Raw genomic sequence first — 42,334 nt, forward strand, 5'->3', positions numbered from 1 at the left:
TTACCCCGGGTTATTATTGTGGCAGGCCTACAGCCTGCAAGTTGCAGTTTTCTGAACCTACTGAAGACATCACTCCACCGCTGCTAACGAGCTCTCTTGCGACTGCACAGCGTCCTATTCCCTAAGCCCTAACACCTATAGCCTATAACCCAATCCCCCCATCCCCCCATCCCGCTACGCGGACTTCCCCAAGGGGAAGATGACCAACCGTCACAACAAGTGCACTAAACACTGGGCACTAATGTCGGACTGAGGAGGCATAAAATATAACTGGCTATTTCGGTGCAAATTACATCCTTCATTTATTAATGCCCGGTTGCACCGGTTTTTGATTGGGTTGACGTGTCCCGGGGTGTCGCTACGCTTACCCCGGGTTATTATTGTGGCAGGCCTGCAGCCTGCAATTTGCAATTTTCAGAAACTACTGAAGACATCACTCCACCGCTGCTAACGAGCTCTCTAGCTACAGTACAGCGTCCTATTCCCTAACACCTATAGCCTAAAATCTATAACCCAATACCCCCATCCCGCTTCGCGGACTTCCCCATGGGGAAGATGACCACATTTGTGTAATTATTTTAGACCACTAAGCTAAAGTACCATTTTACTAACGTGCTTAACAGCTACAAGCCGAAGGCGCTGCTAACATGCTATAGCCAAAGGTATCGCTAAAGAGCTACAGCGCAGCGCTGCTACCGTATAAAATGCATATAAGTCTTCTCCTCTACTTCGGGCAAGGCCTCTGTTTGCTTATGTGTATGGACAGCCTTTAGCAGCCATGCCATGTTCTTACCCAGTATACGGGCAATCTGCACACCTTCTTCATCCTTAAGGGCGTCGCCAGGTTTAAGTCCGTGAATTACATTCCAGTAGTTGGAAGCAGGGATAAACATTTCGCTGTATTGCAGATAGTTATTGATGGTGTTAATAGCTGGCATACCACCTGTACGGCGCACAGCCACCATACCTGCGGCTACCTTGTGCCTGAACAAACGTTGATTGACGCCAGCCACATAAAAAGCCCGGTCCAGAAAGGCCTTCATGGTACCACCAATATCGGCATAATGCACCGGAGCCCCAAACAGAATGCCATCAGCCGCTTTCATTTGCTGAATCAATTCATTCACGCCATCATCGATGATGCAACGCTCATCAAGGCTTTTTGCACAAGCGTTACAGGCCGTACAGCCTTGTATTTTCTTATGTCCAATAGCGATGATCTCCGTTTCGATACCCTCTTTATTCAATTGCTCGCATACAATCGTTAAAGCCAGGTAGGTATTACCTTTTTTATGAGGACTTCCGTTAATGGCCAGTACTTTCATAATTGATCATTTTATAGTGATTTACATTGTTTATTTAGCTCATTAGCTGTTTAGCATATTAGAGCGGCCTGACGGCCTTTTTTAGAATAGCACATTTGCCAAAGCCGAAAGCATTGACATGTAACTTAGGATTGCAACTTAACAAGCGTCTTGTTCATGTAGAGGCAAGCTGGCAAACTTCAGTATCCATTCCGGTGCAAATTACATAGCGTTCTAATTAATTTCTGCTTGCACCGGTTTTTGATTGGGTTAGCGTAACCCGGGGTGGCGCTTCGCTTAACATGGGTAATTATTGTGGCAGGCCTGCAGCCTGCTATTCGCAGCTACTAAAAAAAGTCAATCTCTGTTTCCTCCTTTCACTCTGCGGTAAAATTTTTTAATCCTTAGAATCAGTGCTATTCCGGTGCAAATTACATCCTACGTGTTATTAATTTTCAGTTGCACCGGTTTTTGATTGGGTTAGCGTAACCCGGGGTGGCGCTTCGCTTACCTTGGGTTATTATTGTGGCAGGCCTACAGCCTGCTATGTGCAACTTATTAATAAACTCAATCTCTGTTTCCTCCTTTTATACGATTTAAATATTAAAATGAACTGGTATAACTCTGCGGTAAAATTTTAAGCCTTAGAGAGCGCTCTGCTATCCCGCTTTCTTTGCTATAGCCGAAGGCGTCGTTAATATACTATTGTGCAGCGTGCCTACTCATAAAAATCCTTGACAATCTTCTGCATCACCTTATTGGTTCGTATGGCTGTTTCACCTGTACTGACACATTGTCCAATACCCTGCAAGGTCTCCACCACCTGTTTAATGAGGTTATACTGTATATTCTCGGGATTCAGGTATGGGTATTCTATCACTTCACCATCTTTATAAAGAATGATGGGGGTGTGTTCAAAGCCCGAGAGCTGTATTTTACCAGTTGTGCCCACCACTTCGATTATATCTTCCTGGGCATTTTCGTGCGTTACAAATGACCAGATACCATTACCCACCACACCGTTTTTAAACTGCATTGAGGCACTGACGGTATCTTCTACCTCATAGTAACCTCCGCGATTAGCTGCCACACCAAATACCGTTTTGATGGGTCCGAAGAGAAAATCCAGAAAATCAAGCTGATGGGATGCCAGATCATAAAAAATCCCACCTCCTGAATGTTCAGCCTGTAGTCGCCAGATATCCTGACGGGCCTCCTTCTCATATGGTCTTGCGGCCCTAATCAAGCGCATATTAACATATAATGTCTGACCAATCTCACCACTATCGATTAGTTCCTTGACCTTCAGAAAACCGGGCAGGGTACGCCGGTAATAAGCCACGAATAAAGGCACACCCGTTGAACGACTGGTTTCGAGCATGGCCAACGCCTGCTTATAAGTGGCGGCCATGGGTTTCTCAACATATACCGCTTTACCGGCTTCCATGGCTTTTATGGCATACTCGGCATGTGAGCCAGGTGGTGTAGCTATATATATAGCGTTGATATCCGGATGGTTAATCAGCTCATCCGCTACATTGGTCCATTGTGGCACCTCATGGCGATGAGCATATGATTTAGCTTTATCAGCATCCCTTCGCATGACCATCTGCAAAGCACTTCCTTCCACCTTATTGAATGCGGGTCCACTCTTGACTTCGGTCACATTGCCACAGCCGATGATTCCCCAGTTGATTTGTTTGAGCATAATTTCCAAGTTGAATCGTGTTAAGATAAGGTTTTCCGGAAAAAATTGCATGGTTAGAGAGCGAGAAAGAGTATTCACTGCGAAGAAGGATCGCATCTTTAAGTACACAATGGCTATAAAGATGCGATCCTTAGATGATTATTTTATGACTTACTATCCTAACTTAAGCCTCCACTGTGGTTCATTACATCAATCCCAATGCTGGCGAGGATTTTCAATCCGTACACCTGCTAACTACCTACAACATCTGGCAACCTATTTTCTTACATAACACAGATTACAAATCTGCGCTAGTGTTGACTTGTCCCTTGTCAAAATGGTCGCCCCTGTGGCTGTCCGAGAAAAAAGCTTTGTGCCCTTATGCCGGGCAGGCACATCCTTTTTTAAAAAAGGATGTAAAAACCTTATTGAAAGAGGTGATTGCTTCGCACCGGCATGAATCTGTTACGCCAGGCTTTCCCTTTTTCAAAGGCCGCCATTCTGTAACATTCATTCCTATCACTGGCTTTCAATATTTCGAAACCCTGTTTCGAGTGGGGTTGAAAAAAGTTCATTATGTGGCCTCCCTCTCTCCCTGACCTCAGTTCTGAATAAATCGCATCTTTAAGCACACAATGGCAAAAAAGATGCGATCCCTCTTTAATCCTTGTTACAATAAGTTTATTTCAGGTAGTAATCCGAATCTATTAATTGATTGTTATCATTGGCATAAAGCGCGTAGTTAAAGCCTTTGTGCAGGCTGTAGGCACCTACCTCACCGGCTTTGTTAATAGCCAGGTAACCAATCTGAAAATCCTGATAACCTGGTATTTTCTTAACAATACGGGCTATGGCCTCTTCAACCGCCTTTTGGGGGCTCAGGCCCTGGTTCATTAATTCCACCACGAGGAATGACCCGAGCGTTTTCATCACCAGCTCACCCATGCCGGTTGCAACGGCACCACCTATTTCATTATCACAGTACATACCGGCACCAATAATCGGGCTGTCACCCACCCGTCCATGCATTTTATAGGCCAAACCGCTGGTGGTACATGCTCCCGATATATCCCCTTTCTGGTCCAGAGCCAGCATGCCGATGGTATCGTGGTTTTCAATATTAATAACCGGCTTGTAATCGGATGTTTTTCGCCACTCCTGCCATTCCTTTCGGGCTTTCTCGGTCAACAGAATTTCTTCAGCAAAGCCCTCTTCTTTGGCAAACTGCAAGGCGCCTGCCCCAGCCAGCATCACATGAGGTGTTTTCTCCATCACACGACGTGCCACCGATATAGGATGTTTTATATTCTCCAGTGCACATACCGAGCCCGCGTTACCCGTTTCATCCATGATGCAGGCATCAAGTGTAACAATACCATCGCGATCGGGACGTCCACCGTAGCCCACGCTCATATCGTTCGGGTCGGCTTCAACTACCATTACGCCTTGCTCAACTGCATCCAGGGCGCGCCCGCCATTTTTAAGGACTTCCCACCCGGCCACATTGGCCTGCATCCCGTTTTTCCAGGTGGATATAGCCAATGGTTTAGTTATCTTACCGGCTTTTATTTTGCGCACAGCGGCCTGGCCGGATTGACTGCCTGCAGCTAATAATCCAAGTGATGCCAATCCACTTTGTTTGATAAATTTTCGACGTGAACTCATATTATATGCGTTTGTTTTAATAATAATTGATTGATGAATTTCAAAATTGTCTATTTTTAAACCATCAATTTCAAATGTAAGGAAAATAGGGTTAGAATGACCGCCAGACATAACGAAGCACACCAAGATGAACATTTTTACGACATAATTGGCGATGTTCACGGACATCATATCCAATTACAAAAACTACTGTTGCAAATGGACTATACCCTGGTGAACGGTGTTTGGTCACATGCCTACCGGGTAGCGGTGTTTGTTGGGGATTTCATCAACAGAGGACCAAATAGTAAAGGTGTTATTCAAATCATTCGTGACATGGTTAATGCAGGAACGGCACTGGCAATTCTGGGTAATCATGAGGTGAATGCCATCCTGTACTTCACGAAAGATGATGAGGGAGAACCATTGCGCATACCAGGTAATAACAATAGCAAATTACTCTATAAATTTGCCCGCGAATACAATGGCAATAAAGAGGCACTTAAGCGGGATATCAAATGGCTGCGCAGCTTACCCCTGCACCTTTGTTTAAATGGCATCAGGGTGGTGCATGCCTACTGGAATGACGCCCATATCAGGCAGCTGGAGGGTTTGTATACCGATGGACGAATTAAGAAAGGGATGCTTAAACATTTGCTAAATGATGCCGATGATCTCAGCAAAGCCTTTTTTGAAACCATCAAAGGCATTGAGTTATCCATGCCAAAGGATCTCATCATTAAAGATGAACAGAATATCAAACGTGACAATTTCAGGGTGAAATGGTGGATGATACCCAAAGGCAAAACCTTTAAGACGCTCAGCTACGGGAATAAATTTGAACTGCCGGATTATACCATACCCACTGAAATCATTGATGAGTATGAAGTCTATCCTGAGAATGCACCCATTGTATTTATAGGGCACTATTGCATGGGGCGTGGACCGATGATACCAACCAATAATGTGTGTTGTGTGGATGCCTGCGTAACCGGCTCCGGCCGATTGGCGGCCTATCGCTATAGCGGCGAAAAAGCCTTAGACGAATCAAATTTTGTATTTGTGAAAAGATGATTAGAACGGCCTGACGGCCTTAGTAGCTCGTTAGAACGGGCGTTGCCCTTAATAGCAAATTAGAGCGGCTGGCGCCTTTTAGCGGAATAGCCAATTTTTGTGAGGCATTTGCTAATGCGCTAATCTGCTAAAGCGAAGCGTTGCTTACTCACTCATATACAAAAGTACTTCGTGCTCATCTCCCCTTAAATATCAATGTCGAATGCATCCCTGGGGGAGCTTCAGCCTAAGCCGGATGAAGGGGCATAAAAATATGACAGCTAGTCCGGTGCAAATATCATCCTACATTATTTAACACACGGTTGCACCGGTTTTTGGTTGGCGTGATGTGTCCCGGGGTGTCGCTACGCTTACCCCGGGCTATTATTGTGGCAGGCCTACGGCCTCCTATTTGCAGTTTTCAGAAACTACTGAAGAAATAAATCTTTAGAACTTCGTCATGAAGCAATTCAGATACTGGAGCCCTGACCTCGGCAACGCAGTCTGGGACCCACTCATTGAGTGAAAGAAAGGAAGATTTGGAGCATGAAATGTAAATCTTTAAATCTTCTCTGTAATGAAATGTTAGTGGGTAGACGAGTGCTGTAGTCTTGATTTTCTTTGTATACTTTCTTGCATCAAGGCAAGAATAGTATAAGCCGGTCCGGCTTGACAATGTCATTAAGTTAAGGGTTTTTCGTGCCGTTAAACACTTCCAGATACTACCCCAAACCCCTAAAGGGGCTTACCCCGCAAGCTGTTCCCTTTAGGGAAGCAAAGGGTAAGTGTGAGGGAGACTCCTAACTTAATGACATTGGTCCGGCTTGAGGACAAAGACATATCCGAGGCAGGCGGGTATATTAAAAACAATGCAGTAAAACATCTTCCCCTCGGGGAAGTGGCTGTAAGCCGATGGGGGAATGAAAGCATATATATCACTTCCGCCTAAGCCGGATGAAGGGGCATAAAAAATGACTGGCTATTCCGGTGCATATACCATCCTACATTATTTAATGCGCGGTTGCACCGGTTTTTGATTAGATTGGCGTATCCCCGGGTAACACTACGTTTACCCAGGGTTATTATTGTAGCAGACCTACTGCCTGCTATGTGCATCTTTCATAAAACCTTATGAGCTGTTAATTGAGCCACGTCCAGGAGAACTTTCTTCTGAGCTGGTTGAGGGGGCATTAAATAGCTGGTTAATCCGGTGCAAATTACCTCTTACATTATTTAATGCACGCTTGCACCGGTTTTTGGTTGGCTGGGGTATCGCTGCGCTTACCCAGGGCTATTCGCAGTTTCTAAAATAAGTCAATCTCTGTTTGCTCCTTTCTCTCTGCGGTAATTTGTTTTAATTCTTAGAGTCAGGGCTATTCCGGTGCAAGTTACCTCCTACTTTTATTAATGCTCGGTTGCACCGGTTTTTGATTAGATTAGCGTATCCCCGGGTGGCACTGCGTTTACCCGGGGTTATTATTGTAGCAGGCCTACAGCCTGCTATGTGCAGCTACTAAAAATATAAAAGTCAATCTCTGTTTCCTCATATCACTCTGCGGTAAAATTTTTCAGCCTAAAAGGTTGAATGCACTGCCAATCCCCCATCCCGCTGCGCGGACTTCCCCAAGGGTAAGATGCCCATATATGTGGATTTATTATAGACCATTAAGCTGAACGACCATTTTACTAAGGTACAAACCAGCTACAAGCCGAAGTACCTGCTAATGCGCAAAAAGCGCAGCGTTGCTGATGTGCTATTTTACTAAAGCCGAAGGCGTCGCTAATGGGCTAACTTTTCTTTGTAAAAAAGGCAACAATGGCTGATGTGATGGCACCCATCATAACGGCACCAATCATGCTCTTTTTAATATACGAACCCAGATTAAAGAAGGCCTCCATTTGCTCACGGTCTTTTCCTTCACTTACCGAATACTCAATGATATTGGCAAAATAGTCGGGCGACAGGTACTCATGCGTCAGGTATTGCCCAATCGGACTTAGTAAAGAAACAATAACTGCTATAATAAGGCCACTGAGAAAGCCTTGCGACCAGGTCATTTTACCACCCAGCCACTTACGCTTATCGAGCAATGCCAAGACATAGATAATGATGGCCGGCACAGCAAAGAAGTTAGTCAGAAAGTAATGTTTATCAATGCGTTCATCATGCAATCCGATGGATTTTTCAAAAACAGCCCATAATAATACAGCTGCAAAAAAGATGATACCCCACTTGAGTTCAATAGCGATTTTCTTCATGATTATATCCTTAGTTTGTTTATTCAACAGTTTTTTTGCCCTGTGTGTTCACAAAAAAGGCCCCGAGATATCCCGGAGCCTTTGTTTATCTATAATATAACTTTTTATAGCTGTTCGATAAGATTATTAAACGTAGTGCTAGGGCGCATAGCTTTTGCTGCCAGCTCAAATACAGGTGCATAATAACCACCCACATCCATTGCCTGTCCCTGTGCGGCATTCAGCTCATTCACTATCGCTGATTCATTCTCAGTCAGTGCTTTGGCTAAGGCTGTAAACTGTTCTTTTAGTTCCGTATCCTTATCCTGTGCTGCCAATGCCTGTGCCCAGTACATAGCCAGGTAGAAATGACTGCCACGGTTATCCAGTTCATTCACTTTACGCGAGGGTGACTTGCGGTTATCCAGCAGTAAACCGGTCGCTTCATCCAGTGTTTCGGCCAACACTTTTGCCTTAGGATTATTGCTGGTGTTACTCAAGTGCTCCAATGACACAGCCAGGGCCAAAAACTCACCCAATGAATCCCAACGCAAGTGCCCTTCCTGCTCAAACTGCTGCACATGCTTAGGGGCTGATCCCCCTGCTCCGGTCTCAAATAAACCACCACCATTCATCAATGGCACAATCGACAGCATTTTGGCACTGGTGCCTACCTCCAAAATCGGAAATAAGTCAGTCAGATAGTCACGTAACACATTGCCGGTCACTGAAATGGTATCTTCCCCTTTAATAATACGGTCCAATGAAAATTGTGTGGCATCCACCGGTGGCATAATGTGTATCTCCAAACCGGTTGTATCATGGTCTGGCAAATATTTATGCACCTTTTTAATCAGCTGGTTATCGTGAGCACGCTCCTCATTCAACCAGAAAACAGCCGGCACACCGGTAGCTTTGGCCCTGTTAACAGCCAGTTTCACCCAATCCTGAATCGGTGCATCTTTGACCTGGCACATACGCCAGATATCACCTTGCTCCACCTGATGCTCCATTAACACCTTGTCGTCCTCATCAATGACGCGCACCACACCATTGGCAGGCAGCTGGAATGTTTTATCGTGTGAACCATATTCTTCGGCTTTCTGCGCCATCAGCCCCACATTGGAAACGCTGCCCATGGTGGCCGGATCAAAAGCGCCATGTTTCTTACAGAAATCAATCGTTGCCTGATAGACGCCTGCATATGAACGATCAGGAATGGTAAACAACGTATCTTTTGGTTGCCCGTCTGGTCCCCACATCTGTCCTGATGTGCGAATAGCTGCCGGCATAGAGGCATCAATAATCACATCACTAGGCACATGCAGATTGGTGATGCCCTTATCGGAGTTCACCATTGCCAGAGCAGGTTGTTTATCGAAACAAGCCTTAATGGCCGCTTCAATCTCTGCTTGTTGATCTGCTGGTAATTTGGCCAGCTTAGCATGTAAGTCACCCAGGCCATTGTTGGCCGATATACCCAGTTCCTGAAACACTGAACCATACTTTTCAAACACTTCCTTGAAGAATACTTCCACCACCTGACCAAAAATAATCGGATCAGACACCTTCATCATGGTCGCCTTCAGGTGCACAGAGAACAGAACATCCTCATTTTTGGCACGTTCAATGGCTTCTGCCAGGAAACTGCGTAAAGCTTTCTTACTCATGACTGAGGCATCAATAATCTCGCCATCCTGCAGTGCCACTTGTGGTTTCAGAACAGTTACCTCTCCGTTTTCAGCGGTAAATTCGATGCGCACATTACCTGCTTTCTCAGTGGTTACCGATTGCTCACTGCCAAAGAAATCACCACCAGCCATGCTCATCACATTGGATTTGGAATCGGCACGCCAGGCACCCATCGAATGTGGATTTTTCTTGGCATAGTTCTTAACAGCCCTTGGCGCACGTCTGTCGGAGTTACCTTCGCGTAATACCGGATTCACTGCACTACCCTTCACTTTGTCATAGCGGGCCTTTATCGCTTCCTCTTCAGCATTCTGAGGCTCTTCGGGGTAGTCAGGCAATGCATAGCCCTTACTTTGCAGCTCTTTAATAGCCGCTTGCATCTGCGGTATGGAGGCACTGATGTTAGGCAGTTTAATAATATTAGCTTCAGGTGTTTTTGCTAATTCACCTAATTCAGCTAATGCATCACCAATTCGTTGTTCTTCCGTCAGAAAATCCGGAAAATTAGCGATGATACGTCCTGCCAATGAAATATCTCGTGTTTCAACTTTAACGCCTGCAGTTTTAGTATAGGCCTCTACAATAGGCAATAAGGAGTAGGTAGCCAAAGCTGGTGCTTCGTCAGTTTTGGTGTAAATGATCTTAGGGGTCTGTGTTCTCATTTTAATTACTTATTAAATGGATCATGCATTAAGTAACGTTTCATCCGCCAATGTGTTTAGCTATTATCGAAGGATTCCACTTTACTATTTTCAATTAAAGGTTTATTGTTAACACAAATCTACTGTATTTAATAAACTACCAGCTGATTTATCTCATGCTTCAACTGGTATTTTATCAGTTAAACCGGTGTTGACGACCTTCTATTTATTCCAGATCGAGGTTAAATTGCTTTCTAAACATTGCCAAAGCCGGATTCTTTTCGGCCATTGCTTTGTACTTATCAGCTACTGTAAAGGCTTTTTGTGTATTTTTATCCTCTTCCAGTGATATTTCAATATTGAGACGTATGCCGGCATTTTTCAGGTGTCGTCGTAAATAAGAAAGAATAGTACTACGCTCCTTATTTAATTCATGTTCCTGAGTATTGTTGCGCAATTTGATAAGTAAAGTATTATCCTGAAGCAACTGAGGCGGATGATTCTTATAGATGGTATGAATCCGCGGCTGGCTGTCGTACTGACGGGTAAATTTCCGCCAGACTTCATTGAGCCTATCCTGATTAAAGGCTTCATTCCATGTAGGATCAATGGGCGCCTCTTGCTTAACTTCTTTCTTATCAGTTTTTTTAGCTATCACTGGCTGTTGTACTCTCTGCGCCAGGTTTTTAAGCGATACAGATTTAATACCACCTGCACTTCCTCCGTTCATGCCAGGAGGTGGCGGAATGGGTCTTGCTGCACTTTTGCTGCCGCTTGTCTGCCGGGGAGATGATGTTGATTGGGGGGCAGGCTGCACCTTACCTACCGTGATGATGGGTATTTCATCAGACGGCTCTACTTTTTTTTTTCGGTAACGATACGGGCCAGACGTATGAGCGCAAATTCAATGTGCAAACGCTTGTTTTTAGCGGCGCGGTATTGCTGCTCACTATCGTTAATAATCTTTAATGCTTCGTATAAAAAGTCAACAGAACAGTTGGCTGCCTGCTGTACATATTTTTCCCTGGTATTCTGGCCAACTTCTAACAAACTGGCAGTTGATGCATCACGGCACATCAGCAAATCGCGCATATGGCTGTTCAAACCGGCCATAAAATGCTGTGCATCGAATCCCTTGAGTAAAATCTCGTTGAAGGTCAACAGCCCTTTCTTGTAGTCTTCAGCCAAAAATGCATCCGTCAGCCTGAAATAGTAGTCGTAATCCAACACGTTCAGGTTATCAATCACCTGCTGGTAAGAGATTTCCTTACCCGAGAAGGCCACTATCTGATCAAAGATAGATAAGGCATCACGCATGGCACCATCGGCCTTTTGGGCGATAACTGCCAGTCCTTCCTCTTCCACCTGCACACCTTCACTTTCCGACACATATTTTAGGTGTCCTACAGCGTCGGCTATGGTAATACGGTTGAAGTCAAAAATCTGACAGCGCGACAGTATGGTTGGCAATATCTTGTGCTTCTCAGTGGTTGCCAAAATAAAGATGGCATGACGCGGAGGCTCTTCCAGTGTTTTCAAAAACGCATTGAAGGCCGCCTGAGATAACATATGCACCTCGTCGATGATATAAACTGAATAGCTGCCTAACTGAGGTGGAACGCGTACTTTGTCAATTAAGCTCCGAATATCGTCCACCGAGTTATTACTGGCGGCATCCAGCTCATGGATATTGTATGAGCGATTATCGTTGAATGACTGACAGGATTCGCACTCGTTGCAAGCTTCAAAATCATCGGATATATTGGAACAGTTAATGGTTTTGGCAAAAATACGCGCACAGGTGGTTTTACCCACACCACGCGAGCCACAGAACAGATACGCATGCGCCAAATGATTGCTTTTAATGGCATTCTTTAGCGTGGTGGTAATGTTGCCCTGCCCTACTACCGAGCGAAACGTTGCCGGTCTGTATTTTCTAGCCGAAACAATGTATTCCATGATTTTTTAGTCAGTTGTTTAAAAGTCAGCAGACAGTAGTCATGAGACTTTAATTTAAACGATGACAAATATATAATTTCTTTAAGGCCTACCCAATCAGAAACACGATAAGTTATTAACAAGTCTATCTATCATACAAAAGTGCAAAGACTTACTGCTATTTGCATTATCGCCTTTGCACTTATTGATACATCAGATTCTATGAAAAAATGTGCAGAATATGGTTGTGTATGGATATTTGGTAATTCCGTTTAATACAACTGCCTGTTCTGGTGCAAATAACTTTCCTGCATTTATTAATGTCCGGTTGCACCGGTTTTTCATTGGGTTAATGTATCCCGGGGTGTCGCTGCGCTTACCCCGGGCTATTTATGTGGCAGGCCTACAGCCTGCAATGTGTAGCGTCCTAAAACCTAGTACCTATAGCCTAAAACCTTTAACTCACCCCCCCATCCCACTTCGTGGACTTCCCCAGGGGGAAGATGAGCATATATTTGCCATCTGACATCAGCAACGACATTGGGGTACCCGCTCAGTGAAGCAGAGCAAAATGAGATTTGTTAACGAAGCTGTACATCTTTAAATCTCATGCGGTGCAAGGTGTTAGCGGGTCAATGAGTGCTGTGGTCAGCGGACCTTTTGACAACTTTTGCAACTGAAGGCAAAAGTTGGAGCCCGTCCGGCTTGAGGACAAGGCACAGATCACTAAGGTCGAACTGAAGGAGTAGAAACCCGGATGATGCATTGGAAGTTAGTGATGAACCTTGAAACTACAATAAAACAAGGACTTGTTGAATCAAACCAGCATAGCGACTTGTTTTGAAGTAGTTTCGAGGTATAAAAGTTCTAATGCATATAGCGGGTTTAATTAAAGCTGATAACAAAATGATTACTTTCATCGTTAGAGCTGGTGCCCAACCAGATATCAAACTCACCCGGTTCGGTTGTCCAGTTCAAGTTACGATCCCTGAAGCTGAGCAATGCTTCATCAATGGTAAACTCAATGGTTTTTGTTTCTCCTTTCCGCAATGCTACCTTCCTGAAGTCTTTAAGTTCTTTTACAGGCCTTGTAATGGATGCTACCCTGTCGCGGATATACAATTGCACGATTTCGGTCCCATCATAGTCTCCGCTATTCACTATATCCGCTTTTAATGTAATGGCTTCCCCTTGTTCAAAGCTTTCGGCATTGAGCATGATATTGGTGTATTCAAAGGTGGTATAACTTAAACCATGACCAAATGGAAAAAGTGGCGTATTATCCACATCAATATAGGACGATTTATAGTCGGATGGTGCCTTGGCATCAAAGGGACGCCCCGTGTTTTTGGCGTTGTAATAGATGGGAATCTGCCCCACGTTACGCGGGAAAGTCATTACCAGTTTGGCCGATGGACAAACCGCACCCGACAGCACATCAGCCACTGCATGGCCAGCCATTAAACCCGGATACCAGGCTTCTACAATGGCATCCAGGTTCTCTGCTTCCCATGACAAGTCTAAAGGTCGGCCATTAAACAGCACCAATACAACGGGCTTACCAGTTTGCTTCAAGGCTTTAAGCAGCTCGCGCTGATTGCCTGGTAAAGTGATGTCGGTACGACAAGCTGCTTCTCCCGACCAGTGAAAGTTCTCGCCCATGGCCACCAGAATAATATCACTGGCTTTTGCCACCTTAATGGCTTCAGCAAATCCCCTCTCATCAGGTTGATTGTCTTTAGACGCCTTCATGGTGGAACGATCGAGTAATGGTAAATCTGTGCCTTTTGCGTAGGTAAACTGTACCCCGGTGCCCTTGTATTTAGCCTCCAGTCCCTCTCGTAATGTCACTGACCGACTTCTGTTACCTTTGATAGCCCATTCGCCATTTAAGCTTGCACGCTCATCTACAAATGGTCCTATCAGCGCCACTTTTAAGGCTTGATCTGTTGAAAGAGGTAGTAGCTTACCTTCATTTTTAAGCAATACGATGGATTGTTGGGCAGCCTGACGAGCCAATGATTGGTTGGCTTCACTCATCACTACCTGTTTTTGTCTTTCTGCATCAAAATAACGATAAGGATCATCGAACAGCCCCAGCAGGAACTTCATCTCCAGAATGCGTGACACAGCAACATCAATCTGTTTTTCACTCACTTTGCCTTCTTCCACTAATTCTTTAAGATGCGTTACAAAGGCTTCGCTAATCATGTCCATATCAATACCCGCATCCAGACTTAACTGGGCGCCATGCTTTAAGTCCCTGGCAAAACCATGATGCATCAGTTCCATAATGGCCGTATAATCAGTTACTACCATGCCTTTAAATCCCCATGCCTCTCTTAAAATATCCTTATATAAATAGTTATTGGCTGTACAGGGCACGCCATTTAAGTCGTTAAACGCTGTCATAAAAGAGGTCACACCCTCATCGATGGCTGCCTCAAATGGTGGAAAATAGGTATCATACAAGCTTCGTTCAGACACATCCACTGAGTGATAATCTCGACCAGCCTGGGCAGCCCCATAGCCAACAAAGTGTTTGGCGCATGCCATCATGGTATTGGGCTTCGATAGATCGCGGTAATCACTGATGCCTTGAAAACCTCTCACCCGGGCACGTGCCACTGCCGACGCCAAAAACACATCTTCACCGGCACCTTCCATCACGCGGCCCCAACGCGGATCACGCGCAATATCAATCATGGGAGCAAAATTCCAGGCTACGCCGCTGGCCGTGGCCTCTTCGGCTGCTGCACGTGCTGTTTCTTCCATTAGTTCCAGGTCCCACGAGCAGGCTTCGGCCAGGGGAATCGGAAAAGTTGTCTCCAGGCCATGAATGACATCAGCCGCAAAGAGCATCGGAATCTTCAGGCGCGAATATTTAAGATTTTGCTCCTGCAGCATGCGCAGGTGATCGGCTCCAAACACATTGAATGTACTGCCAATCATACCTCTTTTGAGGTATTCGCCCGACTGGTTATCACTGACTGCACCTGTTGAGGCAAAATTCCCCGAATACTGGTTCATCTGGCCTATTTTCTCATCCAGGGTCATCAGACTCAATACCGAGTCCACCTTTTGCTCAATGATAGGGTCGCCGCTATAGCTTTGCCATATTACTTGTTTCTTTGGCTGCTGGCAGCTGACCACTATTAAACAGCCCACTATTAGACCAGTATATTTAAATACGGTCATTCGCTTTTTGTTTTTCATTTTGTCTTTTGGTTTATGTTGTATTATTTAAATGCTTCAGTTAATATTTATTCCAAAGAAAAAGAGACGTCGAGCCATTTCTCTGAATGTGGCCCGACCATAATCTTAAAAGTTCCAGGCTCCCAAACATATTGGTTACTGACATTATAAAACATCAGATCATCAACGCACAGATGAAAAGTAACAGATTTGCTTTCACCTGGTTGCAAGCTTATTTTTTTAAACTTTTTGAGTTCTTTTAGTGGTCTGACCACCGAGCTGACTTCATCCTGAATGTATAGTTGTACAATTTCATCAGCAGCATATTTACCTGTATTTTTGACCTGTACCCTGACCTCTAACCTCTCATCGGCTGATATAACTCTCTTCGATAATGTCAGGTTTGAATAGGCAAACGATGTATAGCTAAGGCCGTAACCAAAAGGATAAAGTGGCGAATTATTCACTGCTAAATACCCATTTTTTGGTTTGAACAGTGCATTGTAATATTGTGGCAAATGGCCGACACTGCGCGGAAAAGTAACGGTTAATTTGCCCGAGGGAACAACGTCGCCTGCTAATACATTAGCTACGGCTTCCCCGGTTTTTTCGCCCAGGTACCAACATTCCAATAGGGCATCTGCTGACTCATCAATTGCATTGATGGTTAGAGGCCGGCCATTAATTAAGCATACGACCACCGGCTTACCTGTTGCTTTGACAGCCTCAAACAATTGATTTTGATTGCCATATAAATCTAGGGAGCTGCGGTATCCCAGAAATTCACCACAGGTCATCGCCGTACCACCTAAAGCCAATATTACCATATCAGCCTCTTGGGTGACTTTAACAGCCTCTTTAATACGTTCTATATCTTCAGTTTGATCAACACTATCAACTTTAAAATCCAACCAATAACCATGATTTTGGTGGATTTTACACCCCTCGGCATACAGTATCTCAAGCTCCTTTCCAAGTTTGTTTTTTAAACCATCATAAATGGAAATACCTCTTGCTTCATCACGATGCGAATAGCCACCATAACGACAGACTTTGGCATTAGGGCCAATAACTGCCAAGGTTTTAATTTTAGCCTTATCCAAAGGCAATGTTTCATGTTCATTTTTGAGCAAAACAATTGATTTTTCAGCTGCTTTCAGGGCTAATGCCTGCTGCTCTTTTGTATGACAAACCTGGGATGCCCGATCTTCATTGGCATAAGGATGTTCAAAGAGTCCAAGTTTAAATTTCATCCTAAGAACCCTTGCAACAGCGGTATCTAAAGCCACTGCCATTTCACGGTTGCTCTCACATAGGTTGGTAAGGTTTCGAAAACAATTGGGACTAGCCAATTCGAGGTCAACACCAGCCAGTAGTGCTTTAGCGGCCGCCTCCTCCGTTGATGCGGCCAAGCGATGATCATTTTTAATACCATCAATACCACCATAATCCGACACCACATAGCCTTTAAAATGCCACTCTTCGCGCAATATTTCATTCAACAACCAATGATTAGCGTGGCTAGGCACTCCATCAACTGCATGATAGCCCGGCATAACACTCAAAGCACCTGCCTCTTCAACGGCTACTTTAAAAGGAGGAAGAATCACCTCTCTCATGGCTCTCTCACCATAATTGACCGTTCCTTTATTTGTGGCACGCTCCGATACCCCATAGCCGGCAAAATGTTTGATTGTGGCAATAACATGCGCACTATCAATGCCATTTCTCTCAACAATTTTTTTCGTTCCCTGCAGTCCTTCAACAATAGCCTTTGCGAAGCAAGCTATCAGGTATGGATCCTCGCCATAGGATTCTTCAATACGCCCCCAACGCGGATCGCGACAAACATCAAGCATCGGTGTATTCACCTGGTGACTGCCCCTGCTGCGTGTTTCTAAAGCAACCTGTTCGAAAATATCCTTTACCAGTTCAGGCTCCCAGCTACAAGATAAACCCAGTGCCTGCGGATAAACAGTTGAATTTCTTGCCCATAAGCCATGCAATGCCTCTTCATGAAAAATAGTGGGAATACCTAATCGACCATTCTCCATTACATATCTCTGTATTTCATTGGAGATTCTGGCAGTTTGACTGGCATCCAAATCAAAGGCCACGCAAGGTTTACCTAATTGTCCCAAACCCTTTTGAATTAATGACTGATGAGAGGCGTGCGGGTGAAAGTGTCCCAAAGAATCCATATCATTTTTCCTTAAAACACTTGCTGATATTTGCAGCAATTTTTCTTCTAAGGTCATGCGATTAATCAAATCGGCAATTCGTTCCTCAACAGGTCTGGTAGCATCTTTATATAAAGGTTTATCTTCAGCTTTCAACCTGAAGTTACAAGCTATTAATAACAACGCGTATAATAAGATTTCTTTCATAATCGTATCGGTTTATTGCTTTACTTCTGTTTTGTTTGATATACCTCAGTCGTTCTTGGTTCCATGGTTGTATTATCATGATCATTATAGGTAATGAACTTCTGAAGTAACCGCGATACGAGTGCCTGGTATTCAGCCTTGGCAATAAGATTTACTTCCTGTGCCAGGTCGTTTCCCAGGTGATATAATTCGGTCGCTTCATTATATCGGTTGACCAACAGCACCCAGTTGCCTTCCCTGATGGCTCCGTCATAGGCATATCCGGCCTGGTAAATAATAAACGGATGAAGTGGAGTCTCACTCTCTTTTGTCTTAAGCATTATGGGGAGTAATGAAGTGCAATCCATGGCCTGGTCTTCCTCCATGGGCTGATTGGTAATCTCGTACATGGTGGCTACCCAATCTTGGGTCAGCACCGCTTCATTGGCAACAAAGCCTGATTTGATTTGCTCAGGCCAATTAATGATGAATGGCACCCGGTGGCCACCTTCGTATACCGATGCTTTATACCCTCGCAAAGGTCCGTTATTATCATGCTCAGGGTTGCCAAAATCACATACTCCGGGCCATAAAGCGCCATTATCACTTGTAAAGAATACAATGGTATTATCGTATAAGCCCTCCTGCTTCAATTTGTCAATCAGTTGGCCTACCTGTACATCCAACTCATATACAAAATCGCCGGTAGCGCCGCCTGTCATGCCGTTCACCTGCTCATTCAATTCAGTATCATTCCCGTCAAAATCATTGGGAGGCGTGTGCGGCACATGAATGGCCTGCGATGCAAAATAGATCAGGAAGGTTTTTGCCTCATCACGCTGCTTATTCAACAGAATATGCTCATCAATAAACGCTTTGGCTTTGTTAATCATCATGATACCAGTCTGGCTGGAATTATAGTCTACGTCACCTATTCCTGCGTGTTTTTGATGCTCCACAATCTCTGATGTGCCATTTTTCATTTCATAGCGACCATTGCTCCATAAACGTGTTGAGCTGTTATCCGCCGGTTTAGTTGGGTCAAAAGGTGCGAAATGTCCATTTTCGAAAAAGGCAAATGGTTCGTGCTGTATCCCGCTGGGCAACGAATAAGAATAGTCAAAGCCAAACTCATTGATGGAGTTGTGTACTCCCTGTGCAAAGTCCATTTGACAGATATTATTTTGCTCCCTGATAAGTTGACCTTCCTTATCCCTGATGTCGCCACCCAGGTGTGATTTGCCAAAGAAAGCGGTTCGGTAGCCGGCCTTTTGCAATATTTCAGCGACTGTCACCTTTCTGCCTGCCCTGGTATGTTGATAGGGATCTGAAAAGATGGATGGACTATTGGTATTCCAGGCACCACCTGCCCTATACGATCGATAGGGGTAGCTGCCGGTCAGCATGCTGAAACGCGAAGGTGCGCAAAGGGCAGCTGGTGAATGGGCATCGGTGAAGCGAATACCGTTAGCCGCTAATTCGTCAAGGCGGGGCGTCGGAATTTTTCCGCCATAGCATCCCAAATCACCATAACCAATGTCATCGGCCAGAATAAACACCACATTGGGCAATGCAGGTTTATTCGTTTGAGGCTGGCAGGCACCCATTAAAAGCCCCAGAACTAACCACATTAAACCCTTATTATTCAGCGATTGCATGCTCATTATTAAGTTTTTGAATTTCATATAATGCATTGGTAATCTCATCGTTCTGCATAAAGAGGTTCCACAACAGGCCACTGCGGTAGTTTTCAATCATCACCGCGACAGGTGCCTGATTAAGTCCCATATAAATCCTTGCACACCAGTTTTCCTGCAGATTCACTGCGTCTTTAAAGCCATACTCACCCCACAGGTAACGCCCATGCTCCCTGTACATGTTTTTAAGGGCAGCCATCGATTGCTCTGGCGTATAGGGAAACGATGCCAACGCACCCGTTGGTGCCAGTGTGCCATTATCATTATCAACATTCGGTTCAATGGCTCTATAGCCCCATGGTCCGTCGCTGGCTGTTAAACCCCAAAAATCAGGATTAAATCCCCTGTGATTCTTCGGATTTTCGGAGCAATAGCGCCAATTGATTAAGGCAATGTTGCGGTTGTTCTCAAAGTAGTTGGTATAACTATCATCCACCAAATGCGGATTGAGACCGAGGAAAGAGTAATGAATAAAAAACAATGGTCCGCCGTTGGATACCCCAACTGGTAATTGAATGCCATGGTAATAGTTGCCATTCGTATAATTGGCCCCATCATCTGTTTGGCCCCAGTCCTTGCGGTATTCGGCCGCTTTTTGAGACTGACTGGCCCATCCTTTGTAATACATACTGGCTGGCACCGGATGAGTTGGTGAAGCAATGGCCAACAGGTAGGTTATCAGGGTTTCGTTCCATCCTATGAGCTGATGATCGATTAACCATCCTTTATCAGGCGACCAGTGCCAGGTTAAGAAATCGCTCTTCTTATGCTGATCATACCAATCCCACTCTACGGCTTCCCACAGCTGGATGATTATCTCTCGAATTTCGTTTTCCCGGGCATTTTTTCCATCGAAATAGCTTCGAGCAGTGAGCAAGCCCTGAAACAAGAAGGATGTTTCCACCAAATCGCCGCCATTATCGCGCTCACCAAAAAACGGTTCTACATGTCCGCTTGGGCCATCTATAAAGTGTGATACAGCGCCATGAAACGTATCACAAGCTTTCAGGAAATGACATATCTTAAGCAGCCGTTCAACTGCCTGCTCGCGCGATATAAAACCACGCTCGGCACCAACGATAATGGCCATGATGCCAAAGCCGGAAGCGCCGGTGGCAATCATGTCTTTCCGCCCGGGAATATTCTCTAAAGCCAAACCACTGTTGGCTTCAGCACCATCCCAATAATAGCGAAAGGCAGCTTCCTGCACCATATCCAACAGTTCTTCATCAGAAAAGGAACGGGTTGATATGCTGACTGTATTTGAATCATCCGTTTCGTTATAGTTTTCGTCCAGTAAGGTTATTTTGTAGGAATAGGTTTTATCACTCTCGCCAGTGAAATCGGTATAGATGCCATACCAGGGCACCTGAATCCCGACTGGCTTAAACCCGGAATTATCGTCAGAACGATAAACCTTGACATATTTGGCACCAACTACAGCAGTTGCATCCCAATAAATATCAACGTGTCGTTCAAATGCCTTAGCTGTCATCTCCGGAGTGCTTGCTGCCTTATTGGACTGAACAGGCGTTATCAACTCCAGTTGGTCAATATATGCTTGTCCCTCTCCCTCCTGATGACTATTTGAGAATATAATACAATTGGGAAGCTGCTTAATAGGGCCAAAGTCTGATAGAGGAATTTTTACCCAAGTCCAGCCTTCATTATCTTCCCCGTTTAGATAATTATCAATCGCTACCTTTGCGGAGCGAGTTTCAGCATGCAAAGTACCGGTTCTTCGCTCTTTATCCTGAAAACATAATTGAACCAGCGGTAGTAGCCCGGCATCAACGTCACCTTTAAAGAGCCAGAAAGACAAATGAGTAGCCTCTTTGAAATAATCCTGCCCACGTAACTTTTCAAACTCCACTGCAGCCTCCCAGAAGCCATTACCGTTACTATAGTTCAGCTCTAATGAGTTAGGTGGCGTAAAATAATGCGTTTCAGATACTGGTAATTTATGCCTGATGTTCCTAATATAACTGCCTTCCTCATAGCTTACATGCGAAAAGAAGTAAGGCCCCGACATATTACTGTTTTCAAAAAACCTGTAATCATAAAGCCGTTCCTGGCCTGTTATGCCTATGTGAATTACTGTGATGAGTAGTAGTGATATTGCGTGCTTCATGGTATCTTTTTTTTATTCAACAGATTCAATTAAACGCCCTACTGCTGAGGTGCCAATCCCTTTTCCCACTCTTCAAATAGCTGTCTCAGTTCGGTTACTTTCTTTGATGCATCATGATAAAGGTTTCGGCGTTCCCCTTTATCAATAGCCAGGTTAAAGAGCATGGTGTCGGCTGTGGCATTTTTATCTTCTACCACCAGTTTCCAGTCACCGTGTCTGATGGCCATGTCCTTGCCTCGCCTCCAGTACAAAGTTTCATGAGGTCGTTCTTCGGTACTTTTTTCACCTTTTATATATGGTAAGAGGTCAACGCCATCAAACTGGTATTTAGATTTCTTTTTCAGATTGAGAAATGACGCGATAGTTGGCATTATATCCAGATTAATCACCGGATAATCATATCGTGAACCCTGTTCTATTTGTCCAGGCCATTTAATGATGTATGGCACGCGAATACCTCCTTCCAGACAATCCCCTTTCCAGCCGCGAAATGGTCCTGTTGAAGACATATTACCCATCTGTCCTTGCGGTGAGCCATTATCGCTAATAAAAAACACAATGGTATTATCCGATAAGCCCTGTTTATCCAACTCATCAATTACTTTACCAACACCATCGTCCATGGCCAGTACCATGCCAGCAAACAGGCGACGCTGACGACTTTTGATATGTGATACACGCTGGATATAATTATCGGGCACCTCCCAAGGAAAATGCACGGCATTATAAGCCAGGTACAGACAAAATGGGGTTTCTGTTTTAGTGGGATGATTACGTCTTATAAAATCAATGGCCTCATCGGTAAATACCTCGGTAGTATAGCCTTCGTAGTCAACCATTTCGTTATTGCGGAAGATGGGCCAATATTCACGAATGCGCGTAAATTTCTTTTCGGCTTTATAAAACGAATGGGATCCGTTTAAAAAGCCATAGAACTCATCCCAACCACGCGCATTAGGGCGAAGCGATTCATCAGCCCCCAGGTGCCACTTGCCAATCACTCCTGTATAGTAGTCTGCCGGTTTAAGAATGTCTGGCAGCATTTGTTGCTGCTTAAATAGCTCCATATTCGGATCTTCATCCCTGGAGTTTTGCCCGTTGGTAAAGCGTTGCTGATAAACCCCTGTGAGCAAGCCACAGCGGGAAGGCGAACAAATAGAAGACGAAACATAACCCTGGGTAAAGTAAACGCCACTCTCGGCCAGGGCATCAATGTTTGGGGTCAATATATCATCTACCCCATGGTAGCCCACATCGCCCCAGCCCATGTCATCGGCGTAAATAATGACAATATTCGGTTTGTTTTGCGCCTGCAGAAGAAAGGAGCAAAAAACAAAGTATAGTATAATGGTCTTTTTTTTCATGTGCTTGATTACTGGTTGTGAATGATCATTGATGGGTTTGATTACTCAAATTCAATTTGTAAAGTGAGTGTAGCTGATTGTTCCATTCCCTTCCTTGAAGTGGTGCATAGCACCACTTCAAGGAAGGTACTATGCACTCTGCCTGGTTAGTTTTATGAATAAGGGAACAGTAAACTCTAGAATCCTTTACCTGTCTTGACAATTTTTCGACTAATCTGTTTACCATTGTATTGACAGCTTAGTATATATATGCCTGCAGGAATGGATTGCATGCCAACACCTTCATTTAATTGGCTTTGATTAGCTTTTAAAATCGGCACCCCATTGATGTCATATATAATCACATCACTTTCTATCATTCCAGCATTTTTAAAATATAGAGTACTTTCAACAGGTAATGGATAAACAAGGAAATCAGCTTGTTTTTCTTCATCCTGACTAATGGAAGTACTTATGCCCTGACGGGGCTCCGGGTTATTACTCATGATTATTTCATCCACATACATGATTTGTTGTGTTCCGTCGTTAATAAAATCGGGCTGAATAATCACTTTATTGACACTTGCATTATGCCCGCCAAAATCGAATACCAGGTCTTCCCATTGCCCCGTTATAGTTTGTGCCTCCATACTCTCCTGCACCATGGTTGCGCTGCCTTCAAACTTTACTTTCACCGGCGTAATCCGCTCTTTATACACCATCATGTGTACATATCGTAACTGACAATTAAATTCATCGACAGGCCCCCAAACACCGGCCCAGTTGGTGGTATTACCAGACAAACGCTGAATTTTTAATACATTGTTACTAGGGTTAATACCGGTCTTATCAGGATTGCTGATAATCTCAAATGGCAGCTGCCCCAATTCTCTGAAATCACCTGTTTTAGTGTCAAAGTCGCAAATAATGTAGCTATACTCTGGCATCATCAGTGAATAAACTTCACTGCTTGCCGATAATTCATCCCGGCTGTTGACGGCTACCACAGACAGCTCATATGAGCCGTTACTTTGCAGATTAGTTAATGCAATGGTATTGGTATTTACTTCCTGATAAAATTCACCATCCATGTAAACATGATAAGCAACAGCCTCCGCCACAGGATTCCAGGTGAAATTGGCGGTGTTACCGGTAATATCGGTAGCCGAAAGTCCAACTGGTATAGTTTCCGAAAAGGATGCACCACGAGGTGTAGGGTCATCGCTAAACCAGATATCATCGATGTACACAACTGTTTCCGTACCCACCACAAAATCAGGCTGTATATTGATTTTCACCACGGCATTGTAGAAGTCCAGATCAAAAACCAGATCCTGCCACTCACCAACTTTTGTGTATTGATTCATATTTAAGCTGGTAACACCGGTGTTGTTGTCTCCCTCGACTTTGAAGCGTACGGATGAAGTTCGCTCCTTAAGTACCTTCATGTGTACATAGCGGTATTTCTTCTGAAAACGTGGTACACTTGCCCAGCCACCCGACCAGTCCTGGGCCTGATCAGCTATTGTCACCTTCAACACATTAGCACTGGTATTGATACCTGCAGGATTCGGATTTGCCGCATATTCGCACGTACCGCCACCCATATTATTAAACATGAGTTTGACAACATTTTCAAAATCTTCATCGGCATGCTTCACGTAATCGCCAACACTTGGCTGCCAGCCCCATTGCGGTTCCATTACACCACTCTCCCACACATCAAACCCGGCTTTTAACTCAGCAGCCTTCTCAGGCATCGTTGCATAAAGATCATTCTCCGAACTAATATCTTCTGATATTTTGAATAACATAGGATCGGCCGTATCCCCGTTATTAACCAACTTATAATCTGCATCTCTGACTGCCCATTTTGTGGCATTAATACGCCAGAAAATCTGCTCATGTGGTATGGCGGTATTTTGTCCCGAGATATATGGCAGCAAATCAACACCATCCAGGTCTGAATAATTACTCAAATCCTCACCAGCTGCCGACAGGGCTGTTGGAATAATATCAAGTGCCGTCACTGCCTTATCATATGACGTTCCAATATATGCGCTTCCGGGCCATTTAATGGCAAACGGAATACGAATACCACCTTCATATACGGTGCCTTTTTCGCCTTTATAAGGGGCGTTGTATGAGAAATTGCCAGATGGTATCCCTCCATTGTCACTCAGGAAGAACACCAGGGTATTCTCATCAAGGTTCAGTTCATTTAACTTAGTCAAAATCTTTCCGATGTTAAGGTCCATTGAATGCTGCATGGCGCATAGCTTCCGTCGTCCTTCCGGTTCGATGTGAGCATACAAATCAATCAGTTCCTGTGGTGCCTGTAAAGGACCATGTACTGCATTAAACGCTATATACATCATGAATGGATTAGACTGATTCCTGACAATAAAATCATTGGCTTCCCTGGCAATGGCATCAGTCAGGTAATCTGGTTCATTATCAACCGGCACCGTACCGCGTAATAACGTTTCTTTATCATTACTCCCCGGAAAATAGCTGGATGCTCCACCTAAAAATCCATAAAACTCATCAAATCCTCTGTTGGTTGGCAAAAGGGCATCGCTTTCTTCTCCGCCCACGTGCCATTTACCAATACATGATGTAGCGTAACCCAAAGGTTTGAAATATTCGGCAATCGTTTTCTGAGTTGTGGGAATACCCGGAATAACGTTTGGGGCAGCCCTGAAGGGTCCCGGATTATCATCAAAACCAAAACGTTGCTGATAAACGCCCGTAAGTAGCCCGGCCCTTGAAGGTCCGCAAACAGGCGCCGTTACATAGCCGGCTGTGAACTTCACCCCATTATTCACCAATGCGTCGATATTGGGTGTGGCTATTTCACTTTGTTGATTATTATAACCAACGTCGGCATTACCAAGGTCGTCGGCCAGAATGATGATGATATTGGGTTTTTGCTGACTAAATAATACAGATGTCAAACCCAGGAAAAGCACTAATAATAAACTTAGTTTATTTCGCATAGCTTAGTTCTTAATGTTATTGATATTGTAACTTCCACAGTAGTCAGGTTGCCAGCCCCATTGGGGCGCCAGCATCTGATCTGACATGTCTGTGTAGATATCCAGCAGTTCCTTTACTTTATCGGGATGCTGCTGACTTAGATTGGTTTGTTCGCTTATATCGGAGGCGAGGTTATAGAGCTCCCAATCGGTCTGATCACGGTGTTTCACCAGCTTCCAGTCACCTTTGCGTACAGCGTGGTGCCATAAAAATCGCCAGTAAAGAAACTGATGGGGCTCACCTTGTTTTTCACCTGTCAGGTAAGGCAGCAGATTAACACCATCGAGAAACCACTCCCCGCTAACACTTGCACCTGTTGCAGCAATGGCAGTCGGTAATACATCCAGTGCAATCACCGGATGATTCACCACGTGATTGGCGGGCAGCACACCTTTCCATTGCATGCAAAACGGCACCCTGATACCACCTTCGTAGATACTTCCTTTGCACTCCCGTAAGGGTGTGTTATCGGCTCGTTCACACTCACCTCCATTATCGCTCAAGAACACTATCAGTGTTTCCTCTTCAATGCCTTTATTTTTGAGGGTAGTTATGATCTTACCCACATTTTCGTCCATGCAGTTGATCATTGCCAGAAATGTTTGACGCTTTTCATCCTTCACATGGCTGAACTTGCTTTTATATTCATCGGGTACTTCAAATGGGCCGTGCGGTGCGTTGAATGGTACATATAACATGAACGGTTTATTACGGTCTGCATTCCGCTCAATGAACAAACAAGCCTCGCGGCCAAAGGCATTGGTCAGGTATTCTTCTTCCGACTCCACAGGCCTTAAGCCATTTAGCAGCTTACCCTGGCTATTGTCATTTATATAATAGCTACTAGCTCCATTTATAAAGCCAAAGAACTTATCAAATCCTCTTGCGGAAGGGTTACGAAGCGGCACATTCTCTTCGTGCCACTTACCTATCAGTGCGGTATTGTATCCCAACTCTTTAAAATACTCTCCCATGGTGGTCTCCCGTAATGGAATACCCGGGATGGTTTCTTCTGTTCGTCTGAATGGTCCCGGATTATCTTCAAAGCCAAAACGATTCTGATAGCGACCGGTTAATAAGCCTGCTCTGCTTGGTCCGCATACCGGACATGTTGTATAGGCATCGGTAAAACGAAGCCCATTGGCGGCAATGGCATCGATATTGGGTGTTGCATTGGCATCGCTGCCCATATAACCCACATCGTTGTAACCCAGATCATCGGCCAGGATAACAATGATATTGGGGCGCTTGCCAGGTATTTGTTTTTGTGCATTCGCTATGCCCAGGTTCATTAATAATCCGAGCATAAGGCAGCCAACAAACCCCTGCCATTGTATTGTATATAAATGCATGGTTGTTGATTTAAGGATATTAGTTGTAATACATCCTTCGGAGACGCATGGTCACCGAAGGATGATTCGTTCACTATTCAATACTAAAACCTAATAAATTAAGACCTCTGTTAACATCCTCATTGGCCATAAACAGGTTCCACAATAAACCGCTGCGATGATTTTCGATCATCACAGGTATCGGGCCCTGATCAATGGCCAGATAGTGAGGTTTGCACCATGCAGCTGTATGACTGTAGGCATCATAAGGACCGTAAACACCTACCAGTGAATCTGCCTCTGTATATAAGTACTTAAGGAATTCCATTGATTCAGCAGGGGTATAGGGAAATGAACTTAACGCGGCTGTAGGAGAGATAACACCCAAGTCGGCATCTCCCGGGTGGTGTCCTGCATACCCTTTCATTGAATAGCTGGATGTGAGGCCCCACTGCTTGCTACCGTACCCCTTATAACCTTTGGGATTATCAACACAATAGCGGTGGTGAATTTTGGCATGATTGGTGGTTAGCTCCCAATAATTGGCATATATATCTTTTAACCCTTTCGGGTTAAGTCCAAGGTAAGAATAATGTGCCCAAAACAGCGGTCCTATAGGATCATCACTATGCTCGTAATAATTTAGCACAGTGGGTAAGTCGTAATAAACGGTGTCATTGGCGATATTGCCGTTAACTGTCCACCCTTTGTGATACACCGATGGTTTTATCGGATGGGTTGGTGATGAAGCAGCCAGGATGTACATAATCAGGCATTCATTATAGCCGCCAACAGCAAAATTCATGTCCCATCCATAATTGGGTGACCAGTGCCAGTAGAGCACATCTTCGCCACCTTTGGTATACCAGTCCCACTCCACTTCGTGCCATAGCTGGTTGATATCGGCCACCAACTGTTGCTCCGCCGGCGTTCCCTCCTTAAAATATTCGGCCACTGCCAATAGGCCTTGCACCATAAAAGCGGTTTCTACCAAATCGCCACCATCATCCTTTTTACTGAAAGGCGCCACTTTACCTGTTTCTCCGTTCAGCCAGTGTGGCCAGGCGCCATGGAAACGATCGGCCTGCTTAAGAAAACTGACGATTTTCTGATAGCGCTCGAGAGCTTCCTGACGCGTAATAAAGCCTCTTTCAACGCCAACCAGGATGGCCATCACACCAAAGCCTGTTCCTCCAAGGGTAACAACGCTGGCATCATTTTTAGGATAATCACCATCAGTATGAATGCGTTCACAGGCCATCCCACTATTGGGTTCAGCCCCGTTCCAAAAATACTGGAATGTTTGATATTGAACTGTATCCAACAATTGCTCATCGGTCCAGTTTTTGTCTGAAACAGCTGATGTTTCAGTGCGTTTATGCCCACAGCTAAGTAATGCTATCAGCATAATTAATAGATATATGGTTTTCATTAGATTCTGGATAATAGGTTATTGTATTAATTGGTAAATCCCAGCAGGCTCATCGCACTTTGTACTTCAGGAGCTGACATAAACAGGTCCCACAATAAGCCTGTGCGGTGGTTCTCAATCATAATGACAATCGGTCCCTGATCGATACCTATGTTTGAAGTGGCATACCACTCATCCTGAATGCAGAACGCATCATAAAAGCCATAAGGCCCCCACAGGCGATCACCCAGGCGATAATAAAAATGCTTAAGAGCCTCCATGGATTCTACAGGTGTAAAAGGGAAAGACGAAAGAGCTGCTGTTGGTGTAATAACACCTCTGTCGTTGGTTGGTGAATGGGCTGAATAGCCTTCGTAACCATCGCTGGCCGTTAAACCCCAGCAATCTTTACTATAGCCAACATATCCTTTAGGGTTTCTGACGCAGTGTTCCCTGTTGATTAAAGTATGATTGACCGCTTGCTCCCAATAGTTTTCACCCTCATCACCAACCAGGTTATGCGGATTTAACCCCAGGAAGGTATATTGCTCAAAGAAAAGTGGGCCTCCATAATCGTGACCTAGCGGTAAGGTTATGCCATAATATTCCTGGCCATTTAAGAAATTGCCTGTTTTCCAACCTCCGTCATACACTTCTTTGGGAATACCATGGGTGGAAGACGTTGCTGCCATGAAATAAGTTATCAGGGCTTCATTCCAGCCTCTTATTTTCATATTCTTTTCCCAACCATAGTTGGGTGACCAATGCCAGTAAAGCACATTCTGATCACCTTGTCGGTACCAGTCCCACTCAATGCCATCAAGGATGGTATTAATTTTATCAATAAGCGTTTTTTCTGATGGTGTATTTTCATCCAGATACTGACGTACGGTCATAAGGCCCATGGCTACAAATGATGTTTCAACCAGATCACCTCCATCATCTTTCTGGCTAAATGGCTTGGCTGCACCTGTTTCGCCATGCAACCAGTGTGACCAGGCACCATGAAAGCGTTCGGCTTTATCTCCCAAAAAATTAATCATGGTTGCTAATCGTTCTACACCTTCGGTACGTGTTACAAAACCACGCTCAATACCAACAGGAATGGTCATCAATCCAAAGCCGCTGGCTCCTGAAGCCACGGTATGGCCAGATGTGTTACGCTCACGCGACAAACCACTCACCGGATGGCCAAAATCCCAGAAGTATTTAAACGTTTGCTTCTGCACAAGTGTTAGGAGTTCTTCATCACTTATCTCCGGAAACTTATAAGTCGAATCTAAAACGGTAAACAATTGATTGGAAAATCCCTCAAAATTGGCGCCATCAATACTCTCCAGGTTGCGTGATATTTTAAAGGCATATTTACTTAAATAGCTCAGCGATGCATCCGCCGTTAAAGTAATGGTCTGATCATTATTGGCATATGCATATGATAAAGCGGGTACATTTAATCCATTTAAACTAACGGCACTTTCAAGTGAACTTCGTTTAACAGGTTCGGTAAAATTCATCTCCAATTCAAGAGTAAGTGGCACATTAGGCACAATGTCCAGTTTTGATATATCTGATTCATTAATTATCAGACTTTCTAACTGTAAAGTACCGGCAACAGTCTTAAAAGTAACCTCAAAAGCATCAAAATTACTGCCTGCTTTACTGCTTAACTCATTTGTTATTTGCAAGGTATAAGTAGTAAAGGTTTCGAGTTTATCCTGCGGAATTAGATTGATCGTCTTGTCTTCTGACGCTAAGCTTGTATTAACCGCCACAGGTTGATTATTATTAAGCAACAACACACCATTAGTAAGTGATTCGGCATTAATGGCTGCTGAAAAGACCAACCTGATAATTGGTGCTAATGTCACATCAGCAACAGTGCCGCCATTTGGATCAATTTCATCTGAATTGATATAAATTTTTTCAAGCATTAGTGGAGCTGGCGGATTGTCTTTTTGACATGAGAGGGTCAGGACTGTTATTAGTAGTAAAAAATATCGTACTCGGATCATCATAATTGTTTTTAGCAATAGGATGATTGGAAAGCAGATGAACATCTGCTTTCCTTCTCAGGTCATTTTAACTTAATTCCTGACCATCCTTTTGTTAGTAATTCTACTTACAAATTTATTCTTATTCCTCAGCGGCTATAATGGCCTTGATTTCATCCTGGCTAAGAGCCTTTTGGAATATGCGTAATTCATCGTACTGGCTTAAGTCTTCGGCATGCCCCCAACCACTAAAATACGGTCCACCTGAAGCGATATATAGGTCTTCGCAGTTATCCAGACTCATTGGACTAGTCAAAGCACCCTCAGAAACCACTTCGCCATTGATATAAACGGCTGCCGATGATTCGGAGATGGTAATGGCAACATGAACCCAGTCGGTTGTTTGCGGATTAACTGTAGCTGCAGCTCCTCCATCAAACCATTGGTCTCCCGAGCCATTGCCTACATTCAGCTTGATAATCTGTGCATCATCTCCTCCTTCGCGGAATAGTCTAAATCCTGCTACGCGATTATTATTACTGCCCGATGGGCTGGCTGATAAAATACCTGAACGGCCCTGCTGTGCAATATTGTACCAAAAGGTGGCACTCATTTCGGTACCTGACAATACATCAGCAACTGGGAATGAAAGGCTGGCGCCTTCAGCTCCCTGGTAAGCAGCTCCAATAACACCATTGGCTTCGAAACCAGGAAAACCTTCAACTTTTGCACCTGTTACTGAAGCATGATCAAGGAAGTGATTCTGGAAACTCATGTAGAAAGTCTCACCATATAATGGTTCAAAGTTGCCCATCTCCACCACACTAAAGCTGATGACATCTGATAAGGTACTCTTACCTGTTTTATCAACACCTTCAATTTGCATGGTATAGGTTCCATCTTCCAGGTTTAAAGCATGACCTTTTAGCGGGGCATAGCGTCTGTAATCTCTAAAATTGATTACATTTTCTAACACCTCGTCATTAATAGTAAAGCTCACAGAAGCCAGCTCTATGTCGTCCACTACCTCCAACATAATGGGCACACCACTTCCGGCTGCCACAATAAGCTGATCCCCATCCTGTGGTGAGCTAATTGCTATGGTTGGAGCTAATTCATCACTCCCCGGTTCAACGGGAGAAATTGAATCAATACCCTCGGTACATGCCTGCAGGCTTAATATAATCCCAAGGCTATATAGAATTGTTTTAAGTGTTTTCATTTTTCCAATATTTAACGATTAGTTATTGGCATAAGCCTTTAGGTTTGGTAACTGATCAAGCTGAGCCAGAGGATATGGTAAAAAGACCTTATCAGCATTAAACTGACGCACCCCATCACTATCGTCGTAGCGATCGCTATAGTTTAACTCATCGTATTGCTCATATCGTACCATATCGTAGAATCGTGCTCCTAATTCCATTGCCAGCTCTGCAAATTTTTCATCCAAAACCTCTTGTAACCCAACTCCAGTGATGCTTCCTAATCCAGCCCTATTCCGTACTTTATTCACCGCTTCATCGGCCGACATAGCCGAACTTGTAGCGCCTTGTACCATTGCTTCAGCGTGTATCAGCAATATTTCAGCATAACGAATTAGCGGATAGTTTTTACCATTACCATAATCATTTCGACCTGGTGTCAATTGATCAGATGGCAAATAGTGTTTACCACTGGCAAAGTTGGCTCGTGCATAATCATTAACGATATCTCCCGATGGAGTTGTGTTACTTATCCATGCAGGTAGGGTACTATAAGCAGGATCTGCCTTTAAGGTATTAATACCTTTATTGGTGAATAGTACACTGGTTTGAAGACGTGTATCATCACCTCTATCCAACATAAACTTAATCCACTTTAGAGTTGGCTCCCAAAATCCCCATCCACTCTTGGCACCTTCAACTTTTGGTGACCAGTTCTGTGAACCATAAAAGGCATATAAATATGTCTCTTGAGGTCCTGTACTTTGATTATAATCTGAGAATTGCAATTCAAAGAGGTTCTCAGAGCATAATTCGCCATCCTTCTTAAATAACTCGTAATAATCAGAATAAAGGGCAAATTTGTTAGACTTGATAATTTGTGAAGTAGCATCGGCCACTTTCTGATATTCTTTCAGCTCCAGGTTTACCATCGCTTTTAATGCCAGCGCTGTATATTTTGTTACACCGCCTGGCACATCAGTGCGATCCGCTGGATGCATATCCGGTAAATTGGGTATTGCTTCATCCATCAAGTCCGAAATATATTGCATCACTTCTGCATAGGTCGATACATCAGTCACCAACATATCTGACGGATCTGAAGTTTCAGGAATTAGAATATCACCCCAAGTACGAGCTAAATTACGTAGTAACCAACCTTTTATTACCATTGTTTCAGCAATATACTGATCGGCATTAGGATTACCTGAATTTTCTCTGTACAGTTCTATTTGCTCTTCAGCATCAAACATGCGGAATATTGTGGTATACTCCAGGCCCCATAATGAGTTATACATCCAATAGCCCTGGTCGTAGACGTAGCGATCGGTCATAAAGAATGGTTGAGCATCACCATAGCCGCCAGCATTTACATCATCTCCCCTAACAGACTGTAAAGGAATACCTTCCCATCCTCTTCTCATATAGAATTGTGAGTATGCACCATAAAGGGGCAATATCATATCTTTTGACATAGTGTAATCCACTTCTTCGGTAGGAACACGGTTTTCAAATGGCTCTTCCAGGTTATCATGACAGGCTGCTATTGCCATAACCACAATTACCATAGCCATAAGCTTTATAATATGTTTATTAATGAACTTCATGTCTAATCTTTTTTAACGATTAAAATTTAAGATTTAGTCCAACTGTGTAAATAGCAGGAACAGGGTGTACCTGGTTATCAATGCCATTATTTACTTCAGGGCTGAAACCATTGTAACTGAATACGGTTAATGGGCGTTCTGCCGTAAATGAGATACGTGCATCGGGCATTTCTACTCCGAAAAGAGACTTATTTGAAAGCGTGTAAGCCAACTGAACATTCTGTATTCTGAAGAAAGCTCCATCTTCCACCAGGTAATCACTCATCTTCTGGTTCCACGATTTTCTTAAACCTTTAGATGATGGATATTCATTGGATGTTCCTTCGCCGTGCCAACGGTTAGTCGCTAAATCGGCATCCCAGTTCGTGTCATTGGTCCAGATAACTTCACCTCGCTTGCGGTTAAGAATCTTATTACCCGACTGCCCCATTATGTTGGTTGTAAGTTGTAGGTTTTTGTATTTAATACCCAAGTTGGCACCATACATAAGCGTTGGGAAATATGAACCCAATATCACACGGTCGTTATCATCAATAACGCCATATCCTTCTTCTCCTTCTTTCTGTTGGTCTTTGTATTTAAAATCACCTGGTTCCAGGCCATTAGCTATCGCAATAGGATCGGCATCAATCTCGGCCTGATTTTGGTAAACTCCTGCTACTTCCCATCCATAAAATGCCAGAAGAGGCTCACCTACCATAGTGCGCTGACGAAATTCTGCTGAGCCACCATCAATATAATCCTGACCATAAAGCTCACGTACTTCGTTCTTATTGGTTGACAATGTAGCCCCAACAATATAGCTCAGGTCACTGGTTATATTATCACTCCAATTTACAGCCAATTCGAATCCTGAGTTACGAATAACACCAGCACTCTTTAATCCACCACCCATTATAACAGGCGTATTGACATAAATAGCAGCATCTTTAGTATCTCTGGTATAATAATCAGCTTCAATACCTAAACGATTACCAAGCATATTGGCACTTAATCCTACATTTGTTTCTTCGGTGACTTCCCAACGCAGGATATTGATATTATTAGTGGTAACTGTACCTGCAGCTCTCTGATCACCCAATGCTACATAATTAATATAAGTTGCAGCCGAACCGTCAGAACGAGGAATCTTGTCATTTCCTAACTGTCCCCAACCAAAGCGTAGTTTCAGGAAATCGATATAATCATTGTTTTTAAGGAAATTTTCTTCTGATAGTACCCAACCAGCACCTACGGCCGGGAAATACGCCCAGGTATTCTCAAACTTATTACTGCCATCAGCACGCATGGTGGCATAGAGCATGTATTTGCCATTAAAATTATAAGACAAACGACTAAAGTATGACTGGCCATAGTATTTAGCACCACCATCACCCGTTAAATGAGAATCATTATTCTGACCTGCATCGATGTACCAGTACTGCTCTTTCTCAGCAGGCACATCTTCAGCTGATCCCCATAGGTTATGGCTAGTTTCCTGACGGTATGAAGAACCAGCCATCACTGAAATATTGTGAGCTCCAAAGCTATCCGAATAAGTCAAAACATTATCCCATATCTTATTTGAATAGGTACTGTTCTGCTTTCTTACTTTTACAAAATCCGCCCTGTATTCAACTGATTCATCTTCACCTTCGGTATAAAACTCTCTAAACCAGTTATCGTTTATATAGAAGGGGAAATCAACATTGCGCTGATTTAAATCCGTATAAGCATGATTATAGCTGGTTTTAAACGTTAGCTTTGAAGGAATCAGATCTATTTGCGCATAGAAGTTTGCATTAACCTTCATAATATCCAGCTGCCTATCGTTATAAAGCATGCTTGGAAACGGATTTTGATGTCCGCGATAGCCAAGCAACTGGGCATCAGCAAAATTATCTGGAGTGGAAACACCTAAATAATCCTGATCATATACCGGCAAAATTGGTACTGCCAGGTAAGCTTGTTTCCAGGCATCATTATTAGGATCTTTTTTGGTTGCATTACTAAAAACCACATTACCACCATACGATAACCACTGATTGGCTTTAGCATCAATTTTAGCTGTCAGGTTAAAACGCTCGTAATAGTTTTCCACATCCATAATACCATCTTGCTTAAAGTAGCTGGTTCCTAGGGCATATTTTACATTCTCAGTTCCACCCCTGGCACTTAAACTATGATTTTGAATAGGTGCCGGCCTTAAGATTTCATCGTACCAGTCGGTATTGACATCAGGCACATTAGGGTTTACACGGCTACGACCATACTTCTGCATGGCGTTCAAAACGAAATTGTAGTCGACATCTGAACCTGATTCCAATGCCATATTAGTGAATTGCTCTGCATTGGCCATTTTAAGCACATTCTGGGCCACCTGGTAACCATAGTAACCATCGTACTCAACTTCAGTTTTCCCTTTACTTCCAGATTTGGTTTCGATAAGGATTACACCATTGGCGGCACGTACACCATAAATAGCAGCAGCTGATGCATCTTTAAGAACTGAAACGGACGCTATTTCTGAGATATTCAGAAAATCGATGTTGTCATAGAACATGCCATCTACAACATATAATGGATTTTGTCCTGCCGATTGGAAGGAACCAATACCCCTCACCCTTACTGTTGGCTGATTGCCTGGCTGTCCGGAGCTTACTACCTGAAGACCGCCAACCTTACCTTGTAAAGCCTGCATAGCTGTAGCAGCTGGAGTTTTGGCTAATTCTTCAGAAGCAACCGTTGTAATAGCCGAAGTTAAGTCCTTTACTTTCTGTGTACCATACCCTACCACAACCACTTCATCTACTAACTCAACCGATTCCTGCAATACGATATTAAGTGTGGTTTGGGTTCCAACAACCACTTCCTGAGATTCATAGCCAATGAAGCTGAATTCGATAATATTATCAGGGGTTGCATTAACTACGTAGTTACCGTCAAAATCGGTAATTGTACCTGTTGTTGTTCCTTTTATTATTACAGAAACACCCGGTATTCCTATATTATCAGTACCCGTCACTTTTCCGGCAACCTTAACAGGATTTTGCGCCATCATGAGTGTTGATACGAACAATAGAAGAATCGAATAAAAGATTTTTTTCATGTCTGTGTTTTTTTAAGTTCGCTTAGCCAAAAGTATTGAGCCAATCACAGGTCATGAAAAAAATCCCCACACTATAAGCTCTCTTTGTTAAAAAGTCTTAATTCATGCTTACACAATTACCTCACCCTCTCATTGTATGCATTCTCTAAAGCCTGATTACCTAATTATTACAAATAGAAAAATCTCACATTTAGTATTTTGCAAAACCGAATATTTAGGTCACTCAATGAGCTATTTTTATGTATTTACCAGCCAAATTCCGGTCAAAATCGCCTCACGAATCAAGAATTACAAAATATTGTTAACAACATTTAATGTCTTCAAAAGAGAATAATTTATTTTTACTGATGTTATATCATCAAATCATAATCAGTTAATGTCATATCAGCTCATGAAGCTTTTTTATATCACCCTGTTCATTCTTCTGCTTAATGGCATAATTGACCATTCAGTACTTTCAGCACAATCATTAATAAGTTTTACTAAAGATGATTATCAGGCAGCTAGTCAAAACTGGTCTATTGGATGCGCACCAACAGGCTATATTTACTTTGGCAATAGCAGTGGTTTGCTCGAATTTGACGGGGTGAGCTGGCAGTTATATCCTTCTCCCAACGCTTCTATTATAAGAGCTGTAGCTGTTGATAACAGAAGAGTGTATACAGGAGGCTATCGTGAGTTGGGTTTTTGGGAAAGAACACAAAATAGTCAACTGCAATATTTTTCTCTTACAGACAGTGTGAAATCGCAGTTTGGCATTAATGAGGAATTCTGGAGTATTTTTAAAAGCCAGGAGCAAATCATCTTTCACTCATTTGCCGGCATCTATATCTACGAAAATGGATCATTTACAGTATTAAAAAACGGCGGTTTCTTTAATTTTGCTACTTTGGTTGACGGTACTGTGTTTGTTGCTATTCATAACGATGGTATCTATCGAACAGAAAACAATCAGCTTATCCCGGTAACCAACAGCGATTTCTTAAAGGAAAAGCATGTGCGTTTTATTGCCAAAGGACACTTACCCAATACTTACTATATTGGCACCGAATCAGCAGGAATGTACATCCTAAACACAACTACCGATGAATTTAAACCAATAGCCAATAATCTTCAATCGTTTTTTATCACCAATAAAATCAATCATGGTGCTGTAACTGCCGAAGGGGACCTTATTATTGGCACCATACTGGATGGTGTCATTGGCTTTTCGCCCACTGGCAAGGTGAAGTTTCAGTATAACAATAAGAATGGTTTACAAAGTAATACTGTATTAGGAATAAGTTTCGACCAGTACAATAATATGTGGCTGGCACTGGATGCCGGTATCGAATATATTTCGTTGACGCCCGGAAACAACTACCGAATGTATATGGAAAAAGAAATTGGAGCCATTTACAGCGGCGCATTGTTTAATAATCAGTTGTACCTGGGCACAAATCAAGGCTTGTATGTTAAATCGTGGCAGGATACGGATGGTAGTTTTAAGCTGGTTGACGGGACTCAAGGGCAAGTGTGGGACTGTGAAATCATCGACAATCATCTGTTTATCGGTCATAATAAGGGTACATTCATTAGCAGCAATGAGTTTTCTCTGCTTTCTGACTATTCGGGTGCTTATAATATCAAACGACATCCGCGGCATCCGGATGTACTGCTTCAAGGTACTTACAATGACCTAATCGTCTACCGTGAAACGCAGAATGGCTGGAAGATGTCCAATACCATCAGTGGCTTTAATAACTTAACACGTTTCATAGAAGTGGATCACCTGGGCAATCTGTGGGCCAGCCATTTCTACAGCGGCCTGTATAAAATTCGTTTAAATGATGATTTTGATAATGTGGAATCAGTCATTAAATACGATAAGTTTGAAGATGGACCAGAACAGCTTGGTCACTTAAATGTATTTAAAATAGAAAATCAGATCGTTATAACTACCGGACATAAGCTATATACATATGACGATCTTAAGAACACCATTGTTCCGTATAACTTGCTTAATGACGCTCTGGGGGATTTTAAAGCAGCCAAGCGCATTGTACCCGGTCTTAATCACCACTACTGGTTTATTAGCGAAAAAGGCATCGCCTACTTTAAAATTTATGCCAACGAGGTATCCAGGATCAAGTTTTACCCCAAGCAATTATTTGAGAATCATTTAATTCCTGATCATGAAAACATTGTGCAGTTCAATGATACTACGGCAATGGTTTGCCTGGAAAATGGTTATATGCTGCTCAACTTAAACGGCAACAATGAAGGTATTGATATTGCCAGTCACGAAATAACACTCAGGCAAGTAACTGCAACTAATCGAAAAGGTAAGCCATTTCCTTTGAGCATTGAAGACCAATCTATCAACTTGCCACATAGTTTAAATAATCTGATACTTCGTTATTCCTTCCCTTTATTGAATGGTGAAACGGTTAAATTTCAATATAAAATACCAGGTCTGTATGACCAATGGTCGGCTCTGTCAAACAAGCCCACTATTGAATTGAGTAGAATACCCTCTGGCACATATACCATTGAAGTTAAAGCGGTTAACAATTGGCTCAAGTCATCCAAAACACACCTATTGAAACTAATAGTGCATCCACCGTGGTACCAAACGACGTATGCCATTGCCGGCTATTTATTATTAATGGTTGGCCTGATGTTGGGATTAAAGTATATAACCAGTCGTAAAATTAAACTAAAGGAAAAGCGGAAACGTGAGGAGAAAGAGAAAGAACTGATTCAACTAAAAAATGAGAAACTCAGTTCTGAATTATCCTATAAAAGCCAGAAACTGGCGAGTTCGGCTATGAGCATAATTAAGAAAAATGAATTCTTGTTATCACTAAAAGCTAAGATAAAGAAACACAAAGAATATCTTGGTAATCGCTATCCAGACAAGTATTACCAAGAAGTTATTGATAAAATTGATGATAACATCAGTGGTCAGGATGACTGGCAATTGTTTGAAGCAAATTTTGAGCAAGCGCACGAGGCTTTTCTGAAAACCATGAAGAAAAAACATCCGGAACTAACCCCTAGTGATTTGCGCCTCTGCGCTTACTTAAGAATCAATCTGACATCAAAAGATATCGCGCCATTGCTTGGTATTACTGTCAGAGGTGTTGAAAACCACAGGTATCGCCTGCGTAAGAAGCTTGGGTTAACTGCGGAAGATAATTTGACCGACTATATATTAAATGCGTAAACTACAACAGATAAGCATCAAGATATTACATATTGGCAGGATATGGATAAAAAGCATCGCATTTGAGAGTTCAATGCGATGCCATATCTTATTCTATTTCTTGCCACTACCAACAAAATAGTCCTCTTTATCGGCAAACAATACATTAAAAGTGGTTAGGCTGCCATAGGCCCTGGTAATGTACTGCTGCATGTGCACTTTTTCTTCATCATTAAGCGAGCCTGATGAATTGATGTTCTGCTCTAATACACGCAAACGGTCACGCAACATAACAATCTTTTTAAAGAAAATTTCGATTGGTATTTCCTTAGCTTGCAATGATTCATTGGCGGGTTGAAGCAACAACTTACCTCCCAGCCATTTTTGCCCTAACTCTACCTCTGCCGGTAAGGTTCCATACTCATCCAGCACAGAAGCTATAGCTTGCCTTAAATCGCGGGCAGTCACCGTTTCTGGCTTGCCTTCATCCGGACTCTCAATAATTGTAAGGTTTGTACTTGTTTTTGGTATTTCCATCTTGCCGCCATCTTCAAAGAAGACAATGTAGGCGCCAAGATTAATCTTAGCAATTATACCCTCACCATATCTGGGATGTTCAACACGTGTACCAACTTTTATATCGATTGTATCCATTTTAAAAAGTATTTAAGTTACTTATTTCTTTGGCATGATTTTTATTGCCTAAATTAGCTAAACAAAACAAAAACTTAATAAGATGAAGAAATTATTTGTAGCGCTTATGGCTGTAGCAGCATTAGTAAGTTGCAAAAGCACACAAGGTACCAGTCAGGAAAAAGCATCGAATAAACAGAATATAAGTGAGCTTTTTGTTGAGGCTAATCAATGGGAGTTAATTTCATTTAATGGCCAAGCTGCCAAAGAGGCCGGATTTACACTAAAGACACCTACACTGGTAATTAATATGGCTGAAAACAAAGCTGGTGGTAATAGTGGTTGCAACTCCTTTGGAGGAGAAGTGGTAATTGAAGGTAATACCCTCACCATTGACAAGGTTTTTTCTACTAAAATGTATTGCGATGGCGTACCTGAAATAGAGTTCTTTCAGATGCTGCAACAGACACTGAATTATACCATTAAGGGTGAAGTGCTTCAGTTGGAAAAAGATGGACAGATTATAATGGAGTTTAAACTAAAGGCTGAGAGTGCTGAATAAGCATATCAACGGAAAAACTGTAAATTATACCGTATTATTAAATCCATAAAATTGCGTCCGCTTTGTTTGATAAGATATTATCCAGAGCGGATGTAATCTTTTATACCGGGCCATCTCCCCGATACTACAGCTGCATGATTCAACAAAACACAAACTGCTTTAATGAGTAGCATTAATACGGTTGTTATCAGTAGCTAAAGCCTATTATATTATGAGAACTCCAGAATTACTGTAACCAGGATTGGTACTAAAATAGTAAGTATGATGCCGCTAAAAATGGCTATGATACCATATTCCTTACCAGTAAACTTAACTATCACAGGTAAAGTCGTATCCATGGCTGTAGCTCCACCAGAGGCAATACCTGCCAGCTTACCAAAGTATTTAACCAATAAAGGTACCCCTAACAGGGTAATGATTTCTCTGAATATATTTGACAGTAAGGCGATGACCCCCAGTTCCTGACTATGCAGCTGACTGATAAAAATACTTGACAAGGAGTAGTATCCAAACCCTGCTCCTACGGCAGTGGCTTCCTTAATATCGATGTCGGCAAGCATCAACGATATAATGGCGGTGCCCAATAAGCTGCCAATAATCACCGTTAACGGCACTAACACCACTTTAAAGTTTAACTTGCGAAGGATGTAAAAGGCATTTTTATCACTGCCGATACTAATACCAACCAAAAACATCAGCACAAATAAAGCATAGGTAGTCAGGTTTTCATTTAGTAACCACTCTGGAAATAAACCATAAATACCGCCTAAAAGGCCCACGGCAAAAAAGGCCAGAATAATTATACTTCCTTTCATTATTACTCCTCGTTATCTGTTTTAAAAAAGAAATGATACACCAACCAGGCAATTAATACACTTCCGGCAACTGCTCCAAAAGTCAGCCAGAAAGCCTGATAACCGATTCTGGAAAAATTATTTACTATTTCTTTGTTGATACCTACTGAGATTCCTAAGAGAAACAATAGCAAATATACCGACCAGGTAACGGCCGTATCAACTCCTTTTCGGGTCTTATCTTTATCGCGAAATAACCAACCGATAGCGATACCAGTCGCAAACAGGGCAATAACAATGTATGAAGTCATGCTTCAAAAATAGTTATTAATTAGCTAATGTGAAACGAGCCCGCCAAAGCGGGCCCGAATCGATCTAAATCCAAATCACACACTAACAACCTGAGTTCGATTAAAATTACAGAGCTCAAAATTTCTTAAATAACCGATTTACAATGCGAATTTTAGAAGCGTAGCGAGCTACGGTGATGAAATTTAAAGCAGTAAATCGATTATTTAAGGAAAAGCTTAGAGTTTCACTTATAAATATTCATTTTCATC

26 protein-coding genes are annotated in these 42,334 nt (G+C 43.1%); 4 read left to right on the forward strand and 22 right to left on the reverse strand.

What is annotated here, in order from left to right:
* Nucleotides 1-692: 692 nt before the first annotated feature.
* Complete coding sequence (locus KDU71_RS20695) at nt 693-1,325, reverse strand: flavodoxin family protein (RefSeq protein ID WP_212193025.1); 633 nt, start codon at nt 1,323-1,325, stop codon at nt 693-695.
* A gap of 697 nt (nt 1,326-2,022) precedes the next feature.
* Nucleotides 2,023-3,012 (reverse strand): Gfo/Idh/MocA family protein, encoded by a 990-nt coding sequence (locus KDU71_RS20700; RefSeq protein ID WP_212193026.1) that lies wholly within the window; start codon nt 3,010-3,012, stop codon nt 2,023-2,025.
* Nucleotides 3,013-3,188: 176 nt separating this feature from the next.
* Between KDU71_RS20700 and KDU71_RS20705 the strand changes: the two genes are divergently transcribed.
* Nucleotides 3,189-3,590: a hypothetical protein gene (locus KDU71_RS20705; protein ID WP_212193027.1), complete on the forward strand. Its 402-nt coding sequence runs from the start codon at nt 3,189-3,191 to the stop codon at nt 3,588-3,590.
* Nucleotides 3,591-3,672: 82 nt separating this feature from the next.
* Here KDU71_RS20705 and KDU71_RS20710 read toward each other — a convergent pair whose 3' ends face one another.
* A complete protein-coding gene (locus KDU71_RS20710; protein ID WP_212193028.1) occupies nt 3,673-4,656 on the reverse strand; it encodes a N(4)-(beta-N-acetylglucosaminyl)-L-asparaginase in 984 nt (327 codons plus the stop codon).
* Between the two features lie 96 nt (nt 4,657-4,752).
* Here KDU71_RS20710 and KDU71_RS20715 point away from each other — a divergent pair, with 96 nt between their 5' ends.
* Nucleotides 4,753-5,709: a metallophosphoesterase gene (locus KDU71_RS20715; RefSeq protein ID WP_212193029.1), complete on the forward strand. Its 957-nt coding sequence runs from the start codon at nt 4,753-4,755 to the stop codon at nt 5,707-5,709.
* A 1,767-nt stretch (nt 5,710-7,476) separates the two neighbouring features.
* Here the strand turns inward: KDU71_RS20715 and KDU71_RS20720 are convergent.
* The 16 genes from KDU71_RS20720 to KDU71_RS20795 all read right to left on the reverse strand — a co-directional run bounded on the left by KDU71_RS20720 (nt 7,477) and on the right by KDU71_RS20795 (nt 36,598).
* A complete protein-coding gene (locus KDU71_RS20720; RefSeq protein ID WP_212193030.1) occupies nt 7,477-7,947 on the reverse strand; it encodes a DUF4199 domain-containing protein in 471 nt (156 codons plus the stop codon).
* 104 nt (nt 7,948-8,051) lie between these two features.
* Nucleotides 8,052-10,280: an NADP-dependent isocitrate dehydrogenase gene (locus KDU71_RS20725; RefSeq protein WP_212193031.1), complete on the reverse strand. Its 2,229-nt coding sequence runs from the start codon at nt 10,278-10,280 to the stop codon at nt 8,052-8,054.
* A 205-nt stretch (nt 10,281-10,485) separates the two neighbouring features.
* Nucleotides 10,486-10,989 carry a hypothetical protein gene (locus KDU71_RS23080; protein WP_244828629.1) on the reverse strand — a complete coding sequence of 168 codons (504 nt, stop codon included), beginning with the start codon at nt 10,987-10,989 and terminating at the stop codon, nt 10,486-10,488.
* A gap of 125 nt (nt 10,990-11,114) precedes the next feature.
* The gene (locus tag KDU71_RS20735; protein ID WP_212193032.1) at nt 11,115-12,218 is read right to left on the reverse strand and encodes a DNA polymerase III subunit gamma/tau; all 1,104 of its coding nucleotides are present in this window, start codon (nt 12,216-12,218) and stop codon (nt 11,115-11,117) included.
* A gap of 864 nt (nt 12,219-13,082) precedes the next feature.
* Complete coding sequence (bglX, locus tag KDU71_RS20740) at nt 13,083-15,413, reverse strand: beta-glucosidase BglX (protein ID WP_244828630.1); 2,331 nt, start codon at nt 15,411-15,413, stop codon at nt 13,083-13,085.
* A gap of 47 nt (nt 15,414-15,460) precedes the next feature.
* Complete coding sequence (locus KDU71_RS20745; RefSeq protein WP_212193033.1) at nt 15,461-17,779, reverse strand: glycoside hydrolase family 3 N-terminal domain-containing protein; 2,319 nt, start codon at nt 17,777-17,779, stop codon at nt 15,461-15,463.
* A gap of 20 nt (nt 17,780-17,799) precedes the next feature.
* The gene (locus tag KDU71_RS20750; protein WP_212193034.1) at nt 17,800-19,422 is read right to left on the reverse strand and encodes a sulfatase family protein; all 1,623 of its coding nucleotides are present in this window, start codon (nt 19,420-19,422) and stop codon (nt 17,800-17,802) included.
* Entirely contained in the window at nt 19,400-21,586 is a 2,187-nt protein-coding gene (locus KDU71_RS20755) for a glucoamylase family protein (protein WP_212193035.1), read from the reverse strand. Before KDU71_RS20755 ends, KDU71_RS20750 begins: the two co-directional genes overlap by 23 nt.
* Nucleotides 21,587-21,624: 38 nt before the next feature.
* The gene (locus KDU71_RS20760) at nt 21,625-22,950 is read right to left on the reverse strand and encodes a sulfatase family protein (RefSeq protein ID WP_212193036.1); all 1,326 of its coding nucleotides are present in this window, start codon (nt 22,948-22,950) and stop codon (nt 21,625-21,627) included.
* 176 nt (nt 22,951-23,126) lie between these two features.
* On the reverse strand, nt 23,127-25,928 hold the full coding sequence (locus tag KDU71_RS20765; protein ID WP_212193037.1) for a sulfatase-like hydrolase/transferase: 2,802 nt from the start codon (nt 25,926-25,928) through the stop codon (nt 23,127-23,129).
* 3 nt (nt 25,929-25,931) lie between these two features.
* Nucleotides 25,932-27,320: a sulfatase family protein gene (locus KDU71_RS20770; RefSeq protein ID WP_212193038.1), complete on the reverse strand. Its 1,389-nt coding sequence runs from the start codon at nt 27,318-27,320 to the stop codon at nt 25,932-25,934.
* A 73-nt stretch (nt 27,321-27,393) separates the two neighbouring features.
* Nucleotides 27,394-28,731: a glucoamylase family protein gene (locus KDU71_RS20775; RefSeq protein WP_212193039.1), complete on the reverse strand. Its 1,338-nt coding sequence runs from the start codon at nt 28,729-28,731 to the stop codon at nt 27,394-27,396.
* Nucleotides 28,732-28,757: 26 nt separating this feature from the next.
* Nucleotides 28,758-30,641 carry a glucoamylase family protein gene (locus KDU71_RS20780; protein WP_244828631.1) on the reverse strand — a complete coding sequence of 628 codons (1,884 nt, stop codon included), beginning with the start codon at nt 30,639-30,641 and terminating at the stop codon, nt 28,758-28,760.
* A 202-nt stretch (nt 30,642-30,843) separates the two neighbouring features.
* Nucleotides 30,844-31,923 carry a LamG domain-containing protein gene (locus KDU71_RS20785; protein ID WP_212193040.1) on the reverse strand — a complete coding sequence of 360 codons (1,080 nt, stop codon included), beginning with the start codon at nt 31,921-31,923 and terminating at the stop codon, nt 30,844-30,846.
* An 18-nt stretch (nt 31,924-31,941) separates the two neighbouring features.
* Nucleotides 31,942-33,510: a RagB/SusD family nutrient uptake outer membrane protein gene (locus tag KDU71_RS20790; protein WP_212193041.1), complete on the reverse strand. Its 1,569-nt coding sequence runs from the start codon at nt 33,508-33,510 to the stop codon at nt 31,942-31,944.
* Between the two features lie 19 nt (nt 33,511-33,529).
* Nucleotides 33,530-36,598, reverse strand: coding sequence for a SusC/RagA family TonB-linked outer membrane protein (locus KDU71_RS20795; protein ID WP_212193042.1), 3,069 nt, complete (start codon nt 36,596-36,598; stop codon nt 33,530-33,532).
* Nucleotides 36,599-36,989: 391 nt separating this feature from the next.
* Here KDU71_RS20795 and KDU71_RS20800 point away from each other — a divergent pair, with 391 nt between their 5' ends.
* Complete coding sequence (locus KDU71_RS20800; RefSeq protein WP_212193043.1) at nt 36,990-39,806, forward strand: helix-turn-helix and ligand-binding sensor domain-containing protein; 2,817 nt, start codon at nt 36,990-36,992, stop codon at nt 39,804-39,806.
* A gap of 93 nt (nt 39,807-39,899) precedes the next feature.
* Here KDU71_RS20800 and KDU71_RS20805 read toward each other — a convergent pair whose 3' ends face one another.
* Complete coding sequence (locus tag KDU71_RS20805; protein WP_212193044.1) at nt 39,900-40,439, reverse strand: hypothetical protein; 540 nt, start codon at nt 40,437-40,439, stop codon at nt 39,900-39,902.
* Nucleotides 40,440-40,521: 82 nt separating this feature from the next.
* Between KDU71_RS20805 and KDU71_RS20810 the strand changes: the two genes are divergently transcribed.
* The gene (locus KDU71_RS20810; RefSeq protein ID WP_212193045.1) at nt 40,522-40,980 is read left to right on the forward strand and encodes an META domain-containing protein; all 459 of its coding nucleotides are present in this window, start codon (nt 40,522-40,524) and stop codon (nt 40,978-40,980) included.
* Nucleotides 40,981-41,189: 209 nt separating this feature from the next.
* On the opposite strand, the gene KDU71_RS20815 is transcribed toward KDU71_RS20810, so the two are convergent.
* Together KDU71_RS20815 and KDU71_RS20820 are read right to left on the reverse strand one after the other, a co-directional pair.
* Nucleotides 41,190-41,795, reverse strand: a complete 606-nt coding sequence (locus tag KDU71_RS20815; RefSeq protein WP_212193046.1) for a lysine exporter LysO family protein — start codon at nt 41,793-41,795, stop codon at nt 41,190-41,192.
* A 2-nt stretch (nt 41,796-41,797) separates the two neighbouring features.
* Nucleotides 41,798-42,085 (reverse strand): LysO family transporter, encoded by a 288-nt coding sequence (locus KDU71_RS20820; protein ID WP_212193047.1) that lies wholly within the window; start codon nt 42,083-42,085, stop codon nt 41,798-41,800.
* Between the last annotated feature and the right edge of the window lie 249 nt (nt 42,086-42,334).

The organism is Carboxylicivirga sediminis, from assembly GCF_018156225.1.
Lineage (GTDB): Bacteria > Bacteroidota > Bacteroidia > Bacteroidales > Marinilabiliaceae > Carboxylicivirga > Carboxylicivirga sediminis.

Bases quoted from the DNA above. Each gene is read 5' to 3' on its own strand.
- KDU71_RS20700 (WP_212193026.1), bottom strand. From the start codon at position 3,012: ATGCTCAAACAAATCAACTGGGGAATCATCGGCTGTGGCAATGTGACC.
- KDU71_RS20780 (WP_244828631.1), bottom strand. From the start codon at position 30,641: ATGCTTGAAAAAATTTATATCAATTCAGATGAAATTGATCCAAATGGC.
- KDU71_RS20800 (WP_212193043.1), top strand. From the start codon at position 36,990: ATGAAGCTTTTTTATATCACCCTGTTCATTCTTCTGCTTAATGGCATA.
- KDU71_RS23080 (WP_244828629.1), bottom strand. From the start codon at position 10,989: ATGAACGGAGGAAGTGCAGGTGGTATTAAATCTGTATCGCTTAAAAAC.
- KDU71_RS20715 (WP_212193029.1), top strand. From the start codon at position 4,753: ATGACCGCCAGACATAACGAAGCACACCAAGATGAACATTTTTACGAC.
- KDU71_RS20760 (WP_212193036.1), bottom strand. From the start codon at position 22,950: ATGAAAAAAAAGACCATTATACTATACTTTGTTTTTTGCTCCTTTCTT.
- KDU71_RS20775 (WP_212193039.1), bottom strand. From the start codon at position 28,731: ATGAAAACCATATATCTATTAATTATGCTGATAGCATTACTTAGCTGT.
- KDU71_RS20725 (WP_212193031.1), bottom strand. From the start codon at position 10,280: ATGAGAACACAGACCCCTAAGATCATTTACACCAAAACTGACGAAGCA.
- KDU71_RS20805 (WP_212193044.1), bottom strand. From the start codon at position 40,439: ATGGATACAATCGATATAAAAGTTGGTACACGTGTTGAACATCCCAGA.
- KDU71_RS20750 (WP_212193034.1), bottom strand. From the start codon at position 19,422: ATGAGCATGCAATCGCTGAATAATAAGGGTTTAATGTGGTTAGTTCTG.
- KDU71_RS20795 (WP_212193042.1), bottom strand. From the start codon at position 36,598: ATGAAAAAAATCTTTTATTCGATTCTTCTATTGTTCGTATCAACACTC.
- KDU71_RS20785 (WP_212193040.1), bottom strand. From the start codon at position 31,923: ATGAAAACACTTAAAACAATTCTATATAGCCTTGGGATTATATTAAGC.
- KDU71_RS20765 (WP_212193037.1), bottom strand. From the start codon at position 25,928: ATGCGAAATAAACTAAGTTTATTATTAGTGCTTTTCCTGGGTTTGACA.
- bglX (WP_244828630.1), bottom strand. From the start codon at position 15,413: ATGAAAAACAAAAAGCGAATGACCGTATTTAAATATACTGGTCTAATA.
- KDU71_RS20815 (WP_212193046.1), bottom strand. From the start codon at position 41,795: ATGAAAGGAAGTATAATTATTCTGGCCTTTTTTGCCGTGGGCCTTTTA.
- KDU71_RS20710 (WP_212193028.1), bottom strand. From the start codon at position 4,656: ATGAGTTCACGTCGAAAATTTATCAAACAAAGTGGATTGGCATCACTT.
- KDU71_RS20695 (WP_212193025.1), bottom strand. From the start codon at position 1,325: ATGAAAGTACTGGCCATTAACGGAAGTCCTCATAAAAAAGGTAATACC.
- KDU71_RS20755 (WP_212193035.1), bottom strand. From the start codon at position 21,586: ATGAAGCACGCAATATCACTACTACTCATCACAGTAATTCACATAGGC.
- KDU71_RS20790 (WP_212193041.1), bottom strand. From the start codon at position 33,510: ATGAAGTTCATTAATAAACATATTATAAAGCTTATGGCTATGGTAATT.
- KDU71_RS20735 (WP_212193032.1), bottom strand. From the start codon at position 12,218: ATGGAATACATTGTTTCGGCTAGAAAATACAGACCGGCAACGTTTCGC.
- KDU71_RS20810 (WP_212193045.1), top strand. From the start codon at position 40,522: ATGAAGAAATTATTTGTAGCGCTTATGGCTGTAGCAGCATTAGTAAGT.
- KDU71_RS20770 (WP_212193038.1), bottom strand. From the start codon at position 27,320: ATGCATTTATATACAATACAATGGCAGGGGTTTGTTGGCTGCCTTATG.
- KDU71_RS20745 (WP_212193033.1), bottom strand. From the start codon at position 17,779: ATGAAAGAAATCTTATTATACGCGTTGTTATTAATAGCTTGTAACTTC.
- KDU71_RS20820 (WP_212193047.1), bottom strand. From the start codon at position 42,085: ATGACTTCATACATTGTTATTGCCCTGTTTGCGACTGGTATCGCTATC.
- KDU71_RS20720 (WP_212193030.1), bottom strand. From the start codon at position 7,947: ATGAAGAAAATCGCTATTGAACTCAAGTGGGGTATCATCTTTTTTGCA.